At 74.5% G+C, this 43,852-nt stretch carries 39 protein-coding genes, 4 tRNA genes and 1 pseudogene; 31 read left to right on the forward strand and 13 right to left on the reverse strand.

The features are described from left to right. The first annotated feature begins 48 nt into the window (after positions 1–48). The 3 genes from ABZ793_RS29800 to ABZ793_RS29810 all read left to right on the forward strand — a co-directional run bounded on the left by ABZ793_RS29800 (position 49) and on the right by ABZ793_RS29810 (position 1,870). Entirely contained in the window at positions 49–645 is a 597-nt protein-coding gene (locus tag ABZ793_RS29800; protein WP_357463060.1) for a hypothetical protein, read from the forward strand. A 431-nt stretch (positions 646–1,076) separates the two neighbouring features. Continuing rightward, positions 1,077–1,496 carry a protein-tyrosine phosphatase family protein gene (locus ABZ793_RS29805; protein WP_357463063.1) on the forward strand — a complete coding sequence of 140 codons (420 nt, stop codon included), beginning with the start codon at positions 1,077–1,079 and terminating at the stop codon, positions 1,494–1,496. Between the two features lie 125 nt (positions 1,497–1,621). Further along, positions 1,622–1,870: a hypothetical protein gene (locus ABZ793_RS29810; RefSeq protein ID WP_357463066.1), complete on the forward strand. Its 249-nt coding sequence runs from the start codon at positions 1,622–1,624 to the stop codon at positions 1,868–1,870. Positions 1,871–1,940: 70 nt separating this feature from the next. Here ABZ793_RS29810 and ABZ793_RS29815 read toward each other — a convergent pair whose 3' ends face one another. Then, positions 1,941–4,214, reverse strand: coding sequence for an excinuclease ABC subunit UvrA (locus tag ABZ793_RS29815; RefSeq protein WP_357463069.1), 2,274 nt, complete (start codon positions 4,212–4,214; stop codon positions 1,941–1,943). A 370-nt stretch (positions 4,215–4,584) separates the two neighbouring features. Here ABZ793_RS29815 and ABZ793_RS29820 point away from each other — a divergent pair, with 370 nt between their 5' ends. Together ABZ793_RS29820 and ABZ793_RS29825 are read left to right on the forward strand one after the other, a co-directional pair. After that, positions 4,585–6,558 carry a hypothetical protein gene (locus ABZ793_RS29820; protein ID WP_357463071.1) on the forward strand — a complete coding sequence of 658 codons (1,974 nt, stop codon included), beginning with the start codon at positions 4,585–4,587 and terminating at the stop codon, positions 6,556–6,558. A gap of 175 nt (positions 6,559–6,733) precedes the next feature. Then, a complete protein-coding gene (locus ABZ793_RS29825) occupies positions 6,734–7,474 on the forward strand; it encodes a MerR family transcriptional regulator (protein ID WP_357463074.1) in 741 nt (246 codons plus the stop codon). Between the two features lies 1 nt (position 7,475). Here ABZ793_RS29825 and ABZ793_RS29830 read toward each other — a convergent pair whose 3' ends face one another. From ABZ793_RS29830 to ABZ793_RS29845, 4 genes are all read right to left on the reverse strand, one after another. Then, positions 7,476–8,204 (reverse strand): methyltransferase domain-containing protein, encoded by a 729-nt coding sequence (locus ABZ793_RS29830; protein WP_357463077.1) that lies wholly within the window; start codon positions 8,202–8,204, stop codon positions 7,476–7,478. A gap of 145 nt (positions 8,205–8,349) precedes the next feature. After that, positions 8,350–8,961 carry an NAD(P)H-dependent oxidoreductase gene (locus tag ABZ793_RS29835; protein ID WP_357463080.1) on the reverse strand — a complete coding sequence of 204 codons (612 nt, stop codon included), beginning with the start codon at positions 8,959–8,961 and terminating at the stop codon, positions 8,350–8,352. Positions 8,962–9,059: 98 nt separating this feature from the next. Next, positions 9,060–9,848: a YwiC-like family protein gene (locus tag ABZ793_RS29840; RefSeq protein ID WP_357463083.1), complete on the reverse strand. Its 789-nt coding sequence runs from the start codon at positions 9,846–9,848 to the stop codon at positions 9,060–9,062. Further along, positions 9,845–10,177: a cupin domain-containing protein gene (locus ABZ793_RS29845; protein ID WP_350712288.1), complete on the reverse strand. Its 333-nt coding sequence runs from the start codon at positions 10,175–10,177 to the stop codon at positions 9,845–9,847. Before ABZ793_RS29845 ends, ABZ793_RS29840 begins: the two co-directional genes overlap by 4 nt. A gap of 269 nt (positions 10,178–10,446) precedes the next feature. Here ABZ793_RS29845 and ABZ793_RS29850 point away from each other — a divergent pair, with 269 nt between their 5' ends. From ABZ793_RS29850 to ABZ793_RS29865, 4 genes are all read left to right on the forward strand, one after another. Continuing rightward, a complete protein-coding gene (locus ABZ793_RS29850; RefSeq protein WP_357463086.1) occupies positions 10,447–11,706 on the forward strand; it encodes a D-alanyl-D-alanine carboxypeptidase in 1,260 nt (419 codons plus the stop codon). A 189-nt stretch (positions 11,707–11,895) separates the two neighbouring features. Continuing rightward, entirely contained in the window at positions 11,896–12,669 is a 774-nt protein-coding gene (locus ABZ793_RS29855) for a peptidylprolyl isomerase (RefSeq protein WP_357463168.1), read from the forward strand. A 116-nt stretch (positions 12,670–12,785) separates the two neighbouring features. Beyond that, the gene (locus ABZ793_RS29860) at positions 12,786–13,670 is read left to right on the forward strand and encodes a M15 family metallopeptidase (protein WP_357463089.1); all 885 of its coding nucleotides are present in this window, start codon (positions 12,786–12,788) and stop codon (positions 13,668–13,670) included. Positions 13,671–13,863: 193 nt separating this feature from the next. After that, complete coding sequence (locus ABZ793_RS29865; protein WP_357463092.1) at positions 13,864–14,373, forward strand: DinB family protein; 510 nt, start codon at positions 13,864–13,866, stop codon at positions 14,371–14,373. Positions 14,374–14,410: 37 nt separating this feature from the next. Here ABZ793_RS29865 and ABZ793_RS29870 read toward each other — a convergent pair whose 3' ends face one another. Genes ABZ793_RS29870 through ABZ793_RS29880 form a run of 3 tightly spaced genes read right to left on the reverse strand, consistent with a single transcriptional unit; the run spans position 14,411 to position 16,079 of the window. After that, positions 14,411–15,190: an alpha/beta hydrolase family protein gene (locus ABZ793_RS29870; protein WP_357463095.1), complete on the reverse strand. Its 780-nt coding sequence runs from the start codon at positions 15,188–15,190 to the stop codon at positions 14,411–14,413. A 48-nt stretch (positions 15,191–15,238) separates the two neighbouring features. Beyond that, positions 15,239–15,631 carry a DUF4180 domain-containing protein gene (locus tag ABZ793_RS29875; RefSeq protein ID WP_357463098.1) on the reverse strand — a complete coding sequence of 131 codons (393 nt, stop codon included), beginning with the start codon at positions 15,629–15,631 and terminating at the stop codon, positions 15,239–15,241. Continuing rightward, complete coding sequence (locus ABZ793_RS29880) at positions 15,624–16,079, reverse strand: helix-turn-helix domain-containing protein (RefSeq protein WP_357463101.1); 456 nt, start codon at positions 16,077–16,079, stop codon at positions 15,624–15,626. Before ABZ793_RS29880 ends, ABZ793_RS29875 begins: the two co-directional genes overlap by 8 nt. Before the next feature lie 385 nt (positions 16,080–16,464). On the opposite strand from ABZ793_RS29880, the gene ABZ793_RS29885 reads away from it, so the two are divergent. The 8 genes from ABZ793_RS29885 to ABZ793_RS29920 all read left to right on the forward strand — a co-directional run bounded on the left by ABZ793_RS29885 (position 16,465) and on the right by ABZ793_RS29920 (position 22,782). Then, positions 16,465–16,536: transfer RNA gene (locus ABZ793_RS29885), tRNA-Glu, on the forward strand. A gap of 31 nt (positions 16,537–16,567) precedes the next feature. Then, a tRNA-Gly gene (locus ABZ793_RS29890) sits at positions 16,568–16,645 on the forward strand. A gap of 155 nt (positions 16,646–16,800) precedes the next feature. Continuing rightward, on the forward strand, positions 16,801–18,000 hold the full coding sequence (locus ABZ793_RS29895; RefSeq protein WP_357463104.1) for an RtcB family protein: 1,200 nt from the start codon (positions 16,801–16,803) through the stop codon (positions 17,998–18,000). A 40-nt stretch (positions 18,001–18,040) separates the two neighbouring features. Then, positions 18,041–18,113, forward strand: a tRNA-Arg gene (locus ABZ793_RS29900). A 33-nt stretch (positions 18,114–18,146) separates the two neighbouring features. After that, positions 18,147–18,218 (forward strand) — tRNA-Gln (locus tag ABZ793_RS29905). A 126-nt stretch (positions 18,219–18,344) separates the two neighbouring features. Next, complete coding sequence (locus tag ABZ793_RS29910) at positions 18,345–19,433, forward strand: SRPBCC family protein (protein ID WP_357463107.1); 1,089 nt, start codon at positions 18,345–18,347, stop codon at positions 19,431–19,433. A 411-nt stretch (positions 19,434–19,844) separates the two neighbouring features. After that, the gene (locus ABZ793_RS29915; protein WP_357463110.1) at positions 19,845–21,056 is read left to right on the forward strand and encodes a hypothetical protein; all 1,212 of its coding nucleotides are present in this window, start codon (positions 19,845–19,847) and stop codon (positions 21,054–21,056) included. A gap of 157 nt (positions 21,057–21,213) precedes the next feature. After that, positions 21,214–22,782: an amidohydrolase gene (locus ABZ793_RS29920; RefSeq protein ID WP_357463113.1), complete on the forward strand. Its 1,569-nt coding sequence runs from the start codon at positions 21,214–21,216 to the stop codon at positions 22,780–22,782. A gap of 137 nt (positions 22,783–22,919) precedes the next feature. Here the strand turns inward: ABZ793_RS29920 and ABZ793_RS29925 are convergent, their stop codons facing one another. The 4 genes from ABZ793_RS29925 to ABZ793_RS29940 form a co-directional block, all read right to left on the reverse strand. After that, entirely contained in the window at positions 22,920–23,879 is a 960-nt protein-coding gene (locus ABZ793_RS29925; RefSeq protein WP_357463116.1) for a Gmad2 immunoglobulin-like domain-containing protein, read from the reverse strand. Further along, entirely contained in the window at positions 23,876–25,270 is a 1,395-nt protein-coding gene (locus ABZ793_RS29930) for a HAMP domain-containing sensor histidine kinase (RefSeq protein ID WP_357463119.1), read from the reverse strand. Before ABZ793_RS29930 ends, ABZ793_RS29925 begins: the two co-directional genes overlap by 4 nt. Before the next feature lie 12 nt (positions 25,271–25,282). Continuing rightward, the gene (locus tag ABZ793_RS29935; protein WP_357463122.1) at positions 25,283–25,963 is read right to left on the reverse strand and encodes a response regulator transcription factor; all 681 of its coding nucleotides are present in this window, start codon (positions 25,961–25,963) and stop codon (positions 25,283–25,285) included. Between the two features lie 94 nt (positions 25,964–26,057). After that, the gene (locus ABZ793_RS29940) at positions 26,058–26,636 is read right to left on the reverse strand and encodes a hypothetical protein (protein WP_357463125.1); all 579 of its coding nucleotides are present in this window, start codon (positions 26,634–26,636) and stop codon (positions 26,058–26,060) included. Positions 26,637–26,966: 330 nt separating this feature from the next. Here ABZ793_RS29940 and ABZ793_RS29945 point away from each other — a divergent pair, with 330 nt between their 5' ends. The 14 genes from ABZ793_RS29945 (at position 26,967) to ABZ793_RS30010 (ending at position 43,697) form a co-directional block, all read left to right on the forward strand. Further along, on the forward strand, positions 26,967–27,386 hold the full coding sequence (locus tag ABZ793_RS29945; RefSeq protein ID WP_357463128.1) for an NUDIX domain-containing protein: 420 nt from the start codon (positions 26,967–26,969) through the stop codon (positions 27,384–27,386). Between the two features lie 245 nt (positions 27,387–27,631). Continuing rightward, the gene (locus tag ABZ793_RS29950) at positions 27,632–28,822 is read left to right on the forward strand and encodes a snapalysin family zinc-dependent metalloprotease (RefSeq protein ID WP_357463131.1); all 1,191 of its coding nucleotides are present in this window, start codon (positions 27,632–27,634) and stop codon (positions 28,820–28,822) included. Between the two features lie 146 nt (positions 28,823–28,968). Next, entirely contained in the window at positions 28,969–29,595 is a 627-nt protein-coding gene (locus ABZ793_RS29955; RefSeq protein ID WP_357463134.1) for a hypothetical protein, read from the forward strand. Between the two features lie 197 nt (positions 29,596–29,792). Next, positions 29,793–30,860, forward strand: a complete 1,068-nt coding sequence (locus ABZ793_RS29960; protein WP_357463137.1) for a LacI family DNA-binding transcriptional regulator — start codon at positions 29,793–29,795, stop codon at positions 30,858–30,860. A gap of 5 nt (positions 30,861–30,865) precedes the next feature. Continuing rightward, complete coding sequence (locus ABZ793_RS29965; protein WP_357463171.1) at positions 30,866–31,792, forward strand: sugar ABC transporter permease; 927 nt, start codon at positions 30,866–30,868, stop codon at positions 31,790–31,792. Between the two features lie 58 nt (positions 31,793–31,850). Further along, on the forward strand, positions 31,851–32,690 hold the full coding sequence (locus ABZ793_RS29970; protein WP_357463140.1) for a carbohydrate ABC transporter permease: 840 nt from the start codon (positions 31,851–31,853) through the stop codon (positions 32,688–32,690). A gap of 37 nt (positions 32,691–32,727) precedes the next feature. After that, complete coding sequence (locus ABZ793_RS29975) at positions 32,728–34,020, forward strand: sugar ABC transporter substrate-binding protein (RefSeq protein ID WP_357463143.1); 1,293 nt, start codon at positions 32,728–32,730, stop codon at positions 34,018–34,020. A 2-nt stretch (positions 34,021–34,022) separates the two neighbouring features. After that, positions 34,023–35,219, forward strand: coding sequence for an ADP-ribosylglycohydrolase family protein (locus ABZ793_RS29980; RefSeq protein ID WP_357463146.1), 1,197 nt, complete (start codon positions 34,023–34,025; stop codon positions 35,217–35,219). Continuing rightward, entirely contained in the window at positions 35,216–36,610 is a 1,395-nt protein-coding gene (locus ABZ793_RS29985; protein WP_357463150.1) for an ADP-ribosylglycohydrolase family protein, read from the forward strand. The genes ABZ793_RS29980 and ABZ793_RS29985 overlap by 4 nt, the downstream gene beginning before the upstream one ends. Beyond that, entirely contained in the window at positions 36,607–37,545 is a 939-nt protein-coding gene (locus ABZ793_RS29990) for a PfkB family carbohydrate kinase (RefSeq protein WP_357463153.1), read from the forward strand. The genes ABZ793_RS29985 and ABZ793_RS29990 overlap by 4 nt, the downstream gene beginning before the upstream one ends. Continuing rightward, the gene (locus tag ABZ793_RS29995) at positions 37,542–39,491 is read left to right on the forward strand and encodes an SUMF1/EgtB/PvdO family nonheme iron enzyme (RefSeq protein ID WP_357463156.1); all 1,950 of its coding nucleotides are present in this window, start codon (positions 37,542–37,544) and stop codon (positions 39,489–39,491) included. The genes ABZ793_RS29990 and ABZ793_RS29995 overlap by 4 nt, the downstream gene beginning before the upstream one ends. A gap of 4 nt (positions 39,492–39,495) precedes the next feature. Then, positions 39,496–41,661 (forward strand): alpha/beta hydrolase-fold protein, encoded by a 2,166-nt coding sequence (locus ABZ793_RS30000; protein WP_357463159.1) that lies wholly within the window; start codon positions 39,496–39,498, stop codon positions 41,659–41,661. After that, positions 41,658–42,875: a CoA transferase gene (locus ABZ793_RS30005; protein WP_357463162.1), complete on the forward strand. Its 1,218-nt coding sequence runs from the start codon at positions 41,658–41,660 to the stop codon at positions 42,873–42,875. Before ABZ793_RS30000 ends, ABZ793_RS30005 begins: the two co-directional genes overlap by 4 nt. After that, complete coding sequence (locus tag ABZ793_RS30010) at positions 42,876–43,697, forward strand: CoA ester lyase (protein WP_357463165.1); 822 nt, start codon at positions 42,876–42,878, stop codon at positions 43,695–43,697. A 64-nt stretch (positions 43,698–43,761) separates the two neighbouring features. Here the strand turns inward: ABZ793_RS30010 and ABZ793_RS30015 are convergent. After that, positions 43,762–43,852: pseudogene (locus tag ABZ793_RS30015) on the reverse strand (phytochelatin synthase); the annotation flags it as partial.

Genomic DNA, 43,852 nt, shown 5'->3' on the forward strand with positions numbered 1-43,852 from the left:
TGAATCCCCCTTTCGGCGTGTGGTGCCAACCCCCGAATGGAGCATCTGATGAACACGATCATGCGTAAGAGCGTTCTCGGTATTGCTGGTCTGGCCTTCGCCGGTGGTGTGTTCGCCGGTCCGGCCGCTGCTCACGCCGCCCCGAGGGTCGAGAGCACCCCGATCACCGCCGTGGCCGTGGCGGCGGACAAGCCGGCCGTGGACACCGCGAAGCTGATCCCGCATGGTGTGCAGGGCGCGCAGTCGCGCATCGACCTGTCGGACGAGCAGGTCGCCAACGTGAAGGCGATCATCGCGGCGACGAAGAAGGCCGGCATGGACGAGCGGGCCGCCGTGGTGTCGATCGCGACGGCGCTGCAGGAGTCGAAGCTGGAGAACCTGGGTCACCTGGGTGACCGCAACGACCACGACTCGCAGGGCCTGTTCCAGCAGCGCCCCTCCAGCGGTTGGGGCACGGTCGAGCAGATCACCGACCCCGAGTACTCGACCACGGCGTTCCTGAAGGGCCTGAAGCAGGTCGACGGGTGGCAGGACATGCCCCTGACCGAGGCCGCGCAGACCGTGCAGGTGTCGGCGTACCCGGACCACTACGCCCAGTGGGAACAGCAGGCCGCCGACCTCGTCGCCAAGCACTGGAACAACTGACACACAGAGACAGACTTTCACCACAAGGGGGAACGCTGGCCGGCACCCGACACGGGCGCCGGCCAGCGGCACATCTTCCCCAGCCGACAGCCGGCCGGCCGGGAGAGTACGGCAGGTGCGGGAACACCGACGGCCGTCGGCTGGTTGAATGAGGTGTCGGTGTGCCCAGTGTCCCCGGGCCTCACCTGAATTGCCTTCGCGGAATACCGTTCGGCTGGAGCCGCGTCGCGCCACGCGCCGAGAGGCGACCTGCACACCGACGCCCAGCGCCGCCCCCGTGTCGATCCGGCCGGGGGCGGCGCTGTCTCGTGTCCGCGCTCGTCCCCGTGGCGGGGGCCACGGTGGCGGACCTGTGCGGGTCGACGCCGCCACGACCTCGCGTGCTGCGAGGCGGGGCGGGGGAGTGGGCGCGGTGGAAGCAGAATGGGCCGGTGGATGTGCAGCGGGAGTGGCGTGACCAGCCAGGTGTGGTCGTACTGCCGAGTGGGGCGGCCGTGCGCGGGCGCCGCGTCGCCGACGTGGCCTCGTCTGCGGACTTCGCCCTGTTGTTGGCGTCTGGGCCGGCGCCGGCGTGGCCGCACCGGCGGATCCGGTGGCCGGACTTCTGGGTTCCGTTGGACCGGGCGGACGCGGTCGACGCGTTGACAGAGGCGCTGCGTCGGGCCCGCGGCGGCGAACGGGTGGAGGTGGCCTGCAAGGGCGGCACCGGACGCACGGGTACGGCGCTGGCCGGTTTGGCGATCCTGGACGGGCTGCCGCCGGAGCGGGCCGTGGACTGGGTGCGCGCCGCCTACCGGCCGCGGGCGGTGGAGACCCCCTGGCAGCGTCGCTGGCTGCGCCGCCTCGCCTGATCCGGGGCGATCGTGGCGCGCACGGCCGGCCACCTTGTTGTGGTTCGTGTCATCGGCGAGGTTTGCACAGCTCACGGTGGGTAAGAGGGGCATCTCGTCCGAACCTTGAGGCAGGTACCAGCACCATGGCCCCACCCCGCGCCCTTGTCCATTACCACGGTGTGCACCGCGCGGCCGCGCGCCCGGTGCTGACGATCGCCAGCACGGTCGCGTCGCTGGCCGTGCTCGTCGTGCTCGCCACGCTCTTCCTCGACGCCCTGCTGATCACCGTCGGGCTGCTCACCCCCGTCGCCGCCTCGGTGCCGCCGCTGCGGCGCTGGGTGCGCCGGCTGGCGGCCCCGTCCGCGCGGGCCGTCCCGGTGCCCGGCCGTTGAATGTTTCCGTGCCGCGTGGCTGCCCTGGTCCCGGCGTCTGCGGCACCGGGGACCAGGGCGCGTCGCTTTCTCAGCGGCCGACGTACTCGCGCAGGTGGCGGGCGGTCAGGGTGTCGCCGTGGGCGACCAGATCGGCCGGGGTGCCGGTGAACACGATCCGGCCGCCGTCGTGCCCCGCCCCGGGCCCGAGGTCGATCAGCCAGTCGGCGTGTGCCATGACCGCCTGGTGGTGCTCGATGACGATGACCGTGTTGCCGGCGTCGACGAGCCGGTCCAGGAGCGCGAGCAACTGGTCCACGTCGGCGAGGTGCAGGCCGGTGGTCGGCTCGTCCAGCACGTAGGTGCTCGCGCTGTCGGCCATGTGGATGGCCAGCTTGAGCCGCTGCCGCTCGCCGCCGGAGAGGGTGTTGAGCGGCTGCCCCAGGGTGAGGTAGCTGAGCCCGACGTCGACCAGCCGGTCGAGGATCACCCGGGCCGAGCCGCTGGGGAAGAAGTCCCGGGCCTCCGTGGCCGACATGGCGAGGACCTCGCTGATGTTCTTCCCGCGCAGCCGGTAGGTGAGCACCTCGTCGGTGAAGCGCCGGCCGTCGCACTGCTCGCAGACGGAGGCGACGCCGGCCATCATCGCCAGGTCGGTGTAGACCAGGCCGATGCCCTTGCAGGTGGGGCAGGCGCCCTCGGAGTTGGCGCTGAACAGCGCCGCCTTGACCCCGTTGGCCTTGGCGAAGGCCGTCCGGACCGGGTCCAGCAGGCCCGTGTAGGTGGCCGGGTTGCTGCGCCGGGAACCCCGGATCGGGGTCTGGTCGACGACCACCACGCCGTCGCGGCGGTGCAGCGAGCCGTGGATCAGCGAGCTCTTCCCGGAGCCGGCCACGCCGGTGACCACTGTCAGCACCCCGAGCGGGATGTCGACGCTGACGTCCCGCAGGTTGTGCAGGTCGGCACCGCGGATCGACAGGTGGCCGGACGGCCGGCGTACGTGCTCGCGGAGGCGGACCCGGTGGTCGAGGTGGCGGCCGGTGAGGGTGTCGGAGCGGCGCAGGCCCGGCACGTCCCCGGTGTAGCAGACCTGGCCGCCGGCGGTGCCCGCCCCCGGCCCGAGGTCGACCACGTGGTCGGCGATCGCGATGGTCTCCGGCTTGTGCTCGACGACCAGCACCGTGTTGCCCTTGTCGCGCAGGCGCAGCAGGAGGTCGTTCATCCGGGCGATGTCGTGCGGGTGCAGGCCCACGGTCGGCTCGTCGAAGACGTACGTGACGTCGGAGAGGCTGGAGCCGAGGTGCCGGACCATCTTCACCCGCTGCGCCTCGCCGCCGGAGAGGGTGGCGGATTCGCGGTCGAGGCTGAGGTAGCCGAGGCCGATCTCCACGAGCGAGTCGAGCAGCTCACGCAGGTTGCCGACCAGCGGGGCGACCGACGGGTCGTCGATGTCGCGGACGAACCCGGCCAGGTCGCTGATCTGCATGGCCGAGCACTCGGCGATGTTGCGTCCGGCGATCCGGGAGGAGAGCGCCGCCTCGTTGAGCCGGGCGCCCCGGCAGGCGGCGCAGGTGGTGAAGGTGACCGCCCGGTCGACGAACGCGCGGATGTGCGGCTGCATCGACTCGCGGTCCTTGGCCAGGTAGAGCCGGCGGACCTTGACCGCCAGGCCCTCGTACGTCCAGTTGTTGCTGCCCACCTTGATCTTGGTGGCCGGCTTGTGGAGGAAGTCCTCCCACTGCTGGGGCGTGTAGTCCTGGAGCTTGACGTCGGGGTCGAACAGGCCGGAGTTGACGATGGTCTGCCAGTACCAGGAGTCGACGGCGAAGTTGGGCACCGTGATCGCGCCGTCGTTGAGGGAGCGCTCGACGTCGACCATCTCGTTGACGTCGAGGTCGGAGACCCGGCCGAGGCCCTCGCAGGTCGGGCACATCCCCTCGGCCAGGTTGAAGCTGAACGCTCCGGCGCCGCCGACGTGCGGGGTGCCGAGCCGGCTGAACACGATCCGCAGCATCGCGTACGCGTCGGTGGCGGTGCCGACCGTGGAGCGGGAGTTGGCGCCCATCCGCTCCTGGTCGACCACGATGGCCGGGGTCAGGTTGCGCAGCGAGTCGACGTCGGGCCGGCTCAAGCTCGGCATGAACGACTGGAGGAAGGCACTGTAGGTCTCGTTGATCAGGCGTTGCGACTCGGCGGCGATGGTCCCGAAGACCAGGGATGACTTCCCCGACCCGGAGACGCCGGTGAAGACGGTCAGCCGACGTTTGGGGATGTCGACGGAGACGGCCGCGAGGTTGTTCTCCCGGGCTCCGCGTACCTCGATCATGTCGTGGCTGTCGGCGGCGGACCGTGCTGGCTGCTGCATGCGAACCCTTCGCGAGATTGTGGGCGGGGTTCCGCCCGGGTGTGTCTTCGGGGGCGGCTTCCTTCGATCGTCTCATTGACGTGCGTGTGGAGGGTTCTGCCACGTTGGCCTGCCTCCAGCGCCCCAGAGAGGTACGGGAAGTCTCAAATAACGTGTAAGCGGGGGTGGCGCTGGCGTCCGGAGGGTGCGGTCCACGTGGGACGCGGCGCGTCAACCCGGCGCCGATGGATAACGGACGGACCGTAACCGTCCTCCTGAGTGGAAGCCGGCCGGCGAGGTCCGCTGCGGTGCACGAACTCGCTGCGATCCGTGGTTGACCTTCGATGTGCCGAGATTTACGGTGATGGCCGAAATTACAGAAGGGATGCCTATGCCTCTCCAGCAGCGTCGCCGCCTGGCGTCGGTCGCCATCGTGGCGACCCTCGTCGCCGCCACCGCCGTGTCGGGTACCCCGGCCGTGGCTGCCACGCCGACCGAGACCCTGGTCGGCGTGCCGCACCACAACCTGGCCATCTACGGTGCGACCTTCGGCTCCACGTCCGCGGGCGACTACGCGTACGCCGTGGCGCGCGGGACCACTGGCGCGCTCAACGTCATCGACACCCGCACCGCGACCGTGGTCCGGACCCTGCCGCTGCCCGGCGCCGGCGGTTCGTGGGGCGGCACCGTCACCCCGGACGGCACCGCGTACATCGGCGCCGACAGCAAGTTGTTCCGCTACCGGCCCGGTGCGGACCACGTGGAGGACCTGGGCTCGCCGGTGCCGGGGGAGACCACGACGTGGCGCCTGGCCAACGACGGGGAGCGGGTCTTCGTCGGCACCTTCCCCACCGGCAAGGTCTACTCGTTCGACCACCGCACGGGTGCCGTCCGCGACTACGGGCAGATCTGGCCGGGCGAGCAGTACGCGCGCAGCATCGGCGTCGCCAACGGCAAGATCTACGTCGGCCTGGGCACGGTGGCCCGGCTCGTCGAGGTCGACGTCGACTCCGGCGAACGGCGGGAGATCCCGCTGCCCGAGCAGTACCGCGGCGAGCAGTTCGTCTACGACCTCGACGTCTACCAGCACACGCTCTTCGCCCGGCTCGCCAACAGCAACCAGGTGCTCGTCCACGACCTGAAGGCCGGCCGGTGGATCGGCGAACTCGGTACCGCCGCGGGCCTGAACTTCTCCCCGCCGGACGCGAAGAAGAACGTCTACTTCGGCTCGTCGGCCGGCCGCCTGATGGCCTACAACCTCGACACCCGGACGCTCACCCCGACCAGCTTCACCGGGTTCGGCACCGCCCGCGGATTCGGCTGGGCGCACCTGGACGACCCGGCGTGGCCCGGCAGGACGCTCGTCACGATCAGCCTGAGCGGCAACCTGTCCTACTACAACCCGCAGACCGGCGCCAAGAAGGTCGTCTCCGCCGGGGTCAAGGGGCTGCCCGCCCAGCTGCAGACGGTCGAGGCCGGCCCGGACGGCAAGATCTGGTCCAGCGCCTACCCGAGCGGCGGCATCACCTCCTACGACCCGGCGACCGGCGCCTTCAGCGAGAACGCCGGGGCGCTCGGCCAGGCCGAGGGCCTGCACTCCTACCAGGGCAAGATCTACGCCGGCGTGTACCCGGGCGCGAACCTGCTCGAACTCGACCCGACCAAGCCCGTCGTGCGCGGTACCAACCCCCGGCAGTTCGCGACGCTCCGCACCGAGCACCAGGACCGGCCGTTCGCCATCACCGGGGTCGGCAACCGGATCGCCTTCGGCACCATCCCGGAGTACGGCCAGCTCGGCGGGGCGCTGACGCTCGTCGACCCGGCCACCGGGGCGAAGGAGGTGCACCGCAACGTCGTGCCGGAGCAGAGCGTCACCGCCCTGGCCACCGTCGGGAACCTGATCCTGGGTGGCACCGGCATCTGGGGTGGGCTCGGCATCGCGCCGACCCAGACGGAGGCGAAGCTCTTCCTCTGGGACCCGGCGACGGCGACGAAGGTCTGGGAGGGCACCGCCACTCCGGGCGCCAAGGCGATCACCCGGCTGATCGTGGCGCCGGACGGCCGGATCTGGGGGTCCACGGTCGGCACGCTCTTCGAGTTCGACCCGGTGAGCCGGACCGTGGTCCGGACCGTCGAGGTGGAGCCCTTCGACTGGAACGTCACCCACGTCTGGCGTAGCGATCACCTGGCGGTCGCGCCGGACGGCGCGGTGTGCGGCAACTTCCGGACCACCGTCGCCTGCGTGGACCCCGAGACGCTCTCGGTCGAGAAGCTGGCCACCGGCATCAGCGACGTGTGGACGATGGACGCGTCGGGCGTCATGTACTACGCCCGGGGCGGGGAGCTGTACCGGCTCACGCGCTGAGCCCGCCGGCCCGGTCCGAAGGGCCCCTTCCTGTCGAGTCGTGGACAGGAAGGGGCCCTTCCGTGCACCCCCGGCGGCGTCGACCGCCCGGCGGGGCGGCCTTCCCCGCCGCCGGCGCGACGACGATGCCGCGGGCACGAAATTCCGGCCGGTGGGTGGGCGGTACGGTGGCCCGGTGGTGACCGCGCGGAAGGGCAGTGGCCGGCTGCGGGCCGTGGACCTCGCCGCGACCGCCGGGATCTCCGTCCAGCAGGTCCGCAACTACGTCGACCTGGGCGTGCTGCCACCGGTCGAACGCACCCCCGCCGGCTACCGCATCTTCACCGCCGACCACCTCCGGGCGCTGGCCGTGGCCCGCCGGATGGCCGAGGGCCACGGCTGGGCGCGTACCCGGGAGATCATGGCCGCCGTGCACCGGGGCGACCTGTCGGCGGCGCTGGCGGCGCTCGACGGAGGCCACGCCGAGCTGGACCGCGAGCGGGCGGACATCCGGCGGGTGCTCGGCGCGTTCGAGACCGTGGTGACCAGCCCGCCGGCGACCCTGCCGGCGCCGCGGCGCGGGGTGCGCATCGGCGCGGTCGCCGACCTGGTCGGGGTCCGCACCTCCCAGCTACGGCTGTGGGAGCACCGCGGCCTGGTCCGGCCGGTCCGCGAGCGCGGCACCGGCTACCGGGTGTACGACCAGGCCGAACTGCGTGCCGCGCAGGTCGTCGCGCTGCTGCGCCGGGGCGCGTACCCGTTCGACATCATCGCGGCCGTGCTCGACGAGATGCGCACGACCGGCAGCGCCCAACGGGTCCACGCGGAGCTGGCCCGGCGGGAGCAGGAGCTGCACCGGCGCAGCCTGCGGCGGCTGCGCGCCTCGGCGGCGCTGTACGACTACCTGCGGCACCGCGACCCGACCCTGCCGGCCTGACTCAGCGCAGCACCAGCAGGTCGAGGTGGTCGACGACCGGGCCGGTCGCCTCGCGGGCGGCGGCCCGCAGCCGCGCCAGGCCGCTGGCGTACTCCTCGTCGGTGATCAACTGAAGTGGGGTGTGGGCCCGGCGGTCGAGGCGCTCGGCGAGTTCCGCCAGCGACGCGGCGGTGGTCTGCGCGACCGGCTCGACGCTGCTCACGGTGAACCCGGCCGCCGCGAACGCCGAGCGCACCCGCGCGAGGTCCGGGTAGCGCCGCAGCACCCGGACCGCCTCGGGAAACCAGTGGAACAGGGCGATCCGCTGGTGCCGGCCGGGGAACGGCGAGCGGATCAGCACGGGCGCGCCCGGCCGGAGCACCCGGCGCAGCTCGCGGGCCGCCGCGTCCAGGTCGGCGACGTGATGGATCATCGTGGACAGCCAGGCGGCGTCCATCGTGGAGTCGCGCAGCGGCAGCGCGAGGGCGTCGCCGGCGAGCAGCGGCCGATGGGCGGCGCGGGATCGCATCGCGCCGGCGGGCTCCACGCCCACCACCCGGACGCCGTACCAGTCGGTGAAGGCGCCGGCCCACGCCCCCGTGCCGGCGCCGAGGTCGAGCACGGTCGTCCCGGCGCGGGACCGCAGGTGCTGCCCCACCGCGTGCCGCCACCGGTCCAGCCCGCTGCGCGGCAGTTCCCGGGTGGCGGCGAAGGCGGCCGCGTCGGTGTCGTCGTAGGAAATCAGAGCCACGGCCATCACCTCGCCACCGTCGCCGGAACGTCCGGGCGATCGTGATCCGGTTCTAGTCGGTGGGGACGCCGCGGGCAACGGCTTGTGAGACAACCGACGTGGTGTTGTCCGGCCGGCCGGCCGGGGCCCTGGCCATGACCGGCGGTCAGCCGGACGCGCGCCCCGCGACCCGCCCGTCCCGTGCCTCGCCGAGCGCCGTCGAGGCGAAGAAGGCGTCCGCGGCGCGGAGTGCGGCCGCATCGCCGAGCACGTCGCCGGGGCGGTCGGCGTGGCCGAGCAGCGCACCGCCCCATCGCATGCCGAGGTAGTCGGCGCTCATCCACAGGCTGTTCACCATCGGGTCCGCCTTGGCCGGGTCCTCGTCGCTGAGGGCGCTGATCGCCCACATCGTGCGGCCGCGCATGCGGGGCCGGAAATCGACACCGGGCAGCCGCAGCCAGGTCGACCAGTGGTCGAGGTAGAGCTTGGTCGGGGCGCTGACGCTGTACCAGTAGACCGGTGAGGCGATCACCAGGTCGGTCGCGGCAAGGGTCTCCGTCAGCAGCAGCGCCTCGTTGCCGGACGGCGGGGGAGGGAACTGGCCGTGTCGGATGTCGTGGAACGGCGCCAGTGGATGGTCGGCCAGGCGGAGCCAGCGCTGCTCGACACCGGCCGGCAGCGCGGCTGCCGCGCGTCGGGCCAGGAGTTCGGTGTTGCCACCGGGGCGTGAACTACCCAGGAGGAAGAGGAAGCGCCTGACCGCACCGTCGATGTCCATCGGGGTCGAATGTACCCACCCGGGCGGCCGTGCGGGGATCGGCGGATCGCGGACGCCGTCGCCCTGCCGCCGCACGACCAACCGGCCGGGTATCCGGTTCAGAAGGCCACCGCCGCCAGCACCAGCAGGGTGTACGCCGTCTCGACCAGCCCCACCTGCTTCGGCGTGAGCCGGCGCCCGGGTAGCGCGACGGCCCGGGCCAGCAGCGCCGCGAAGACCAGGGCGACCGGCGTCGGCGCCCAGAGCGCCGCGGCGAGCGCGGCGACGCCGTGGTACGTCCAGGACGCCCACCGGTACCGACCGCTGTCCCGCTCCCGGATCATCGTCTTGACGTACAGGATCGTGCCGACGAGGTAGCCGAGCGCCACCACCGTCGCGCCGGACACCCGGGCCGGCGGCACCCCGGCGACCGTGGCGACGAGGAACCCGAGCAGCCCGCACTGCGCCACGAAGGCGAGGTCGTTGACGAGCGCCCGGTCCCGGCGCCGACGCGCGTAGCCGGCGTTGACGGCGGCCAGGACGCCGTAGAGCGGCGCGTACGCGAGGACCGCCGGCCGGGCCGCCAGCACCGGCGCGGCGCAGAGCGTGGTGGCGACGCCGTACGCGGCCAACTGTGGGCGTACCCGCCGGAACCGGCCGGTCTTGACCGCCTGCAACCCGAAGTACGACAGCGGGTAGGCGGCGAGCACCGCCCCGAGCAGAGGCAGGTGCAGCGGGTGCGGGCCGGTGACGGTCACCGCCGCCAGGAACGGCAGCAGCAGCATCGCCCAGGCGCCGTGCTGCGGCGGCAGCCAGCCGGGTGACCGGCCCCCGGCCCGCGCGCGGCCGGTGGTGGTCGCCGTGGGCGGTCCGGCCGGGCGGCGACGGCGGGCGGGGACGGCGGTCACGGGCGTGGCGTCACGGTGAGCAGGACGGCGGCGTCCGTCACGGCGTGCAGCGCGTGCCGCCGCGGCGGGACGACCACCAGGTCGCCGGCGTGGCCCTCCCAGGACTCGTCGCCGGCCACCAGGCGTACCTGCCCCCGGAGCACCTGCAGCGTCGCCTCGCCCGGGCTGTCGTGCTCGTCGAGCGAGCGGCCGCCCCGGAGCGCGAGCAGCGTCTGCCGCAGCCGGCGATCCCGGCCGCGGTGCAGGTTGTGGGCGCTGCGCCCGCTGTCGGCCTCCCGGGCGGCGGCGAGCTGTTCGTCGGCGAGGCGGGTCAGCGAGTGGCCTTCCATCGTGCGTCCTTCCGGGTGGGGTGGCGCGCCGGTGCGCCGGGCGGGGCAGTCCGTGCGGCGGCGACCCTCGCGCAAACCGGAAGATCGTCTACCGCTTTCGGTTACCAGCATCCGCGCCGGACCCGCCCGGCGGCAGGGCCGATGGTCCCGGAATCCGGGCCGCCGGGTCGCCCGCGCCGGCGGACCCCACGGTTTCCGCCGCCACGCCGGCCGCCGGGGCATCGGGAAGCCGGCCCGGCCCCCGGATCGTGCCGACTAGGGTGCGGGGCATGAAGGTTCGGCTGCTGGCGGCCACGGCGACCGCCGTCCTCCTCGCCGCCGGCGCGCCCGCCCCGGTGGCGGCCGCCCCGACCGCGCGTACCGCCGCCGTGACGGGCGTGTCCGGCGCGGTGCCGCCGGCGCCGTGCCCGAAAGCGCCCGCGCCGGCGGTGTCCCGGCCGCCGCGCCCGTCGCCGCCGCCGGCCGTGCCCGAGGAGCGGGCCGTGGGCGGGCCGGCGCTGGCCACCGCCGGCCTGGTCGTCCCCGCGGGGGTGCCGCGACCGCCGGCGGTCACCGCGACCTCGTGGCTGGTCGCCGACCTGGACACCGGCCAGGTGCTGGGCGGCTGCGGCCCGCACGAGTACGGCACCCCCGCCAGCGTGCAGAAGCTGCTGCTGGCGGCCACCATGCTGCCCCGGCTCGACCCGAAGCAGGTCGTCACCGTCACCGACGGCGACATGGACATCGAGCCGGGCTCCTCCGCCGTCGGGCTCGTCGCCGGCGGGCGCTACCGGATCGAGACCGTCTGGCTCGGGCTGCTCCTGCAGTCCGGCAACGAGGCGGCCAACCTGCTGGCCCGCCTCGGCGGCGGCCCGGACGGGATGGCTGGCGGCGTACGGGCGATGAACGAGGAGGCGCACCGGCTCGGCGCCCTGCAGACCCACGCGGTCACCCCGTCCGGCCTCGACGGGAAGGGTCAGTTCACCAGCGCGTACGACCTGGCGCTCATCGCCCGGGCCTGCTTCGCCGACCCCACCTTCCGCCGGTACGCGCTGACCGAGACCCACCGCATTCCCGCCCAGCCGGCGCAGCGGACCAAGGGCTTCGAGATCCAGAACGAGAACCAGCTCATCTACCGCTACCCTGGGGCGCTCGGCGGCAAGACGGGCTTCACCGATCTGGCCCGGCACACCTACGTCGGGGCGGCCCACCGGGGCGGCCGCCGGCTGGTCGTCACGCTGCTCGGCGCCGAACCGCGGCCCGCGCGGGGCTGGGAGCAGGGCGCCGCGCTGCTCGACTGGGGCTTCTCGCTGCCCCGGGACTCCGCCGTCGGCCGGCTCGTCGAGCCGGGGGAGTTGGCCGCCTCGGCGGCCGCCACGCCGCCCGCGCTCGCCGCCACCGGCGAACCTCGTCCGGCCGCGGCCAGCGGCCCGCTGGAGGACGGGCTGCTCGGACGGTGGCCCGCGGCCGCGCTCGCGGTGGCCGTGCTCGGGCTGGCGGCGGTGGCGCTGCTCCGGCGGCGCCGGGCGGGGCGGCGCCGGACCCCCTGACCGCGGGCAGGACGTGCGTCGCCGCAGCCACCGGGTGCTTGTGGCCACCCACCTGCCGCAGGTCGCCGCGGGTGCGGAGCGGATCGACAACCGACGACGGGGTCCATAGACTCCGGTCGTTCTGGTGCCACACGTCCAGGGAGGATCCACGTGCCGAGCGAATCCCGACCGCACCCCGTCCCGCCGTCGATCGCGGCGCCCCGCCGACCGGCCCGCACGCTGACCCGCCTCGCCGGGGTGGCCCTGGTGGCGGGCGCGTTGGTGACCGGTGGCGGCGCCGCCGCGGTCGCCGCGCCCGCCGGGTCCCCGCCCGGCTCCGCCACCGGTCCCCGGATCACGCCCGGACCGTGCGCCTACACCGAGACGCCGGAGGAGCCGGCCGCCCGGCCGGTTCCGCTGCCGCCCGACCCGAGGCGCACCCCCGACCGGGGCACGGTGCGGGTGACGCTGCGGACCAACCAGGGGCCCATCGGGCTGACGCTCGACCGCGAAGCCGCGCCGTGCACCGTGCAGAGCTTCCTGCACCTGGTGCGGCACCGCTTCTACGACCGCACCTCCTGCCACCGGCTCACCGCGTACCCGACGCTGAAGGTGCTCCAGTGCGGTGACCCGTCCGGCACCGGCTCGGGCGGCCCGGGCTACCGGTACCTCGACGAACTGCCCACCGACCTGCCGCCGGCACCGACCGACCCGACCGGCGTGCGGCGGCTCTACGCCCGGGGCACGCTCGCCATGGCCAACGCCGGCCCGGACACCAACGGCAGCCAGTTTTTCCTGGTCCAGTCCGACTCGGCGCTGCGCCCCAACTACACCGTCTTCGGCTCGATCGACGCCGCCGGCCTGGCCACCCTCGACCGGATCGCCGCCGGCGGGATCGCCCCCACGGTCGAGGACCCGGCGCCGGTCGACGGCGCGCCCGCACTGCCGGTCGACATCCGCCGGGCCGTCCGGCACCACCACTGACCGTCTCCACCACCCCGCCCGGCCGCCCCTCGGCCGGGCGGAGCTGGCGGTTCCCGCGCGTACGCCTGTCGCCGGACCCGGGGGCCGACGGGCCGGCACCCTGGTAGACAGGAGGCGTGGACAGGGCGGGCCGGGCCGGCCGGCGGCCCCGCGGCGCCGCCGCCCGGGCCCTCGCCGTGGCCGTGGTGGTCGCGGCGCTGGCGCCGGCCTGCACCCGGCCCGGTCCGTCGCCGTCGCCGTCGCCGTCGCCGTCGGTGTCGGTGTCGGTGTCGGCGGCCCCGAGCGCGACCGTGACGCCGCGCCCACCGGACTTCGTCGTCCTCACCGACGTCGACCCGAGGATCCGCACCGACATCCGGTACGCCACCACGCACAACTTCGTCGGCCGGCCGGTCGCCGGCTACCCCGAACCGCTCTGCCTGCTCACCCGGCGGGCCGCCGAGGCGTTGCGCCGGGTGCAGGGCGCCGCGCTCGCCCGGGGCCGCAGCCTGAAGGTGTACGACTGCTACCGCCCCCGGCGCGCCGCCGACGACTTCGTCAGCTGGGCCAGGCAGCCCGGCGAGCAGCAGATGAAGGCGGAATTCTATCCCCGGGTGGCGAAGTCGAAGCTGTTCGACGAGGGGTACATCGGCGCACCCACGGCGCACAGCCGGGGCAGCACGGTCGACCTGACCCTGGTCGACGTGCCGACCCCCACCCAGGCCCCGTACGCCCCAGGCCAGCCGCTGGTCTCCTGCACTGCCCCCCGCGGGCAGCGGTTCGGCGACAGCAGCGTCGACATGGGCACCGGCTTCGACTGCTTCGACCCGCTCGCGCACACCGACTCGGCCGGGATCACCGGCACCGCGCGGGACAACCGGCGGCTGCTGCGGCAGTTGATGACCGACGGCGGCTTCGTCAACTACGACCGCGAGTGGTGGCACTACCGCTACCGCGACGAGCCCTGGCCGGACACGTACTTCGACGTGCCGGTGGCCCGCACCTCCGTGCCGGGCGGATAGCCGGCGCAGCGGTCCACCGGCGCGGCGGGCGATCGGCGCGGCGGGGCACGGGCCGGTCCCGGCGAGGTGCGCGGCGGGACGCGATGCGGCGCGGGGCGGGCCCGTCCGGCATGATCACCTCGGGAGGGCGCCGCCGCGCGGGGCCCGCAGGACACTCCGACGGCGGCGCGTCGTCGGGCGAGGGGAGCCCGCAGTGACCACTACCGAACGCATCGGCCCACCGCTCACCGGGGGCGAGCGCGAGATGCTCCGCGCCTTCCTCGACTACCACCGGGCGACCCTCGCCATGAAGTGCGACGGGCTGTCCGACGAGGACCTGCGCCGGCAGTCGATGCCCCCGTCCACGCTGTCGCTGCTCGGCCTCGTCCGGCACATGGCGGAGGTGGAGCGCAACTGGTTCCGGCGGACCATCGACGGCGAGGACATCCCGCTGGTCTGGTCGGACTCCGGCGACTTCCAGGTGGCGTACGACGCCAGCGGCGCCACCCGGGCGGAGGCGTTCGACGCCTGGCAGCGGGAGGTCGCGCACTCCCGCCGGATCGAGCGGGAGGCGGAGTCGCTCGACGTGACCGGCCACAACGCCAGGTGGGGCGAGGACGTGTCGCTGCGGCTGGTGATGCTGCACCTGATCCACGAGTACGCGCGGCACAACGGCCACGCCGACTTCCTGCGCGAGGGCATCGACGGCACCGTCGGCGCCTGAGGGGCACCGACGGCAGCGGGGAGCCTGGGCGTGGCGGTCAGCCGTCGCCGCGCAGCGGCAGCCAGGCCAGCACGTCCTGGATCTTCGCGTCCCAGTACGCCCAGTCGTGCGCGCCGGGGGAGAAGTCCACGGTGAGCGGGACGCCCCGCTCGCGGGCCGCCGCGACGAAGGTCAGGTTGTCCCCGTACAGGAAGTCCTCCGTGCCGCAGGCGACGTAGAGCGCGGGCAGGCCGGTGCCCGCCTTGTCGAGCAGGGCGACGGCGTCGTCGTCGCTGCCCGTGACGGTGCGCTCGCCGAAGACGGTGTGCCAGACCTGGGCGTCGATCGGGTGAACCGGATCGTGCCGGCGGCCGGCCACGTCGAGAGCGCCGGACAGGCTCGCCGCCGCCGCGAACCGGCCCGGGTCGCGCAGCGCCCACTTCAGCGCCCCGTAGCCGCCCATCGAGAGCCCGGCGACGAAGGTGTCCTCCCGGCGTGCTGAGAGCCGGAAGAACTGGTGGCACAGCCCTGGCAACTCCTCGCTGAGGAAGGTCCAGTACCGGTTGCCGTGCTCCTCGTCGCTGTAGAAGCTGCGCCCGACCTGGGGCATCACCACCGCCAGGCCGAGCGGTGCGACGTACCGCTCGATGGACGTGCGGCGCAGCCAGATCGTGTCGTCGTCGGACAGGCCGTGCAGTAGGTAGAGCACGGGCGGGTCCCCGTCCGGGGCGCTGCCGGCCAGGCCGATCTGCGAGGAGGTCCGCTGCGGCAGGAGCACCGTCATCGAGGTGTTGAGACCGAGCACCTCGGAGTAGAAGTCAGCACGCATCAGGGCCACGGTCGTCGACCGTAGCCCATCCTCGGCCGGCGCTACCGGGGCGGTGGCTCAGCCGGCTGCCGGGCCGGTCCGCCGAGTCGTGGCCCGCAGCCGGTCGTCGAGCGCGTCGAGGTCGGGGACGAACCACACGTGGTCGGCCTGGTTCGACTCCTGGACGAGGGCGCGCAGGGCAGCGCTGGACGCGAGGTGTCGGGAGATGTCGCCGACGACGACCAGGCGCACGCGGTAGTTGACGAACTTCTGCATGATCTCGCCGGCAAAGCGGGTGCCGAGGGAGAAGAAGGACGGGTCCAGCCGACTCGCGGGCACGGCCACCACCTCGGCGCCGAGGAAGGCCGCGCCGATCAGGTCCAGCGCGTCCTGCACCGTGGCCACCGGCGGGCCGTCCGGGTCGCACACCAACACCGGCACGCCGACCCGCTCCCGCACCACGTCAGGCATTCCCGACCTCCCGGGTGAGCAGGCCGTTGCCGCCGTCGAGCACTGCGTCGAGTAGGCGCAGCAGCTCGGCGGTGGCGGCGGCGCCGCCGAGTATCACGATCTTCATGCGGTGTCGCTCCTGGTCGTGGACGGTCTGGACGCGCAGCGGGTGGCCGGGGCCGTGGCCGGTGTTCGCCCCGGCCAGGACGAGCGTGCCGAGCCGGTCGGCCGCGCTCCGGTCGACGCCGTCGATCTGCACGATGCTCGACACCTCCACCGCCGGGCCCGCGGCGGGACGGGCAGGCTCCGGCCGTCCGGTCAGGGCGTGGAGGTCGGCGCGGGCGATCCGGTACTGCTTGCCGATCCGCACCGCCCTCAGCCGGCCGGCGCGGATGTAGCCGCGCACGGTGCGCACGTGCAGGCCGAGCCGCTCGGCCACCTGCTCGACAGAGTACATTTCCTCATTCATCACTCCCTAATCTAGTGCAGATAGGGAGTGATAGGGAAGTTGAATGCGGCCTCTCTGTGACCGCGCGCCTCATTGGCCGGTGCCCCCTGGCGCCCGCACGCGAATATTCATTGCGACCACCGTCCGGCGCGCCTACCGTCATCGGTGCAAGGTCAACCGAACGACCCAGGGGAGTACGCCGTGTCGCAGCGCACCCGCACCGACGCCGTGTGGCCGACCCCGCACAGCGGTGCCTCGCAGTCCACAGGGGAGCGTGCCCTAGGCCAGTGCCGTCCCGAGCAGGGCCGGCAGCCGGGGTGGCGGCGCGACTAGCGCCAGCGCGTACGCGCAGCCGCCCACCCCACCGGGGACCGGGCGGCTTTTTCGTCCACCCGGAACCCCGCACGGGCCGTTGGAGCAACGGAAGCTCGCCCGGTCCTCAGCCGGGAGGTCACGGGTTCGAACCCCGTACGGCCTACGCGGCGACACCCGAGCGGCGTCGCCGGCACGCGGTTGTGGCGCAGCAAGGTCAGCGCGTCACCGTGCCACGGTGAAGACCGCCGGTTCGAATCCGGCCAACCGCTCCACCCGGCGGGCCGCGCGCCCGCCGGGCCGGCCGCGCGCTGGGCGCGGAGGGGGTCGCGCACACCCCCTCCCACCGGGTTCGATTCCCGGGCGGTCGTCGATCCTTCCGGTCGCGCCGAGACGGGCGCCGACCAGCCGACGACACGAGGAGACGACCATGAGTTTCACCCCGCTCGCGGGCACCCGCGCGCCGGTCCGGGTCTGGACCGACCCGTACGGCATCGAGCCGCAGGCCGCCCAGCAGCTGCGCAACATCGGCGCGCTCCCGTGGGTGGAGGGCGTCGCGGTCATGCCCGACGTGCACTTCGGCAAGGGCGCCACGGTCGGCTCCGTCATCGCGATGCGGCAGGCCGTCTCGCCGGCCGCCGTCGGCGTCGACATCGGCTGCGGCATGTCCGCGGTCCGCACCTCGCTGACGGCCGCCGACCTCCCGGACGACCTGGCCGGGCTGCGGTCGGCGATCGAGGCCACCATCCCGGTCGGGTTCGCTCAGCGGGAGAAGCCGGTCGACCCGCGCCGGATCCGGGGCCTGGAGCAGTCGGGCTGGGACGACTTCTGGCGCCGGTTCGCCGGCCTCGACCGGCGGGTGGCGCAGCTGGAGACGCGGGCCCAGCGGCAGCTGGGCACGCTCGGCGGCGGCAACCACTTCATCGAGGTGTGCCTGGAGCAGGGCGGCGCCGACGAGGGCCGGGTGTGGCTGATGCTGCACTCCGGCTCCCGCAACATCGGCAAGGAGCTGGCGGAGCGGCACATCGCCGTCGCCCGGCGGCTGCCGCACAACACCGACCTGCCCGACCGGGACCTGGCGGTGTTCCTCGCCGGTACGCCGGAGATGGACGCCTACCGCCGGGATCTGTGGTGGGCGCAGGAGTACGCGCGGCGCAACCGGGCGGTCATGCTCGCCCTGCTCTGCGGCGTGGTGCGGGAGCAGTTTCCGCAGGTGCGCTACGACGAGCCGACCTCATGCCACCACAACTACGTGGCGGAGGAGAGTTACGACGGCGTCGACGTGCTGGTGACCCGCAAGGGGGCGATCCGGGCCGGTCGGGGGGACCTGGGCATCATTCCCGGGTCGATGGGCACGGGGTCGTACATCGTGCGGGGCAAGGGGAACCCGGACGCGTACTGCTCCGCGTCGCACGGGGCCGGGCGGCGGATGTCGCGGGCGCAGGCGAAGCGGACGTACAGCACCGCCGACCTCGCCGCGCAGACCGCCGGCGTGGAGTGCCGCAAGGACGCCGGGGTGGTCGACGAGATCCCCGGCGCGTACAAGGACATCACCCAGGTGATGGCGCAGCAGGAGGACCTGGTCGAGGTGGTGGCGCACCTCAAGCAGGTCGTCTGCGTTAAGGGATGACCGCCGACCGGCGCCCAGGAGGGGCGGGCGCCGGTCTTCCGCCCCGGTGGCTCAGCGGAGAGAGCGCCGGTCTACGAAACCGGAGAGCCCAGGTTCGAATCCTGGTCGGGGCACGGTCCGGACCCGCGACGCGGGACGGAACCCCTTGCGAGCTGGTGCAATCGGCAGCACACCCGTCTCTGGAACGGGCGATGGAGGTTCGAGTCCTCCGCTCGCAGCGAGGCCGGGGCCGCGCCGGGGCGGCCCGCGCATAGGCGGATGTGGGCGTCCGGGATGGACGTCGGATCCGCCCGTCGGTGCCGCCCCGCCCGGCGGTCCCGCGCCCGGGATCGTAGAGTCTCGCCGTGAGCGAGATCGGCACGGAGGTCGACCTGTTCCACCCCGCCGAGCGGGTGTGGCGCGCATTGACGGATCGTGAGTTGCTCGCCCGGTGGTACGCCGAGGTCGAGATGATGGCGGGGACGCGGAACCGGCTGCTGCTGCGCACGGCGGGGCTGCCCGGCTTCGGCGCCGCCGTCGACGCGGAGGTCACCGAACGGCAGGAGCCGGAGCTGATCGCGCTGCGGTGCCTCGAGGGCGGCCGGCGCAGCCGGCTGACCTGTGCCGTCACCGCCACCGCCGAGGGCTGTCGGCTGTCGGTCCGCGAGGTGCTGGAGCACGGCGTCTGGGCCGACGAGCAGCGCGAGCGCCGCGCGGAGTGCTACCGGCAGGCGCTGACCAATCGGCTGCCCGCGATCCTCGACTGGCTGGCCTTCCAGGAGGTGGACCTGCGCCGTGGCGAGGCAGGGATGACGGCCGAGATGCCGGTCACGGAGGCGTTCGACGGCGAGCCGGCGTCGGCCGGCCGTCGTAGCCGGCCGCTGCTGGTCGCCGGGCTGGCCGGCGCCGCGTTGGCCGCCGGGGTGGCGGTGTGGGCGGTGCTGCCGGCCGAGCCGGACCGCGCCGCCGGGCCGGCGTCCGCGCCGACGCCCAGCGCCACGACCACCCCGAGCGGCTCGCCCCGGTCGACCGCCTCCGCCCGCCCCACCCGGACCGCCACCCCGGACGCCACCCGCCCGAGCCGTACCCCCACGGCGAGGCCCTCGCGTACGCCCACCTCCGCCGCGCCGTCGGAGCCGGCCGTGACCGCCCGCTACGAGACGGTGTCGCCCCCGTCCCGGATTTTCGGCTACACCGGCGAGGTGGTGGTCGACAACTCGGGTGGCGCGGCCGCGAAGGACTGGACGGTGGTGGTGACGCTGGCCGAGGGCGGCCGGGTCTCCGACGCCAGCGGGGCCGACTGGCGGCAGGACGGGCAGGCCGTCACCTTCACCGGGCCGCCCGTGAAGGCGGGACAGTCGCGGACGTTCACGTTCGAGGTCCGTGACAGCGATCCTGCGACCAAGGCGCCCGAGGGCTGCGTGGTGGGCGATGACCCGTGCGCCGGCCTGTGACGGCCGCGACGCTGCCCCGGCCCGTGCCGCCGGCGGCCGAACGCCCGGCGTGCGCGGCGACCACGTTGACGGCCGGGATGTGATCATGGCCATGATGGCCACTGTCCGCGGCGACGAGGCCGGATTCCACCTGCTCGTACCGGTCGCCGATCGCGGCCACCGTGCTCATGCCGGAGCCCATCCGTTTTGACAGGCTCCCCTCCCGGCGATTTGGATGATCTTGCGGGAGGCGCGGTACCAGGAACGCCTCCGCGCTCTGGGGAGGTGTGCATGAGGGGTATGGGAAGGGCCGTCACCATCATGGTGGCGGCCGCGATGCTGGCAGCCTGTGGCGACGGTGCCGACAGCAGGGCGCGCGGCGGAGATCCGGGTGGCTCGTCGCCGAGCGCTGGGGCGTCTCCGCAGCCCGTGGTGAACGCGCCGGAGGGGTTCGACACCGCCAAGGGCTGGCAGGAGACCGTCGGCTGGCTGCCGGAGAACGCGGAGAACCTGACGGTGGGAGCCGCGGCGAAGGCGGGCGTGGTCGCCTTCCTCCAGAAGAAGGGCGAGGGCTACGTCGTCGAGGCTCGCGACGCCGTCACCGGCGCGCCCCGCTGGAGCAGCCAGCAGTGGCAGCCGCCGGCCCTTCCCGAGGACGTGAAGCCCGATCCGTCGTACCTCCCCCAACTCCTCGTCGTGAACGAGGAGGGCCGTGAGTACGTGGTCGTCTGGGCGTACACCCCTCGGTTCACGGACGAGGACACGGTCTCCCTCGTCGCCTACCCGGCCGACTCCTCCGGAACGGAGGTCGCGGCCGCCCACACCCGCACCGTGCCGATGGATGCCTACGGCCCGGCGAAGGTCGTCGACGGCGGGAACGGGCTGCTGGTCAGCTGGGAGGACAAGGGCATCTCGCACGCCGCGGCGATCGACCTGTCGAAGGACCGCGTCAAGACGTACGACGAGAGCGTGCGACTGCCCTACTGCGAGCAGACGGGCTGCATCAGCGGTCGGGTGGCAGGGCTCTCCCCGGACGGCCCGGTCGTCACGCTCAGCCCGGCCGGCTTCGGCGTCCCCGGCGTCTGGCAGGCCAGCGACGCCCTTCCACCGGGCGCCGACCTGCAGTTCGTCAGCAAGTACGAGAACGGCCGGGTGTTCGCTGTCGTCGGGGAGCACGTCTTCTCCCTCTGGAACGCCGAGAAGGGCCTGAGGAAGCAGGGCGGCATCTCGGTGGCAGCCGTGCACGACCTGAAGTCCGGAAAGCTGAAGGCGTCCGTCGTGTGCGACCCACAGGGCGGATTGGGCGGACTTTCCTACGATCCCGTTCTGTCGCCGAACGGCCGCTACGCCGTCGGCGGAACCCTCGCCTTCGACCTCGAGACGGGCAAGGGCCACTGCCTCTGGGAAGTCGGAGATCAGGAGAGCGTCCACCTGGTGTCCGTCGACGACGACGGCACCGCGTACGGCCACCGGCGAGGGGGAGACGCGACGGTGCCTGTCACCGTCGCGGTCGGCACCGGGAAGATCGAGGAGCTTCCCCAGGACACCCAGATCCCGTTCCTGTCGCTGCCGGGAATCGGAGGATTCTCGCTGCCTGCCGCGACCAACGGTGAGCGGCGGTTCGTCTTCCTCCCGCGTCGCTGACCCGTCGCTGTCCGGAAGCATCGGTGGGCGCGGTCGCATGCCGGTCGCGCCCACCGCCGTCGGGGCCGGTTACGGGCGACCGGGGCGATGTCTTCCGACTTCTCTCCGCCACTCCTACAGTGGGTGGTCATCCATCACTCGAGCCCCTGAAGGTGACATGAGCATCCGCGTGTACCGCAACGCCGCCATCCGCACCGGGGACGCCGGCAACCCGTCGGCCCGGGCCATGGCCGTGGCCGGCGAGCGACTGCTGGCCGTCGGCACGGAGGCGGAGGTGCGCGCCGCCGCGGGACCCGGCGCGGAGCTGGTCGACCTGGCGGGCGCCGCCGTGCTCCCCGGTCTCTACGACGCCCACATCCACACCGCGCAGTACGCCCACAGTCTGGACGCGGTGGACCTGCGCGACGTGCGTTCCCTGGACGACGCGCTGGCCATGGTCGCCGCGCACGCGGCGCGGCTGCGACCGGGCGCCTGGCTGTTCGGCGGCAGGTGGAACAGCAACACCTGGGATCCGCCGAGGCAGCCGGACAGGTACGCCCTGGACTCGGTCTGTCCGGAGCTGCCGGTCGTGCTGCCGAACGCGGACGGCCACACGGTGTGGGCCAACTCGGCGGCCCTGCGCCTGGCCGGCATCGACGCCGACACCCCCGACCCGGTGGGCGGTGAGATCGTCAGGGACGAGCGCGGGGAACCCACCGGCATCCTGCGCGAGACGGCCTGTCGCCCGCTGGAGGACCTCATGGTCTCCCGCGACCTGCGCGAGCAGCTCCGCGTCGTGCAGGACGAGCTGCTCGCCCTCGGTCTGACCAGCGTGCACGACATCGACGGCGAGGACTGCCGGGCGGCCTACCTGGAGTTGCGGGAGGCCGGCGAGCTGAAGCTGCGCGTACACAAGGCCATTCCGTCGGTCCACCTGGAGGAGGCGATCGCCGAGGGCCGCCGCACCGGGCAGGGCGACGACTGGTTCCGCACCGGGCCCGTGAAGATCTTCAGCGACGGGGCGCTGGGCTCGCACACCTGCCACATGAGCGAGCCCTTCGCCGGCCAGCACCCCAACGTCGGCATCGCCGTCACGCCGTACGAGGACCTGGTCAAGCTCTTCGCCAGGGCGGCGGAGAACGGCATCGCCGTGGCGACGCACGCCATCGGCGACCAGGCCAACCACCTCGTCATCGACGCCTACGAGGCCGTCGGGCGTACGCCGGGGCTGCGGCACCGCATCGAGCACGCCCAGCACCTGCGGCCCGGCGACCTGGCCCGGATGGCCCGGCTGGGCGTCGCCGCCTCGATGCAGCCCGTGCACTGCACCAGCGACATCGACCTCGTCGACACCCTGCTGGCCGGGCACGACCTGGCCTCCTACGCCTGGCGCGGGATGCTCGACGCCGGCGTCGGCCTGGCCTTCGGCTCGGACGCCCCGATCGAGCACCCCAACCCCTTCGCCGCCCTGTACGCCGCGGTGACCCGTACCCGTCCCGACGGGACGCCGGTGGGCGGCTGGCAGCCCGAGCAGCGGCTCACCATGGCCGAGGCGCTCGCCGCCCACACCCTCGGCGCGGCCTACGCCGCGGGCGAGGAGGACCGTAAGGGCGTCCTCGCGCCCGGCATGCTGGCCGACTTCATCGCGGTGGACACCGACCCCTGGCTGGAGTCGCCGGACGCGGTGCTGCGCACCCGGGTCATGACCACCGTCGTGGGCGGCGAGATCCGCTGGCAGCGCGGGTGAGCACCGCGACGGCGTGACGGCGGCCGGCGGCGCGCCGGCCACGGCCCGGGCGCCGACGCCGGGACCCGGTGACGTGGCCGGCACCGGGGAGGACGTGACCGGCGGGGGCCACCCGCGTCGACGCGCCGGCCCGGTGCTCAGGATCGGACGGGCGTGAGGGTGACGGGCACCGCGACCACGTGCCGGCGCGTCCCGTCCGCCGCCGAGACCTCGTACGCCTCGATCGTGCCGGGCTGCTCCCGCTGCACCCGGTAGGCGACGGTGACCCGGAAGTCGCCCCGGCAGCCCGTGCCGCAGGTGGCCGTGGTGAAGGCGGTCGCCACCGTCCGGCCCGCCGCGTCGAGCACCCGGACCGTGACGGTGGCCTCGAACACGTCGGCGGTGCCGGTGACGGTGACCGGGCTGCCGACCCGTGCGCCGATGGTCGGGCCGGTGACCACGACGGGTGGCAGCAGGTCCGCGTAGTCGGCCCGGCCGACCGGGGGACCGACGGCGAGGCGGACCCGCTCGACGGTGGGGAACTGGGTGAGCGTGTAGACCACCTGCGCCTCGCGCAGCCGCCGGGTCGGCGCGTCACCGCCCGCCGGAGCGGGCGCGACCGTCGCCACGCCATCGGCGATGCGGGTGACCTCGCCGCCGGCGGGCAGCAGGGTGGTCAGCCCGGTGGCGGCCTCCGCCGGGGTGGGCCCGGCGGCCAGTTCGGCCAGCGCCAGCCGGGACGTCGCCACCGTGGCCGGCCGGGTGCGCCGGGTCGGCGCGAGCCGCCCGTCCCGGACGTACCACAGCTCGACGGTGACGGTCTGCGCCCGCGTCGGGGCGGCGGCGGTCGCGGCGGGCGTGGGGGAGCGGACCGGGCCGGCCGTCGGCGGCGCCGCGGTCGAGCTGGGCGGCGCCGGCGCGGACAGGGTGGCGACCGGCGGCGGCGCGGTGGGCGCGGGGCCGAGCGAGCCGGACCGGGGCGCGGCGCAGCCGGCGGGCAGCAGCGCGGCGGCGAGCAGGGCGACGGCCGCGGCGTGCCGGCTCACCGCACACCGGCCGTCCGCGACGCCGGCTCGGCGGGCAGGAGGGGCGGCGACGGTCGCGGCGTGCCGGCTCACCGCGCACCGTCCGACGCCGGCTCGGCGGGCAGGTCCAGCCGGAACCGGGTGGCCACCCACGGCTCGCTGCGCACGCTCAGCCGCCCGCCGAGCAGGTGGGCGTTCTCCCGGGCGATGGCCAGGCCCAGCCCGCTGCCCCGGCCGGCGCGGGCCGGGTCGACCTTGTGGAAGCGGTCGAACAGGCGCGGCAGGTGCTCCGCCGGGATGCCCGGGCCCTGGTCGCTGACCTCGAAGACGACCCGCGACCCGTCGCCGGCGACCGCGGCCCGGATCTCGCCGCCGCCGTGCTCGACCGCGTTGGCGACGAGGTTCGCCAGTACCCGCTCCAGCCGGCGCGGGTCGGTGCGCAGCGGCACCGGCGCGCCGTCGATCCGCACCCGGTCGGACCAGCCTCGGGCCGCGACGATCGCCCGCAGCAGGGCGACCGGGTCGACGGCGGCGACGGCGAGCCGTTCCCGCCCGGCGTCCAGCCGGGAGATCTCCATCAGGTCCTCCACCAGGAGGCGTAGCCGGACCACGTCGGCGACCAGCAGCTCCGCCGCGCGCCGCGCGTCGCCCGGCAGCTGGTCCAGGTGGTCGCGCAGCAGCGACGCCGCCACCACCAGGGCGGTCACGGGGGTACGCAGCTCGTGTGCCACGTCGGCGGTGAACCGCCGCTCCCGCGCCTGGGCCGCGGAGAGCGCCCCGATCTTCGCCGCCAGCGCCTCGGCCATCTCGTTGAACGAGGCGGCCCAGTCGCTGAACTCGTCGCGCCCGCGTACCGGCAGGCGGGTGTCGAGCAGCCCCTCGGTGAGGGCCCGCGCGGCCCGGCTGGCCCGGCCGACCGGCTCCAGCGTGCGCCGGGCGAGGGTGTGCCCCACCGCGGCGGCGAGCAGCACCACCAGCACCCAGCCGGCCAGCAGGGCCGTGCGCAGCTGGTCCAGGTCGGCGGCGATGTCGTCCTCGACGGTGACGACGTACAGCTCGGCCGTCGAGCCGGGGATGCGGCCACCGACGACGAGCAGCCGGGGCCGCTCCTGCGGCGACGACCGCTCGTACCCGAGCTGCCCCTGGGCGACGGCGGCCCGCAGCCGCGCCCCCAGCGGCGGCGCGTACGCCGGGTGGGAGGGGTGCTGCCCGTCGTCGACCAGCACCACGTGCCGGCCGCTGCCCTCGAAGCTGGTCAGCAGTTCGCCGCGACGGTCCTCGGTCAGCGGCAGGAACTGCCCGGCCAGGACGAGCCGGTAGCGGGCGTCGGCGGCGGCCTGGTGCAGCGAGGCGTCGAACCGGGCCTGCCGCAGTAGCAGCCAGGAGCCGCCGGCCAGCAGCCCGGCGGAGACGCCGGCGACGAGCACGAACGCGATGGTCAGCCGGCGGCGCAGGCGTCCGGGCGGTACGGCGCGTCCGGCCATCGCGCACCTCCCTCAGCCCGGCGACAGCTTGTAGCCGGCCCCGCGTACCGTCCGCACGAGCCGGGGGTGGGCGGGATCGTCCTCGATCTTGGCGCGCAGCCGCTGCACCGCCACGTCGACCAGCCGGGAGTCGCCGAGGTAGCCGTGCTGCCACACCCGCTCCAGCAGCACCTCCCGGGTGAAGACCTGGCCGGGGCGGCCGGCGAGTTCGCGCAGCAGGCGGAACTCGGTGGCGGTCAGCGCCACCTCCCGGCCGTCCTTGCGGACGACGAAGCTGCCCGGGTCGATCTCCAACCCGGCGACCTCGATGACGGCGGCGACGACGGGGGCGCCCGCCCGACGCAGCGCCGACCGGACCCGGGCCACCAGCTCGGGCAGGTCGAACGGCTTGCGCAGGTAGTCGTCGGCGCCGCACTCGAGGCCGACGACGACGTCCACGGTGTCGGTGCGCGCGGTCAGCATCAGGATCGGCACGCCGCTGGTGCGCCGGATCTCCCGGCAGACCTCGATGCCGTCCAGGCCGGGCAGCATGACGTCGAGCACGATCACGTCGGGCGGCCGGGCACGCCACGCCGCCAGCGCCTCCCGCCCGTCGACCGCGGTGTCGACCCGGAAACCGGCGCGGCGCAGCCCGAGTGCGGTGACCTCCCGGATGGAGGCATCGTCCTCGACGACCAGCACGCGGCCCTCCACCAGCCGAGGGTAGCCCCGCGACGGCCCGCGCCGACCTGGCGGAACGGACGGTGTCGGGGGCCCGGCCGGCGCCGGACCCCCGGTTCCGCGGCGGTCACTGATGCCACTGGTGCGCCACGTCGAGCACGATCCGGCTGTGCGTGCCCGGGCCGGTCAGCACGAACACCCGGAACGGCAGGCGGGCCCGCACGCCGACCGCGAAGGTGGTGTAGCCCTCGAAGCTGCCGCCGAAGACCACGTCCCGCAGCGTCTGGTGGCGCAGCACGTTCGCGGCGTGCTCGCCGACCCGGTAGGGCACGGTGCCGACGTGCGCGTCGTCGTACGCCGGGGCCCGCAGCGAGACCCGCAGCAGCTCGTCGCCGGCGGTGTACGGCGACAGCGGCAGGCCCTCGCCCTCGGTCCACGTCTCGCCGTAGCCGACCGTGTAGCCGGTGACCGGGCCGGCGAACTCGAACACCACCCGGTCGAAGCAGTCGTGCCGCCCGGTGCGCACGTCGACCAGCGGGGCGCTGCTCGGCGTGCCGGCCGACTTCTCCGCGCTGCCCCAGATGATCCCGCAGTACGGCGATCCGGTCGCCGCCGCCGTCGTGGTCGCCGCCATGCCGGTGCCGGCGCCGGCCACCAGCGCGGCGAGCACCACGACCAGGGCCGTCAGTCCATTCCTGATCCGCATCGTCCTCTCCCGTTCTTCCGTTTCCCGGTCGGTGCCCGGCCTCGTCGCCGGGGTCGTCGGATCCACGGTGGAACGCCCTCACGGCAGCAGCTTCGCCGTGCGGTAACGCCCGCGTAACAGCTCGTGTCCGCGGCGCTGCTGGGTGGTCGGGGCGGCGCCGACCTCGACCACGGAACCGGCCGACCGGTGCGGGCTGGGCCCGGGTACGGTGTCGGCGCACCTCGGGGGCGCTGCGCGACGCGGGGCTGGTGGGCGCCCACCGCGCCGGCCGCTTCGTGCGGTAGGCGCCGACCACCGCCGCCGCGCCCTGACCCACCGGAAGGAACGAGCATGACCGGCCGTACGCCGAAGGTCTCCTGCGTCTTCGTATGCCACGACGGCGCGGGTCGGCTGCTGCTGGCCCGGCGCGCGGCCGGTGCCCGGGACGAGCCGGGGGCCTGGGACACCGGCGCCGGGGCGCTGGAGTTCGGCGAGAGCTTCGAGGCGGCGGTCGTCCGCGAGGTCACCGAGGAGTATGCGGCCACGCCACGGTCGGTCTCCCTGCTCGGCGTGCGCAACGTGCTGCGCGACGACCCGCCCTCGCACTGGGTGGCGGTGCTCTTCGCGGTCCGGGTGGATCCGGCGGAGGTGGCCATCGGCGAGCCGCACAAGTTCGACCGGATCGGCTGGTTCACCCGCGACGCCCTGCCCGCGCCGCTGCACTCGCAACTGCCGGCCACCCTGGCGATGCTTCCCGACCCGCTGCCCTGACCGGCGCGACCGCCCGCCCGCCGCCGTCGGCGCTCACCCGTGTGTCGCTCGCGGTCGTCGTTGGGGCGGCCGGGGGCGGCGGACCGGTGGCGGACGGGGTGCCCTCGACCTGGCGTGGCGGTGGACTCGCGGGGCGCCGGTATGACGGTTCCGTTATGCCGCATATTGGCCGCCCCCGTTCTAACATTCACGTACATCGATGACCGGCGGTGGCACGCCGCCGGACAACCGCAGGGAGTGCGTGTATGTTCCGACGACAACTGCTGCGCACGGCGGGCGCCGTGCTGGCGGCGGTCCTGGCCGCAACCGGAATGCAGGTCGCCACCGACGCCAGCGCGTCCGCCGCCGCCCGAACCGTCTACTACGACGCGAGCCGGGCCGGCGAGTTCCGCACCAACTTCGACCAGGCCGCAGCCATCTGGAACAGCCAGGTCAGCAACGTCCAACTGGTGGCCCGCACGCCGGGCAACGTCACCATCTACGTCGACAGCGGCTGGCCGCGGGCGCAGGTCACCGGGCTCGGCTCCGGCCGGATCTGGATGGGCTGGACCGCCGTCAACCAGGGGTACGACCGCACCCGCATCGCCAGCCACGAGCTGGGCCACATCCTCGGCCTGCCGGACCGGCGCACCGGGCTGTGTTCCGACCTGATGTCCGGCAGCAGCGCCCCGGTCTCCTGCCGCAACGCGTACCCGAGCGCCACCGAGGCGTCCCGGGTGAACTCGCTGTTCGCCGGCGGCCTGGCCGCGTCCGCGGTGCCCACCGGCACGTACTCGTGGAACGACGGCGACGACATCGAGCCGTACATCGTCGGCGGCCGGCCGGCCACCGAGAACTACCCGTGGATGGTGTACGTCTCCGGCTGCACCGGCACGCTGATCAAGGCCAACTGGGCGGTCACCGCCCGGCACTGCTCGACGCCGTCCTCGGTGCGGGTGGGCAGCATCTACCGCAACAGCGGTGGCACCGTCGTCTCCGTGATCCGCGCGGTCAACCACCCGAGCGTCGACGTGAAGCTGCTGCAACTGTCCAGCTCGGTCGGCTACGCCCCGGCGCCGATCCCGAGCACCTCGGGCGCGGTCGGCACCGCCACCCGGATCATCGGCTGGGGCCAGACCTGCCCGACCCCCGGCTGCGGGGGCGCCCCGACCGTGGCGTACGAACTGGACACCTCGATCGTGTCGGACAGCCGCTGCATCGGCATCAACGGCCCGTACGAGATCTGCACCAACAACACCAACGGCAACTCGGGCGCCTGCTACGGCGACTCGGGTGGCCCGCAGGTGCGCCGGATCAACGGGGTGTGGAGCCTGATCGGCGCCACCAGCCGGTCCGGCAACAACAACTCCACCTGCGCCACCGGCCCGTCCATCTACGTCGACCTGCCGTCCATCCGGTCCTGGATCAACACCCAGGTCGGCGGTCTGCCGGTCTGACGACCACGACCCGGGGGGACGCCGCGCGCGGCGTCCCCCCGTCCGTCGTCGGCCGGGCCGCCGCGCCGGGGTGTCACGCGGCGACCACCCGCAGTGCGGTACCGTGCGTGACACATCGACCCCTTCCGAGGTGAACCATGTCCGCCGTGGCCGCACTCGCCCTGACCCTGGCGCTCGCTCCCGCGCCCACGCCGTCGGCCTCGGGCGGGCCGGTCGGCGACCTCCTCGGCGGTATCGGGCAGGTCGTGGACGACCTGCTCACCGGAGGGGGTGGGGCCACCCCGGGCGCCTCCCCGACGCCGGTCCCGTCCGGCTCGACCGCCCCGGCGTCGCCCCGCCCGTCGGCGGCGCCGGTCGCGCCGGGCCCGTCCACGTCGACAAGCACGTCCACCCGCGTCGCCGACCCGGGCCGGACGGCCGAGGGGCCGGGTGAGCGCAAGGCGGCGGTGCCCGCCCCGAACGGGCGGACCGGGACCTCGGGCGATGCGTCCACGGTCGCTGCCCCGCCGGACGGCGACGGGGATCCGGCGGAGCGGTGGCTTCTCTACGGCCTGGCGGCGACCGCCGTGGCGGTGCCGGTGCTGCTCGTCCTGCGCCGGCGTCGGCCCGCCGTCGCGCAGATGGGCCCGGCCGGCGCGCCCGCGCCCGCGCCCGACCCCGCGGGGGAACCCCTGGTCGACAACGTGACCCGGTTGCCGACGAACCTGAACGCCATCTACGAGCTGGGCCGGCTCGACGAGCGGCTGAGCCAGGAGCGCGAACGCCGGTCCTGACGGACGCGCCGGCCCCCGCGCGGGCCCGCACGCAGCGTCGTCCCGCTCCGTGGACACCCCGGGTAGTCCGGCGATGACGCGCTGACCAGCGCGCCGCTCCGGTTGGAAACGTTTTCGTAACGGGCCCTTGACCTCCTCGCCGCACGCGGCGCAGACTCCCGGAAACGTTTACAGGAAACAGGTGGAGGTGCCAGGGCGTGGGTCGTAAACGTTTACCGGAGTCGGCCGACAGCCGGCCCACCGTCCACACCGTCGCGGCCCGCGCCGGTGTCTCCATCGCCTCCGCCTCCCGGGTGCTCAACGGTGTCGGCGGCAGCGAGGAGACCATCCGCAAGGTCCGCGCCGCGGCGGCGGAGGTCGGGTACGTGCCCAACGCCATCGCCCGGTCGTTGCAGTCCCAGCGCACCGGACTGGTCGCGCTCGCGGTCGAGGACATCGGCAACCCGGTCTACGTGTCGATGATGCGGGCCATCGAGGCGGTGGTGGCCGCGTCCGGGCGGCAGCTGCTGGTCCACGCCACCGGCGGGCAGATCGCCAACGAGACCGCGCTGCTGCGCCGGCTGGCCAACCGCTACGTCGACGGCATGATCCTGTCGCCGATCCGAGTCACCGACGACCACCTCGCCGCGCTCGTGCAGAGTCCGGTGCCGGTGGTGGTGATCGGCCAGCTCGGCGCCGACGCGCCCGTCGACAACGTGCGTACCGACTCCCGGCGGGGCGTCGCGCTGGCCGTGGAGCACCTGGTGGCCAGCGGGCGGCGCCGGATCGGCTTCGTCAACGGCCCGCTGGACACCGTCCCCGGCGCCGCCCGCGACGCCGGCTTCCGTGCCGCCCTCGCCGCGCACGCCGTTCCCCTCGACGAACGCCTGGTCGAGGTCGGCGACTTCCAGTACGCGGCCGGCCGCGCGGCGACCGAACGGCTGCTCGCCCGGGCCCGCCCGGACGCCCTGGTCTGCGCCAACGACCTGATCGCGGTCGGCGCGCTGCACGCGCTGCTGGCCGCCGGGCACCGGGTGCCCGAGGACGTGGCGGTGATCGGCATGGACGACACCGAGCTGGCCCAGATGATGTTCCCCCAACTGTCCAGCGTCTCGCTCGGCTCGGCCGAGCGCGGTCGCCGGGCGGCCGAACTGCTGCTCCAGCGGATCGCCGACCCCGCCCTGCCGCCCCGCCGCGAGCAGGTGTCGCCCAGCCTCGTCGTCCGCGCCTCCAGCCGGGCTGCCGCGACCACCCCCCGTCCGTCCACCGAAGAGGTGCCGTCTTGACGACTGTGGCCGAGCGGCCGGACGTCGACCGGGCCGGAGCGGCCCGTCGGCACAGCCGGTCCCGCTCCGACCGGACCATGATCTACCTGCTGCTGCTGCCGTCGCTGCTGCCGATCCTGGTGCTGTCGGTCTTCCCCCTGGTACGCGGCATGTACCTCGGGTTCACCGACGCCCGGGCCGGGCGCAACGTGGAGGTCAGCTTCACCGGGTTGGCGAACTACCGCGAGCTGCTCGGCGACGAGCTGTTCTGGAACTCCTTCCAGGTCGGCCTGCTCTGGGCGTTCGGGGTGACCGTCCTGCAGTTCCTGCTGGCCCTCGGGCTCGCGCTGCTGCTTAACCAGCGGTTGCGCTTCCGGGGCGTGGCACGGGTGCTGGCCGTGGTGCCGTGGGCGATGCCACCGGTGGTGGTCGGCATCCTGTGGAAGCTGGTCTACCACCCGGACGCGGGCCTGCTGAACGAGTTCTTCCACCGCGTCGGCGCCGACGGCCTGCGGGCCAACTGGCTCGGCGACTTCGGCACCGCCCTGCCGGCGGTGATCATCGTCGGGGTGTGGGCGGGCATGCCGCAGACCACCGTCGTGCTCCTCGCCGGCCTGCAGGGGGTCGGCCGCGAGCTGCACGAGGCCGCCGCGGTGGACGGCGCCAGCACCTGGCACAGGTTCCGGCACGTCACGCTGCCCGCGCTGGCCCCGGTGATCGTGGCCATCACCTCGCTGGACTTCATCTGGAACTTCAACTCGTTCGGCCTGGTCTACGTGCTGACCGCCGGCGGGCCGGGCGGCAAGACCATGCTGCCGATGCTCTTCGCCTACGAGGAGGCGTTCCGCTACGGCAACTACGGCTACGCCGCCGCGCTCGGCAACGTGATGGTCGTGATCATCGTGGCGCTGCTCGCCGTGTATCTCCGTCGCCGGTTGAGGGAGGCGAACTAGTCGTGATCAGTGCGAGGAGTGAGCTTGCGAGCCCCGCAGTCCTGATCGGAGGGCAGTGATGTTCGGAAAGCCGAGCCGCACCGGGCGGGCGCTGCAGTACGTTGCCCTGGCCGGCTACCTGGTCTTCCTCGGGTTCCCGCTGGTCTGGCTGGTCTCGACGGCCTTCAAGCCGCCCCGCGAGCTGGTCCAGCTGCACCCGACCCTGATCCCCGCCAACCCGACGGTGCAGAACTTCGTCCAGGCGTTCACCGAGCAGGAGTTGGGCCGGGCCGCGCTGAACAGCCTCCAGGTCTCGCTCGCCTCGGCGCTGCTCACCGTGCTGGTCGCGCTGCCCGCGTCGTACGCCCTGGCCCGGTTCCGCTCGAAGCTCGGCACCGCGGCCCTGGGCTGGGTGCTGCTGTCCCAGCTCTTCCCGTTCGTGCTGCTGATCATCCCGATCTTCCTGGTGCTGCGGCAGGTCGGGCTGGCCAACACGCACGCCGGGCTGGTGCTCATCTACGTGGTCTGGGCGCTGCCGTTCGCGCTGTGGATGCTGCAGGGCTTCGTCCGCAACATCCCCCGGGAACTGGAGGAGGCCGCCTCCGTCGACGGCGCCAGCCGCGTGCAGATCCTGCGGCGGGTGGTCTTCCCGCTGCTCGCCCCCGGCCTGGTCGCCACCGCGCTGTTCTCGTTCATCTCGGCCTGGAACGAGTTCTTCTTCGCCCTCGTGCTGATCAAGACCCCGGAGCTGGCCACCCTGCCGGTGGCGCTCGCCCGGTTCGTGGGCATCGAGGGCACCGCCCGCCTGGGCCCCCTCGCGGCCGGTTCGCTGCTGGCCACCCTGCCCAGCCTGATCTTCTTCGCGTTCATGCAACGCCGGCTCTCGTCCGGGTCGCTCGCCGGCGCGGTCAAGGGCTGACACCGTCCCCCACCCCACCACCCAGGAGGTAACCCCCATGCTCCGTACCAGATTCCGTCGACTCGCCGCGGCCGCCGCGGTCGCGGTCGTCGGCCTCGGCGCGCTCAGCGCGTGCGGCGACGGCGGCGACGACGAGGCCACGTCCGGCCCGGTCAAGCTGCGCTTCCTCAGCCTGGCCTGGCAGAAGGAGTCGCTCCAGGCCAACAAGGACCTGGTCGCCAAGTGGAACGCCGAGCACCCCGACATCCAGGTCGAGTACGTCCAGGGCGACTGGAACTCCGTCCACGACCAGCTGCTCACCTCCTTCGAGGGCGGCGACGCGGCCGACATCGTGCACTACGAGGCGTCCGCGATCGGCGAGTTCAGCAAGCAGGGCTACCTGGCCGACCTGTCCAAGCTCGTCTCCGACGACCTCAAGGGCCAGATCGACCAGGGCATCTGGGACACCGTCACCTACGACGGCAAGATCACCGGCGTGCCGTTCCTGCTGGAGTCGCAGGTCGTCATCGCCAACAAGAAGCTGCTCGACGCCGCCGGCATCGCGGTGCCGCCGGCCGACGGCGGCTGGACCTGGGACGAGTTCCAGGCCAACGCGCAGAAGCTCACCAAGCCGGGTCAGTACGGCGCGGCCTGGGCCCTGAAGTCGCCTACCAACCGCGTGCTGAACCTGGCGCTCAACTTCGACGGGAAGTTCTTCCACACCGACGGCGGCCGCACCGAGGTCAAGGTGGGCGACGCCGAGAAGGAGGTCCCGAAGCGCATCCACGACATGATCTACACCGCGAAGTCGGCCTCGCCGGAGGCGCTCGGGATGAGCGGCGCGGACACCCTGCCCGGTTTCTTCGGCGGCAAGTACGCGATGCTGCCCGGCTCGGTGTCGCTGCGTCAGCAGATGGTGGAGCAGGCGCCGGCCGGCTTCGAGTGGGTCACCCTGCCGCCGCTGAAGGGGCTGTCCGCGACCCACGCGGCGAACCCGCAGACGCTGTCGGTCAGTGAGGACTCCGCGCACAAGAAGCAGGCCGCGCAGTTCCTGGAGTTCTTCCTCAACCCGACCAACATGGCCACCCTCGCCAAGGGCGACTGGCTGATCCCGACGGGCAAGCAGGCCAACGCGGAGCTGGTCAAGCTGACCGGCGGCAAGCAGGGCTGGGACGTGGCCGCCGACAGCGCCGCCGACCTGACCGTCGCGCCGTTCCAGAAGGCCGACGGCTACCCGGAGTGGAAGACCAAGTACGCCACCCCGGCCCTCCAGCAGTACTTCGCCAACAAGATCACCCTGGACCAGCTCGGCACGCAGCTGGTCGACGGTGGCAAGCAGGTTCTGAGGTAACCATGTCTCTCCTTCTCGACAAGTCGGTCGGATGTCTCGTCGGCGCCGCCGTGGGTGACGCCCTCGGCGGGGCGACCGAGACGGCACTTCCGGAGCAGATCCGCGCCCGCTTCGGCGGCTGGGTGGAGGGCATCGTGCCCCCGTACCACGCCGACTGGGCGACCGCGCGGCCACTCGCGCCGTACCACAAGGGCGACGGGCACATCACCGACGACACGTTGATGACCCACGCGCTGGTGCGGGCGTACGCGGCCAAGCGCGACCACCTGGACGCCTACGACGTGGTGGAACTGCTCGTCCCCGACCTGATCGAGCGGGTGGTGTACATCCCGGACCTGGAGCGCGAGGGGGTGACCTTCCACCGGCTCGCCGCCGCCGAGCGGTGGTTGGTCACCCGCCTGCACCACGCGCACGCCGACCCCCGCGAGGGCGGGGTGGGCAACATCGTCAACTGCGGCGCCGCCATGTACATGGCCCCGGTCGGCATCGTCAACGCGGGCGACCCGGCCGGGGCGTACGCCGAGGCGGTGGAGATCGCCGGAGCGCACCAGCACAGCTACGGGCGGGAGGCCGCAGCGGTCTTCGCCGCCGCGGTCGCCGCCGCCGCGACCCCCGGCGCGGGCGTCGACGACGTGGTCGCCGCCGCGCTGGACCTGGCCCGCGACGGCACCCGGGCGGCCATCGACGCGGTGGTCAAGGAGGCCCGGGGCCACCACGACTGGCGGGCCGCCATCGGCCCGCTGCGCGGTGCGGTCGCCCCCTTCGACACGGTGGGGGAGGAGTACCGCAGCCCCGGGCTGGGCGCCCGGCGGCCGAGCCGGCTGCACGCCATCGAGGAACTGCCGGTGGCGATCGGCATGCTGGTGGTGGCCGGCGGCGACTTCCGCGACGCGGTGCTCGGCGCCGTCAACTACGGCCGGGACGCCGACTCGACCGCCACCATGGCGGCGGCGATCGCCGGGGCGCTCGGCGGCGCGGCGGCGGTGCCGGCGGAGTGGTCGGAGGCGGTCGCCACCGCCTCCCGCACCGACCTGGTCGCACCCGCCCGGGTGCTCGCCGCGGTGGCCACGGAGGTCTTCGACCGCGACCGCGAGCGCTTCGCCCGCCGGGCCGAGCGCTTCGCCGGCCTCGCCGACGGTCCGGCGCGGGGCGCCGACCCCGCCGGGCCCGAGCAGGCGCCCGGGGAGTCGGGCCGGTGAGGATCACCTGGGTGCAGCCCGAGGACCTGCTGCCGCACGAGATCGCGGCCAGTCGGGACGAGGGGCGCGACGTCGGCGCGATCGCCGAGCAGTGGCGCGCGGCCGGCGGGGACCTCACCCCGCCGGTCAGCGGGGCGTCGCCCACGCCCGCGGCACCCCGGCTGCGGGCCCTCGCCACGCGGCTGCTCGACGAGGCCGACGCGCTGCCGGGAGCCGGCAGCCCCGACGAGCCCGAGGAGTTGGCCGCCGTCCGCGCCACCTGGCCGGCGGAGTGGTCGCTGCCCGCCGGCCCGGCCGCGTACGACCGGGTGCACGGCGCGTGGCTCGGCCGGGCGGCCGGCTGCCTGCTCGGCAAGCCGGTCGAGAAGATCCCCCGCCACGGCATTCGGGAGATCCTCGTCGCCACCGGCCGCTGGCCGCTGCGTGACTGGTTCACCGCCCGCGGGCTGCCCGCCGACGTGGCGGCCCGCTGGCCGTGGAACCGGCGCAGCGCCCCGACCAGCCTGGCCGAGAACATCGACGGGATGCCCGAGGACGACGACCTGAACTTCGCGCTGCTGGCGCTGCGCGTGCTGGAGACGTACGGGCGGGACTTCACCAGCGCCGACGTGGCGCAGGCGTGGCTGGACTGGCTGCCCGGCGGGCGGGTCTTCACCGCCGAACGGGTGGCCTACCGCAACCTGCTGCTGGGGCTGGCCCCGCCGGCGACCGCGCGGCGGCACAACCCGTTCCGGGAGTGGATCGGCGCCCAGATCCGCACCGACGTGTACGGCTGGGTCAACCCCGGGCGCCCTGACCTGGCCGCCGAGCTGGCCTGGCGCGACGCCACGGTCAGCCACGTCCGCGCCGGCGTGTACGGGGCGATGTGGGTCGCGGCGCTGGCCGCCGCCGCCACGGTGGCGGGCGACGTCGACGAGGTGCTCGACGCCGGCGAGGCGGTGCTGCCGCCGCGCAGCCGGTTCGCCGCCACGGTCCGGGAGGCGCGCGCCCTCGGCTCGCGCACGGACGACTGGGAGGCGGTGGTGGACGAGCTGTACGCCCGGCACGGCCACCTGCACTGGGTGCACGTGCGCAACAACGCCGCGCTGGTCGCCGCCGCCCTCGCGTACGGGCGGGGCGAGCTGGAGCGGTCCATCTGCGCGGTCGTCAGCGGCGGCTGGGACACCGACTCCACCGGGGCCACCGTCGGCGCGGTGACCGGGGCGCTGACCGGCGCGTCCGGGCTGCCCGAGCGGTGGGTCGGGCCGCTGCGCGGCCGGCTCGCCAGCAGCATCGCCGGCTTCGACGGCATCGGCTTCGACGAGCTGGCCGCCCGCACCGTCGCCCTCGCCGAGCCGGGTGCCGCCGGGGCGCCCGTCGGCGTCGCCACGACCGAGGGCGGGCCGGCGTGAGCGCGCGGGTGGTCGTGGTGGGCAGCGCCAACCTGGACCTGGTGGTCACCGCGCCGCAGCTGCCCCGCCCCGGCGAGACGGTGCTCGGGGAGGACTTCCGGACCGTGCCCGGCGGCAAGGGCGCCAACCAGGCCGTCGCCGCCGCCCGGGCGGGCGCGGACTGCGCGTTCGTGGGCGCGGTCGGCGCCGACGAGTTCGGGCAGCAGCTGCGGGACAACCTGGTCGCCGCCGGGGTGGACGTGCGTGGCCTGCGTACCGTCCCCGGCCCCTCGGGGGTCGCCCTGATCGGGGTCGACCGGGCGGCGGAGAACTTCATCGTGGTCGCCCCCGGCGCGAACGCCGCGCTGACCGACCTGGACGCCGCCGACGGGGCGGCGATCGGCGCGGCCGACGTGCTGCTGCTTCAGCTGGAGGTGCCGCTGACGACCGTGGTGGAGGCCGCCGGCCGGGCCCGCGCCGCCGGCACCACGGTGGTGCTCAACGCCGCGCCGGCGGCGCCGTTGCCGGCGGACCTGCTCGGGCTGGTCGACGTGCTGGTCGTCAACGAGCACGAGGCGGCCGTCGTCGCCGCGACGGCCCCCGGCGAGCCGGCCGTCCTGCTCGACGCGCTGCTGGAGCTGGTGCCCCGGGTGGTGCTGACGCTCGGCGCTCGGGGCGCCGCGTACGCCGACCGGCGCGGTGCGCGACTGGAGATCCCGGCGCCGCGCATCGCGGCGGTGGACACCACCGCCGCCGGGGACGCCTTCACCGGCGCCCTCGCCGTCGGCTGGGCCGAACGCGGCGCCGCGCGCGACGGCGACGCCGTCGCCGCCGTCCTGCGCTGGGCCTGCGCGGCCGGCGCGGCGTGCGCGCAACGCCCCGGCGCGTCCACCGCGCTGCCCGACCGGGCCGCCATCGAGGACCTGTACGCCGCGACCTACCGAGGTGCCCCGTGAGCTTCAACCCCTACGTGCCGCGCCCCATCGACCGGCCGACGGAGGTCCCGCTGGGCGGGCACGCCGACCTGACCACGCTGGACGAGGCGAAGGTCTTCGCCGCCCCGGACGACCCGGCCGACTGGCCGGCCTGGCGGGAGCAGCTCACCCGCTGGCGCGCCGACGCCCGTGCCCGCCTCGGCTACACCGGCGCGCACTACGACGAGATCCCCGGCGACTGCTTCAGCGTCTGCCTCGCCTGGCTATGGGACGAGACGCTCTACGACCACGAGCGGGGCGTCTTCACCGTCGACGCGTTCCTCGACGCCGCCGAGCGGGACTTCGGGGGCTTCGACGGGATCGTCCTGTGGCACGCGTACCCGGTGATCGGGCTGGACGAACGCAACCAGTTCGACTTCTACCGCGACGTCCCCGAGCTGCCCGAGGTGGTGCGCGCCTTCCAGCGGCGCGGCGTGCGGGTGTTCGTCGACTACAACCCGTGGGACACCGGCACCCGGCGCGAGGCCGGCACCGACGCGCAGGAGGTCGCCGCGCTGGCCGGCAAGCTCGGCGTCGACGGGGTCTTCCTCGACACCCTCAAGGAGGGCGCCGACGAGTTGCGCCGGGAGCTGGACGCCGTCCGCCCCGGCATCGTCCTCGAAGGCGAGAGCCGGGTGCCGTTGGCCCGCATCGCCGACCACGCGATGTCGTGGGCGCAGTGGTTCGCCGACTCCGAGGTCCCCGGTGTGCTGCGCGCCAAGTGGTTCGAGCGCCGGCACGTGCTGCACCACACCCGCCGCTGGCACCGCAGCCACCTCGACGAGCTGCACTCCGCCTGGCTCAACGGCTGCGGCGTGCTGGTCTGGGAGAGCGTGTTCGGCGTCTGGGTGGGCTGGAACGACCGGGACCGGGCCGTGCTCCGGGCGATGCGCCGCGTGCAGGCCAGCCACGCCGCGTGGCTGCGCGCCGAGGACTGGGTCCCGCTCGCCGACCACCCCGGCTCCGGTCAGGTGTACGCGTCCCGCTGGACGCACGACGGCGAGCCGCTGTGGACGGTGGTGAACCGGGGCGACGACCACGACGGGCCGTGGCTGCGTACCGCACCGCGTCCCGGCCGGCGCTTCGTCGACCTGGTCACCGGCGCCGAGCTGGCCGTCACCGCCGAGCCGGACGGCACGGTCACCGTCGGTGGTCCGCTGCCGGCCGGGGCGGTCGCCGCGGTCGTCGCCACCACCGACGCGTCGGTGCCGTCGCACCCGGCGGCGGTCGGCGACCCGTCCTTCCCGGCCCGCACGGCGCAACGACTGCGCGTGCCGTGGGCGCCCCGGCGCGACGTGCCCGACGGCATGGTGGCGGTCGACGGCGGCCGGCGGGAGCTGCTCGTGCGCCATCGGGTGCGGGAGACCGGACTCTACGGCGAGACCCCGTACGTCGACGAGTGGAAGCCGCTGCCGCCCCGGCTGCACCACACCGGCACGCTGCGCCGCGCCGTGCGGTTCGGCCGGTTCGCCATCGACACCCACGAGGTCACCCACGGCCGGTACGCCGAGTTCCTGCGCGCCACCGGCCACCGTCCGGCGCGCCCCGAGCGGTTCACCGCCGGACAGGGCCCGGCCGACGCCCCGGTCACCGGCGTCGACCTCGCCGACGCCCGGGCCTACGCGGCCTGGGCCGGGCTGCGGCTGCCCACCGAGGACGAGTGGCAGGTGGCCGCCGAGGCGGGGCTGCTGCACCGCCGGGAACCGCTGGTGTGGAACCTGACCGAGAGCGAGCACTCCGACGGGCGGACCCGCTTCGTGATCCTCAAGGGTGGCGCCGCGTACCGGGCGGAGGGCTCCGACTGGTATCTCGACGGCGGCCCGCAACCGCCGGACGTGTCGGTGAAGCTGCTGCTGCTCGGCGCCGGCCTGACCCGATCCGACCAGGTCGGCTTCCGCTGCGCCGCCGACCTTCCCGCCGAGGAGTGACCCGATGAGAAGACGTTGGCGGATCGGCGGCGGCGTGGCCGCCGTGCTCCTCGCGTTCGGCCTGGCCGGCGCGGTGCCCGGCGCGGCCGGCGCGGAGCGTCTCCGCGCGGGCACGCTGACCACCGCCGCGGCGCCGTCCGCGGCGCTGGGCGCTCCGATCGACTACACGGTCTACCTGCCGCACGGCTACGGCGAGGCGACGGCGAGCCGCTACCCGGTGCTGTACCTGCTGCACGGGCGGGGCGACACCATGCAGGCGTGGACCCGGGTCAAGGCCGACCTGGACCGGCTGATCGCCGACGGCGACGTGCCGCCGGTGATCGCGGTGCTGCCCGACGCGCCGTGGAGCAGCCGCGGCAGCTGGTACGTCGACTCCGGGTACACCGGCGCGGACGATCCCGGCCGGCCGGTGGAGACCGCCCTCACCCGGGACCTGGTGCGGCACGTCGACGCCACCTACCGCACCGCGGCCCACCGGGGGGCGCGCCTGGTCGGCGGCTACTCGATGGGCGGCGCCGGCGCGCTGCGCTACGCCCTGGCCCACCAGGACCTGTTCGGCCACGCGCTGGTGCTCAGCCCGGCGGTGTACCGGCCGCTGCCGCCGGCCGACTCGTCGGCGCGCGAGTTCGGCGGCTTCGGCTCCGGCGAGCAGCGCTTCTCCGACGAGGTCTACCGGCGACTGAACTACCCGGCCCTGCTGCCGGGCCTGGACGCGGAGTCCCCGGTGCGGATGTACGTCGCGGTCGGCGACGACGAGTGGGCGAACCCCGACCCGGCCGACGCCGCCCACGACCTCGACTACGAGGCCGCCACCCTCTACAACACCGTGCGTCGCTCCGACGCGATCGCCGCGGAGTTCCGGGTGCTCGACGGGGGGCACGACTGGGACGTCTGGCGACCCGCCTTCGCGGACGGACTGAGGCACCTGGCGGCGACGCTGAGCGTCACCCCGCCGGCCGGGCTGCCCGGGCCGCCGCACGGCACCGCGGGCACCGACTGGGCCGGCGGCGTGGCCGCCCACCCCGACGGCAGCACCACCCTCGGGTACGCCGCCTCCGGCCCGGTCGCCGGCCAGCCGTACGCCGGCGGGCTGGACGTCGTGGTCAGCCGCGTCACGGCGGGCGGAGCCCCGGCCTGGACGAGGCAGTTCGGCACGGCCGCCAACGACCGCCTCCACGGCGTGGTGCCGCTCGCCGACGGCGGGGTGATCGCCGCCGGCTACACCCGCGGCGACCTCGACGGGACGCACCCGGGCAGCCCCGCCGACGACGGCTTCGTCGTCAAGTTGACCGGGACGGGGCAGCGGGCCTGGCTCACCCAGGCCGGTGACCCGGCCAAGGCCGACCGGTTCTACGCCGTCGCGGCCGCCCCCGACGGCGGCGCCTACGTCGCCGGCTACACCAGCGGCTCGTTCGCCGGGCAGAGCGGCGCCGGCGACAAGGATGCGATCCTGGCCCGCATCACCCCGGACGGGCGGATCGCCTGGAGCCGGCAGTTCGGCGGTTCCGGCGAGGACAAGGCGTACGCGGTGACGGCCGACGCCGAGGGCGTGTACGTGGCCGGCGGCACCTCCGCCGGCCTGCCCGACACCACCGCGCTGGGCGGCAGCGACGGGTGGCTCGCCCGGTTCGACGCCAGCGGCACCCGGACGTGGGTGACCTCGGTGGGCGGCGCCGGCGACGACCTGCTCGGCGGTGTCGCGATCAGCGCCGACGGCCTCGTGGTCGCCACCGGCTCCACCGACGGCGAGGCCACCGCCGGCGGCAGCGACGTGCTCACCGTGGCGTACACCGGGGCCGGCCGGCAGCGCTGGCGGACGGTGACCGGCGGGCGGGGCGCGGACGCGGGTGCGGACGTGGTGGCGCTGCCCGACGGTGCGGTCGCCGTGGTCGGCTTCACCGGCAGCGCGCTCGGCCTGCCGGTCGGCGGCGCGGACGTGCTGACCCTGCGGCTGGACGCGCGGGGCCGCCAGGCCGGGGTGGCCCAGTACGGCACCGCCCGCGACGACGCCGCCGACGCCTTCGGCGAGGAGAACGTCTACGCGACCCTCGGTGCCGACGGGCGGCTACTGGTCACCGGGCTCACCGCCGGAACCACGTCGGGCGGGGCGGCGCTCGGCAACGGCGACGTCTTCCTCGCCGCCGTCGATCCGACGAAAGGAACGCCGTGAACAGCCCAGCTGACCCGGGTGCCGACCGGACCCGCCCGCTCGACGGGGTGAAGGTGGTCGACCTGGCCACCCTCTTCGCCGGGCCGCTCGCGGCGGCGTTCCTCGGCGACTTCGGCGCCGACGTGGTCAAGGTGGAGCATCCGGCCAAGCCGGACCCGTCGCGGGGGCACGGCCCCGCGAAGGACGGCGTCGGGCTGTGGTGGAAGGTGCTCGGGCGCAACAAGCGCACGGTGACCCTGAACCTGTCCGACCCGCGGGGCGCCGAACTGCTGCGCCGCCTGCTCGCCGACGCGGACGTGCTGGTGGAGAACTTCCGCCCCGGCACCCTGGAACGGTGGGGGCTCGGCCCGGCCGAGCTGCACGAGGTCAACCCCCGGCTGGTGATCGCCCGGATCAGCGGTTTCGGTCAGGTCGGCCCGTACGCGCGGCGGCCGGGCTTCGGCACCCTCGCCGAGGCGATGAGCGGCTTCGCCGCCGCCACCGGCGAGCCGGACGGCCCGCCGACGCTGCCCCCGTTCGGGCTGGCCGACTCGGTCACCGCGCTCGCCGCCGCGTACGCGGTCATGCTGGCCCTGCGGGCCCGCGACCTCACCGGCGCCGGCCAGGTGGTGGACCTCGCCATCATCGAGCCGATCATGGCGATGCTGGGCCCCCAGATCACCTGGTACGACCAGCTCGGCTACGTCCAGCCCCGGCTGGGCAACCGGTCCAACAACAACGCGCCGCGCAACACGTACCGCTGCGCCGACGGGCGCTGGGTGGCGGTGTCGACCAGCGCGCAGAGCATCGCCGAGCGGGTGCTGCGGCTGGTCGGCCGGCCGGAACTGGTGGACGAGCCGTGGTTCGCCACCGGCAGCGGCCGGGCCGCGCACGCCGACGAACTGGACGCCGCCGTGGGCGCCTGGGTCGCGCGGCGCGACCGGGACGAGGTGGTGGCCGCGTTCGAGGCCGCCGAGGCGGCCGTCGCCCCGGTCTACGACGTGCGTGACATCCTCGCCGACCCGCAGTACGCCGCGCTCGGCACCGTCCGCACCGTCGATGACGAGGAGTTGGGCGAGGTACGGATGCAGAACGTGCCGTTCCGGCTCTCGGAGACGCCGGGGGACATCCGGCACGCCGGGCGCCGGCACGGCCAGGACACCGACGCGGTGTTGCGATCGCTGGGCCTGGCCGACGGCGAGTTGGCGGCGCTGCGCGAGAAGGGGGTGATCTGAATGCTGCTCACCTGGCTCTACGTGCCGGGTGACCGGCCGGACCGGTTCGCCAAGGCGGTCGCCTCCGGCGCCGACGCGGTGATCCTCGACCTCGAGGACGCGGTGCTCGCCGACCGCAAGGCGTACGCGCGGCAGGCCGTAGCCGAGTTCCTCGGGCAGTCGCACCCCGTGCCGGTCCAGGTCCGGGTCAACGAGCTGACCGGCCCGGACGTCGACGCCGACCTGGCCGCGGTGGTCGGCCGCCCCGGGCTGGCGGGCCTGCGGCTGCCGAAGGTGGAGTCGGCGACCGCCGTCGCCGCCCTTGCCGCCCGGGTGGACACCCCGCTGCACCCGTTGGTCGAGTCGGCCCTCGGCCTGGAGGCCGCGTACGCCATCGCCACCGCCGACCCCGCGGTGGCCTCGATCGGCCTCGGCGAGGCCGACCTGCGCTCCGACCTCGGCGTCGACGACGAGGCCGGTCTGGCGTGGGCGCGCGGCCGGATCGTGGTGGCGGCCCGCGCCGCCACCCTGCCCCCGCCCGCCATGTCGGTGTACCCGAACGTGGCCGACGCCGACGGCCTGGCCGCCTCCTGCGCGGTGGGCCGGCGACTCGGCCTCCTCGGTCGGGCGGCCATCCACCCGCGCCAGCTACCAGTGATCGCCGAGGCGTTCCGGCCGGCGGAGCGGGACGTCGCGCGGGCCGAGGAACTGCTCGCCGCGGTGGCCGAGGCGCAGACCCGGGACTCCGGGACCGTGGTGCTGCCGGACGGCCGGTTCGCCGACCGGGCGATGGTGGCCGCCGCCCGTCGCACGGTCGACCTGGCCGCCCGCTACGCGGCCTGACCGGGCGTACGACGAAAGGGCCGGCCCCGTTCGGGGCCGGCCCTTGTCGTTGGTGGTGTGTGGATCAGGCGGCGTAGCCGCGGGTGGCGATCCAGTCGGCGAGGGCCTCGGTGGTGATCCAGTAGGAGGCCTGGGCCGGGTTGGCGGAGTCGGCG

Origin of the sequence: Micromonospora sp. NPDC047465 (genome assembly GCF_040643125.1) — a bacterium.
Taxonomy (GTDB): Bacteria; Actinomycetota; Actinomycetes; order Mycobacteriales; family Micromonosporaceae; genus Micromonospora.

What these genes read in the sequence shown, in the direction of transcription:
- ABZ793_RS29800 (WP_357463060.1), top strand. Translation starts at nt 49, where the DNA reads ATGAACACGATCATGCGTAAGAGCGTTCTCGGTATTGCTGGTCTGGCC.
- ABZ793_RS29810 (WP_357463066.1), top strand. Translation starts at nt 1,622, where the DNA reads ATGGCCCCACCCCGCGCCCTTGTCCATTACCACGGTGTGCACCGCGCG.
- ABZ793_RS29815 (WP_357463069.1), bottom strand. Translation starts at nt 4,214, where the DNA reads ATGCAGCAGCCAGCACGGTCCGCCGCCGACAGCCACGACATGATCGAG.
- ABZ793_RS29820 (WP_357463071.1), top strand. Translation starts at nt 4,585, where the DNA reads ATGCCTCTCCAGCAGCGTCGCCGCCTGGCGTCGGTCGCCATCGTGGCG.
- ABZ793_RS29835 (WP_357463080.1), bottom strand. Translation starts at nt 8,961, where the DNA reads ATGGACATCGACGGTGCGGTCAGGCGCTTCCTCTTCCTCCTGGGTAGT.
- ABZ793_RS29845 (WP_350712288.1), bottom strand. Translation starts at nt 10,177, where the DNA reads ATGGAAGGCCACTCGCTGACCCGCCTCGCCGACGAACAGCTCGCCGCC.
- ABZ793_RS29850 (WP_357463086.1), top strand. Translation starts at nt 10,447, where the DNA reads ATGAAGGTTCGGCTGCTGGCGGCCACGGCGACCGCCGTCCTCCTCGCC.
- ABZ793_RS29875 (WP_357463098.1), bottom strand. Translation starts at nt 15,631, where the DNA reads ATGCCTGACGTGGTGCGGGAGCGGGTCGGCGTGCCGGTGTTGGTGTGC.
- ABZ793_RS29880 (WP_357463101.1), bottom strand. Translation starts at nt 16,079, where the DNA reads ATGAATGAGGAAATGTACTCTGTCGAGCAGGTGGCCGAGCGGCTCGGC.
- ABZ793_RS29895 (WP_357463104.1), top strand. Translation starts at nt 16,801, where the DNA reads ATGAGTTTCACCCCGCTCGCGGGCACCCGCGCGCCGGTCCGGGTCTGG.
- ABZ793_RS29920 (WP_357463113.1), top strand. Translation starts at nt 21,214, where the DNA reads ATGAGCATCCGCGTGTACCGCAACGCCGCCATCCGCACCGGGGACGCC.
- ABZ793_RS29930 (WP_357463119.1), bottom strand. Translation starts at nt 25,270, where the DNA reads ATGGCCGGACGCGCCGTACCGCCCGGACGCCTGCGCCGCCGGCTGACC.
- ABZ793_RS29940 (WP_357463125.1), bottom strand. Translation starts at nt 26,636, where the DNA reads ATGCGGATCAGGAATGGACTGACGGCCCTGGTCGTGGTGCTCGCCGCG.
- ABZ793_RS29945 (WP_357463128.1), top strand. Translation starts at nt 26,967, where the DNA reads ATGACCGGCCGTACGCCGAAGGTCTCCTGCGTCTTCGTATGCCACGAC.
- ABZ793_RS29950 (WP_357463131.1), top strand. Translation starts at nt 27,632, where the DNA reads ATGTTCCGACGACAACTGCTGCGCACGGCGGGCGCCGTGCTGGCGGCG.
- ABZ793_RS29970 (WP_357463140.1), top strand. Translation starts at nt 31,851, where the DNA reads ATGTTCGGAAAGCCGAGCCGCACCGGGCGGGCGCTGCAGTACGTTGCC.
- ABZ793_RS29975 (WP_357463143.1), top strand. Translation starts at nt 32,728, where the DNA reads ATGCTCCGTACCAGATTCCGTCGACTCGCCGCGGCCGCCGCGGTCGCG.
- ABZ793_RS29980 (WP_357463146.1), top strand. Translation starts at nt 34,023, where the DNA reads ATGTCTCTCCTTCTCGACAAGTCGGTCGGATGTCTCGTCGGCGCCGCC.
- ABZ793_RS30000 (WP_357463159.1), top strand. Translation starts at nt 39,496, where the DNA reads ATGAGAAGACGTTGGCGGATCGGCGGCGGCGTGGCCGCCGTGCTCCTC.
- ABZ793_RS30010 (WP_357463165.1), top strand. Translation starts at nt 42,876, where the DNA reads ATGCTGCTCACCTGGCTCTACGTGCCGGGTGACCGGCCGGACCGGTTC.